Origin of the sequence: Winogradskyella sediminis (genome assembly GCF_003387355.1) — a bacterium.
Classification (GTDB): Bacteria; Bacteroidota; Bacteroidia; order Flavobacteriales; family Flavobacteriaceae; genus Winogradskyella; species Winogradskyella sediminis.
The window spans coordinates 791,333-849,003 of the sequence record NZ_QUNH01000002.1 but is presented as its reverse complement, the minus strand read 5'-3'; the positions used below and the strand labels follow the sequence as shown (position 1 = coordinate 849,003).

At 32.5% G+C, this 57,671-nt stretch carries 45 protein-coding genes, 2 tRNA genes and 1 pseudogene (2 of these 48 running past the window's edge); 26 read left to right on the top strand and 22 right to left on the bottom strand.

Annotated elements, in window-relative coordinates; translation table 11 throughout:
- From cydB to C8N41_RS11095, 12 genes are all read right to left on the bottom strand, one after another.
- On the bottom strand, positions 1 to 514 hold the beginning of the coding sequence (gene cydB, locus C8N41_RS11150; RefSeq protein ID WP_115839316.1) for a cytochrome d ubiquinol oxidase subunit II. The gene continues 560 nt to the left of window position 1, outside the view; the window shows 514 of its 1,074 coding nt (coding positions 1-514); its start codon is at positions 512 to 514; its stop codon lies off the left edge, out of view.
- 2 nt (positions 515 to 516) lie between these two features.
- Positions 517 to 1,848, bottom strand: coding sequence for a cytochrome ubiquinol oxidase subunit I (locus C8N41_RS11145; RefSeq protein WP_115839315.1), 1,332 nt, complete (start codon positions 1,846 to 1,848; stop codon positions 517 to 519).
- 495 nt (positions 1,849 to 2,343) lie between these two features.
- The gene (trxA, locus tag C8N41_RS11140; protein WP_115839314.1) at positions 2,344 to 2,640 is read right to left on the bottom strand and encodes a thioredoxin; all 297 of its coding nucleotides are present in this window, start codon (positions 2,638 to 2,640) and stop codon (positions 2,344 to 2,346) included.
- Positions 2,641 to 2,652: 12 nt separating this feature from the next.
- Positions 2,653 to 3,651 (bottom strand): c-type heme family protein, encoded by a 999-nt coding sequence (locus C8N41_RS11135; RefSeq protein ID WP_115839313.1) that lies wholly within the window; start codon positions 3,649 to 3,651, stop codon positions 2,653 to 2,655.
- 76 nt (positions 3,652 to 3,727) lie between these two features.
- Positions 3,728 to 4,513, bottom strand: coding sequence for a 4'-phosphopantetheinyl transferase family protein (locus tag C8N41_RS11130; RefSeq protein WP_115839312.1), 786 nt, complete (start codon positions 4,511 to 4,513; stop codon positions 3,728 to 3,730).
- Positions 4,503 to 5,387 (bottom strand): thioesterase domain-containing protein, encoded by an 885-nt coding sequence (locus tag C8N41_RS11125; RefSeq protein WP_115839311.1) that lies wholly within the window; start codon positions 5,385 to 5,387, stop codon positions 4,503 to 4,505. The genes C8N41_RS11130 and C8N41_RS11125 overlap by 11 nt, the downstream gene beginning before the upstream one ends.
- Position 5,388: 1 nt before the next feature.
- Positions 5,389 to 9,378, bottom strand: a complete 3,990-nt coding sequence (locus C8N41_RS11120) for a non-ribosomal peptide synthetase (RefSeq protein WP_115839310.1) — start codon at positions 9,376 to 9,378, stop codon at positions 5,389 to 5,391.
- 41 nt (positions 9,379 to 9,419) lie between these two features.
- Positions 9,420 to 16,166, bottom strand: coding sequence for a polyketide synthase (locus tag C8N41_RS11115; protein WP_115839309.1), 6,747 nt, complete (start codon positions 16,164 to 16,166; stop codon positions 9,420 to 9,422).
- 387 nt (positions 16,167 to 16,553) lie between these two features.
- On the bottom strand, positions 16,554 to 17,648 hold the full coding sequence (locus tag C8N41_RS11110) for an alanine racemase (protein ID WP_115839308.1): 1,095 nt from the start codon (positions 17,646 to 17,648) through the stop codon (positions 16,554 to 16,556).
- Positions 17,649 to 17,720: 72 nt separating this feature from the next.
- On the bottom strand, positions 17,721 to 18,158 hold the full coding sequence (locus tag C8N41_RS11105) for a GNAT family N-acetyltransferase (RefSeq protein ID WP_115839307.1): 438 nt from the start codon (positions 18,156 to 18,158) through the stop codon (positions 17,721 to 17,723).
- Between the two features lie 54 nt (positions 18,159 to 18,212).
- Positions 18,213 to 19,070, bottom strand: coding sequence for a class I SAM-dependent methyltransferase (locus tag C8N41_RS11100; protein WP_092447225.1), 858 nt, complete (start codon positions 19,068 to 19,070; stop codon positions 18,213 to 18,215).
- A 27-nt stretch (positions 19,071 to 19,097) separates the two neighbouring features.
- The gene (locus C8N41_RS11095; protein ID WP_092447224.1) at positions 19,098 to 19,898 is read right to left on the bottom strand and encodes a type II CAAX prenyl endopeptidase Rce1 family protein; all 801 of its coding nucleotides are present in this window, start codon (positions 19,896 to 19,898) and stop codon (positions 19,098 to 19,100) included.
- Positions 19,899 to 20,290: 392 nt separating this feature from the next.
- Between C8N41_RS11095 and C8N41_RS11090 the strand changes: the two genes are divergently transcribed.
- On the top strand, positions 20,291 to 21,289 hold the full coding sequence (locus C8N41_RS11090) for a metal-dependent hydrolase (RefSeq protein ID WP_115839306.1): 999 nt from the start codon (positions 20,291 to 20,293) through the stop codon (positions 21,287 to 21,289).
- Positions 21,290 to 21,291: 2 nt separating this feature from the next.
- Here C8N41_RS11090 and C8N41_RS11085 read toward each other — a convergent pair whose 3' ends face one another.
- Complete coding sequence (locus C8N41_RS11085) at positions 21,292 to 22,158, bottom strand: phospholipase A (RefSeq protein WP_115839305.1); 867 nt, start codon at positions 22,156 to 22,158, stop codon at positions 21,292 to 21,294.
- Between the two features lie 211 nt (positions 22,159 to 22,369).
- Between C8N41_RS11085 and C8N41_RS11080 the strand changes: the two genes are divergently transcribed.
- Entirely contained in the window at positions 22,370 to 24,172 is a 1,803-nt protein-coding gene (locus C8N41_RS11080; protein WP_115839304.1) for an SLC13 family permease, read from the top strand.
- Between the two features lie 75 nt (positions 24,173 to 24,247).
- Here C8N41_RS11080 and C8N41_RS11075 read toward each other — a convergent pair whose 3' ends face one another.
- Positions 24,248 to 25,186 carry a sterol desaturase family protein gene (locus C8N41_RS11075; protein ID WP_115839303.1) on the bottom strand — a complete coding sequence of 313 codons (939 nt, stop codon included), beginning with the start codon at positions 25,184 to 25,186 and terminating at the stop codon, positions 24,248 to 24,250.
- Between the two features lie 365 nt (positions 25,187 to 25,551).
- On the opposite strand from C8N41_RS11075, the gene C8N41_RS11070 reads away from it, so the two are divergent.
- Positions 25,552 to 26,058: a YqiA/YcfP family alpha/beta fold hydrolase gene (locus tag C8N41_RS11070; RefSeq protein WP_115839302.1), complete on the top strand. Its 507-nt coding sequence runs from the start codon at positions 25,552 to 25,554 to the stop codon at positions 26,056 to 26,058.
- A gap of 116 nt (positions 26,059 to 26,174) precedes the next feature.
- Here the strand turns inward: C8N41_RS11070 and C8N41_RS11065 are convergent, their stop codons facing one another.
- Both C8N41_RS11065 and C8N41_RS11060 read right to left on the bottom strand, forming a co-directional pair.
- Entirely contained in the window at positions 26,175 to 28,505 is a 2,331-nt protein-coding gene (locus tag C8N41_RS11065; RefSeq protein WP_115839301.1) for a VPS10 domain-containing protein, read from the bottom strand.
- A gap of 111 nt (positions 28,506 to 28,616) precedes the next feature.
- Positions 28,617 to 30,251 carry a tetratricopeptide repeat protein gene (locus C8N41_RS11060; RefSeq protein ID WP_115839300.1) on the bottom strand — a complete coding sequence of 545 codons (1,635 nt, stop codon included), beginning with the start codon at positions 30,249 to 30,251 and terminating at the stop codon, positions 28,617 to 28,619.
- A 325-nt stretch (positions 30,252 to 30,576) separates the two neighbouring features.
- On the opposite strand from C8N41_RS11060, the gene C8N41_RS11055 reads away from it, so the two are divergent.
- The 23 genes and pseudogenes from C8N41_RS11055 (at position 30,577) to C8N41_RS10945 (ending at position 52,268) form a co-directional block, all read left to right on the top strand.
- A tRNA-Gly gene (locus tag C8N41_RS11055) sits at positions 30,577 to 30,649 on the top strand.
- A 95-nt stretch (positions 30,650 to 30,744) separates the two neighbouring features.
- Positions 30,745 to 30,826, top strand: a tRNA-Tyr gene (locus C8N41_RS11050).
- A 389-nt stretch (positions 30,827 to 31,215) separates the two neighbouring features.
- Positions 31,216 to 31,974, top strand: a complete 759-nt coding sequence (locus C8N41_RS11045; RefSeq protein WP_115839299.1) for a hypothetical protein — start codon at positions 31,216 to 31,218, stop codon at positions 31,972 to 31,974.
- Positions 31,975 to 32,120: 146 nt separating this feature from the next.
- Positions 32,121 to 32,855, top strand: a complete 735-nt coding sequence (locus tag C8N41_RS11040) for a DKNYY domain-containing protein (RefSeq protein WP_115839298.1) — start codon at positions 32,121 to 32,123, stop codon at positions 32,853 to 32,855.
- Positions 32,856 to 33,038: 183 nt separating this feature from the next.
- Entirely contained in the window at positions 33,039 to 33,431 is a 393-nt protein-coding gene (locus C8N41_RS11035) for a hypothetical protein (protein WP_092447214.1), read from the top strand.
- Between the two features lie 17 nt (positions 33,432 to 33,448).
- Positions 33,449 to 33,916 carry a PEGA domain-containing protein gene (locus tag C8N41_RS11030; RefSeq protein WP_115839297.1) on the top strand — a complete coding sequence of 156 codons (468 nt, stop codon included), beginning with the start codon at positions 33,449 to 33,451 and terminating at the stop codon, positions 33,914 to 33,916.
- Between the two features lie 146 nt (positions 33,917 to 34,062).
- On the top strand, positions 34,063 to 34,884 hold the full coding sequence (locus C8N41_RS11025; RefSeq protein WP_115839296.1) for a sterol desaturase family protein: 822 nt from the start codon (positions 34,063 to 34,065) through the stop codon (positions 34,882 to 34,884).
- A 309-nt stretch (positions 34,885 to 35,193) separates the two neighbouring features.
- Positions 35,194 to 35,964: a DUF726 domain-containing protein gene (locus tag C8N41_RS11020; RefSeq protein ID WP_115839295.1), complete on the top strand. Its 771-nt coding sequence runs from the start codon at positions 35,194 to 35,196 to the stop codon at positions 35,962 to 35,964.
- Positions 35,965 to 36,110: 146 nt separating this feature from the next.
- Entirely contained in the window at positions 36,111 to 36,674 is a 564-nt protein-coding gene (locus C8N41_RS11015) for an SUKH-4 family immunity protein (protein WP_047544909.1), read from the top strand.
- Between the two features lie 814 nt (positions 36,675 to 37,488).
- Positions 37,489 to 37,824: a hypothetical protein gene (locus C8N41_RS11010; RefSeq protein ID WP_170137116.1), complete on the top strand. Its 336-nt coding sequence runs from the start codon at positions 37,489 to 37,491 to the stop codon at positions 37,822 to 37,824.
- Between the two features lie 78 nt (positions 37,825 to 37,902).
- Complete coding sequence (locus C8N41_RS11005) at positions 37,903 to 38,763, top strand: HAEPLYID family protein (protein ID WP_115839542.1); 861 nt, start codon at positions 37,903 to 37,905, stop codon at positions 38,761 to 38,763.
- Positions 38,764 to 38,910: 147 nt separating this feature from the next.
- Complete coding sequence (locus C8N41_RS11000) at positions 38,911 to 39,600, top strand: GNAT family N-acetyltransferase (RefSeq protein WP_115839293.1); 690 nt, start codon at positions 38,911 to 38,913, stop codon at positions 39,598 to 39,600.
- Between the two features lie 165 nt (positions 39,601 to 39,765).
- Entirely contained in the window at positions 39,766 to 40,332 is a 567-nt protein-coding gene (locus tag C8N41_RS10995) for a Crp/Fnr family transcriptional regulator (protein ID WP_115839292.1), read from the top strand.
- 50 nt (positions 40,333 to 40,382) lie between these two features.
- Positions 40,383 to 40,838, top strand: coding sequence for a DoxX family protein (locus C8N41_RS10990; RefSeq protein WP_115839291.1), 456 nt, complete (start codon positions 40,383 to 40,385; stop codon positions 40,836 to 40,838).
- A 183-nt stretch (positions 40,839 to 41,021) separates the two neighbouring features.
- Positions 41,022 to 42,233 carry a T9SS type A sorting domain-containing protein gene (locus C8N41_RS10985; RefSeq protein ID WP_115839290.1) on the top strand — a complete coding sequence of 404 codons (1,212 nt, stop codon included), beginning with the start codon at positions 41,022 to 41,024 and terminating at the stop codon, positions 42,231 to 42,233.
- Positions 42,234 to 42,381: 148 nt separating this feature from the next.
- The gene (locus C8N41_RS10980) at positions 42,382 to 42,918 is read left to right on the top strand and encodes a Crp/Fnr family transcriptional regulator (protein WP_115839289.1); all 537 of its coding nucleotides are present in this window, start codon (positions 42,382 to 42,384) and stop codon (positions 42,916 to 42,918) included.
- 53 nt (positions 42,919 to 42,971) lie between these two features.
- A complete protein-coding gene (locus tag C8N41_RS10975; RefSeq protein WP_115839288.1) occupies positions 42,972 to 43,514 on the top strand; it encodes a DinB family protein in 543 nt (180 codons plus the stop codon).
- 162 nt (positions 43,515 to 43,676) lie between these two features.
- Positions 43,677 to 44,324 (top strand): annotated as a pseudogene (locus tag C8N41_RS17160) (DUF2459 domain-containing protein).
- Positions 44,325 to 44,504: 180 nt separating this feature from the next.
- A complete protein-coding gene (locus C8N41_RS10965) occupies positions 44,505 to 47,120 on the top strand; it encodes a T9SS type A sorting domain-containing protein (protein WP_115839287.1) in 2,616 nt (871 codons plus the stop codon).
- Positions 47,121 to 47,417: 297 nt separating this feature from the next.
- Positions 47,418 to 48,335, top strand: coding sequence for a T9SS type A sorting domain-containing protein (locus tag C8N41_RS10960; RefSeq protein WP_115839286.1), 918 nt, complete (start codon positions 47,418 to 47,420; stop codon positions 48,333 to 48,335).
- 157 nt (positions 48,336 to 48,492) lie between these two features.
- On the top strand, positions 48,493 to 49,326 hold the full coding sequence (locus C8N41_RS10955) for a helix-turn-helix domain-containing protein (RefSeq protein ID WP_115839541.1): 834 nt from the start codon (positions 48,493 to 48,495) through the stop codon (positions 49,324 to 49,326).
- A gap of 210 nt (positions 49,327 to 49,536) precedes the next feature.
- Complete coding sequence (locus C8N41_RS10950) at positions 49,537 to 51,039, top strand: aldehyde dehydrogenase family protein (protein WP_115839285.1); 1,503 nt, start codon at positions 49,537 to 49,539, stop codon at positions 51,037 to 51,039.
- 365 nt (positions 51,040 to 51,404) lie between these two features.
- Positions 51,405 to 52,268 (top strand): DUF5694 domain-containing protein, encoded by an 864-nt coding sequence (locus C8N41_RS10945; RefSeq protein ID WP_249033268.1) that lies wholly within the window; start codon positions 51,405 to 51,407, stop codon positions 52,266 to 52,268.
- Between the two features lie 284 nt (positions 52,269 to 52,552).
- On the opposite strand, the gene C8N41_RS10940 is transcribed toward C8N41_RS10945, so the two are convergent.
- From C8N41_RS10940 to C8N41_RS10915, 6 genes are all read right to left on the bottom strand, one after another.
- The gene (locus C8N41_RS10940; protein WP_115839284.1) at positions 52,553 to 53,194 is read right to left on the bottom strand and encodes a DUF6266 family protein; all 642 of its coding nucleotides are present in this window, start codon (positions 53,192 to 53,194) and stop codon (positions 52,553 to 52,555) included.
- A 380-nt stretch (positions 53,195 to 53,574) separates the two neighbouring features.
- Positions 53,575 to 54,690 (bottom strand): PIN domain-containing protein, encoded by a 1,116-nt coding sequence (locus C8N41_RS10935; RefSeq protein ID WP_115839283.1) that lies wholly within the window; start codon positions 54,688 to 54,690, stop codon positions 53,575 to 53,577.
- Positions 54,691 to 55,450: 760 nt separating this feature from the next.
- Positions 55,451 to 56,197, bottom strand: coding sequence for a nucleotidyl transferase AbiEii/AbiGii toxin family protein (locus C8N41_RS10930; protein WP_115839282.1), 747 nt, complete (start codon positions 56,195 to 56,197; stop codon positions 55,451 to 55,453).
- 2 nt (positions 56,198 to 56,199) lie between these two features.
- Positions 56,200 to 56,487: a DUF6922 domain-containing protein gene (locus tag C8N41_RS10925; protein WP_115839281.1), complete on the bottom strand. Its 288-nt coding sequence runs from the start codon at positions 56,485 to 56,487 to the stop codon at positions 56,200 to 56,202.
- A 144-nt stretch (positions 56,488 to 56,631) separates the two neighbouring features.
- Complete coding sequence (locus C8N41_RS10920; protein WP_115839280.1) at positions 56,632 to 57,291, bottom strand: nucleotidyl transferase AbiEii/AbiGii toxin family protein; 660 nt, start codon at positions 57,289 to 57,291, stop codon at positions 56,632 to 56,634.
- A gap of 7 nt (positions 57,292 to 57,298) precedes the next feature.
- A protein-coding gene (locus tag C8N41_RS10915; RefSeq protein WP_115839279.1) for a HigA family addiction module antitoxin crosses the window boundary here: on the bottom strand, positions 57,299 to 57,671 show its 3' portion. It continues 152 nt past the right edge of the window; 373 of the gene's 525 nt are visible here — the last part of the coding sequence; its start codon lies off the right edge, out of view; the stop codon is at positions 57,299 to 57,301.

Below are 57,671 nucleotides of genomic sequence, written 5' to 3'. Positions count from 1 at the left end.
GATGATCCGTTAAAGGACTAAAACTACTATTCCAAAGCGGTAAGAAAAAATAATGTTCTTCGTGGACTGAAACACCATTTTCTACGCTTCCTAAATTGACACCTCTTACAATGTTTCCTAAAGCAATACCGAAAAACAAAGCCAATAACAAGCTAGAAAGTCCAAAGGATTTATCCCAAATAGCTTTCCACATATCGTACTTAAATTGTCCTCTAAACTCTAATCCGATAGCTCTAAAAATAATTAACCAAAGCACGATTATTAATGGTAAATAGAAACCACTAAAAACAGAGGCATAAAATGTTGGAAATGCCATAAAAAGCATGCCTCCAGCGGCTACCAACCAAACTTCATTAGAATCCCAGAACAAACCTGCCGATTTGGTAATTACCTCCTTATCTTTTTCGGTTTTAGCAAAAAATAAATGAATAATTCCAGCTCCAAAATCATAACCATCTAAAACAAAAAATACCGTTAAAACAATACCGATTGCGATGTACCAAAATAGTTCCATAATTAATGTGGTTTAGGGGTTGGACCTTCGTTAATAGTTTTTCCGACTAAGATTAAAAACAACAATCCTAAAAGTAGATATAATGCAACAAATCCTAATAATGTAAAGAGGGTATTACCTGAAGATACGGTAGGTGAAACTCCATCGCTTGTTCTTAATAACCCATAAACTAAATAAGGTTGTCTACCTAATTCTGCAGTATACCAACCTGTGATATTGGCGATATAAGGAAAAGGCACTAAGAACATAATTGTCCATAATAATGATTTGATGGTATACAATTTCTTTCGCCATAAAAAAAACAGTGCTAAAGCCATAACTGCAATAAATATTGTACCTAATCCAACCATAATATGATACGAATAATACAATGCTGGTATATTATCTGGCAAATCCTCTTTTTTAAACTGATCCATCCCAGGAATCTGTCTATGCCATTCCTGATACGTTAAAAAGCTTAATATATTAGGTACCGCAATTTTATTATCTAGCTTTTTTTCTACCATATTAGGCTGACCAATTAAGACAATTTCTGCTCCGGCTTCTTCGGTTTCAAAAATACCTTCCATAGCAGCAAAAGTTCCTGGCTGGTATTTGGCGACATTTTTGGCATTCCAATCGCCAGTAGGAAACGCAACTAAAACACTAGATATTAATCCGAATATCACACCTGTTTTTAAAAACAGATGACCATATTCAGAATGTTTATCTCTTAATATATAAAAAGCTCCAATACTTGCCATTACAAAAGCCGATGTTACAACCGAGGCCATTTGATTATGCAGAAAAGCAGGTAATAACCATGGATTTGTAAAAAGTGCCGAGAAATTTTCTAAAACATATTTACCATTATCTAAAATTTCATAACCTACAGGATGCTGCATCCATGCATTTGTGGCAAGAATAAACCAACCACTTGCCCAAGACCCTAGAAACACTAAAAATCCGGTAAGGAAATGTAATTTTTGTCCCATTAATTTTTCACCAAAAATAAATAAGGCTAAAAACGATGATTCTAGAAAAAATGAAAACATGCCTTCCATAGCTAAAGTCTGGCCAATAATACCTCCTGTTAATTCTGAAAATTTTGCCCAATTGGTACCAAATTGAAATTCCATAGGAATTCCTGTAACCACTCCCATAGTGAAATTAATGGCAAAGATTTTCATAAAAAACTTTGCAGCATTATTATATTTTTCAATTTTAGTTTTGAGGAATTTCCATTTAAAATAAACTATCATTAACGATAAACCCATCGTTAATTGCGGAAATATATAGTGGAAAGTAATTGTAAATGCAAATTGCAATCTGTCGTAGAATAGCATGTCTTCCATATCGCATATTTTGGATATTACAAAGTTATGGTTTTTAAAAAGTTTGCTACGTTACAATGGTTACAAATTTTAAATATTTAACGACATATGAATAAATATATTTAATATTAAACTCCATAATAGTTTTACAGTTATAAAACAGAAGAGCTTAGGTATTTCTTTTATAAAAATTGACTTATAAAAACAAAAAAAGGGTAGTTAATTATGGACTACCCTCTTCTTGAATATTTAATTTAGTTAAAAGTTACGATTCTAAATTATGATCTTCATTTATATGATCAACCGATTCTTCTTTTTTTCCTTTCGACAAAAAATTAATAAGAATGCCCACTAAGGTAATACAAACTACGGCGAAAATGGCAATCATTACAACTCCACTTGTCCAACTATACAATGTTATTAAAGAATTAATCATATATATTATCTATTTCGTTCTGGATGTAAAAATAGAAACTTTAAGAATTATGAAATATGACTTTTATCAGTTAAGACAAATTAATTAGATGATTTTATAACATTGATGATATCATCCTTTTGGAGTACACCAGACTGCCTCCAAACTTGCCTACCATTCTTAAACAGCAACATTGTAGGCACTCCTCTCACCTTATACTTTGAGGCTAAGGCTTGATTTTTATCGACATCAATTTTTATAATACTCACATCGTCACCCATAGAATCTTTAACTTGTTTAAGAATAGGGCTTAACATTTTACAAGGGCCACACCAATCTGCGAAAAAATCGACTAATACGGGTTGATCTTGATTTATTATTTCTGAAAATTTGCTCATACCTGACTTATGTTATTTATGGTAAGTGATACTCCAAATACCCCTTACTTCGTTGACATTATACCCTATTGCTTTGTCTTTAGGGTACAATTTATTAATTCTATTTAAAGTTGTTTCATTCAATGTCTCATTAGGTTTCCCATGACACTGAAGACACATGGTGTTAGTCGTAATTGGGTAATAAACCCTTACGAGATCTTTTGATTCCTTAACAATAGGTGACGGTTCTTCATTATTCGCAATCACCTGCTTAAACGTATTTATATAATTTAGTTCTTCAGAAGTAGCTTTATTACTTGGATTTCTCGGTTTATCAGACACACGTTTAATCATTGCTTTATGCACCACAGACATGCTATCGGTTAAAGGATAAGCACGCTCATTACAAAACGTTAACGCCTCTAAAACACCTTTTTTATGAATGGTACCCATTAAGTTTTTTCCTAAAACTGCTTTTGTTGCTAAAGCATATTTTAAGCCACGCTCACTATAAGATAAATCTTCAAAATTGGATGGAGATTGTGGTGCTACTTGTTTTATTTGTTGACCATTTTGCAAACTAGTTCCTCTTTCTTCATTAAAATGCTTTTTAAACCAATTGGGTTGTTCTATTTCGTAATCATACATATACGCTGCAATTTGTGCGATGGTGTTTTCTGGAAAATATTGTTTAGGCATTACTCCGTATCGTCTAACGGCGCCCGGCATTTTAGCATCTTTTTCATTTGGGTTTTTAATCCAAGCTTGCATAGAAGCAATAAAGTCTTCTTTACTAGTTTCACTATTAATATAATGCTTTTTAATAGCAACCATTGGCGGACCTATTCTATTGGTTTTACTTGCTGAAGGACTATGACAAGTATAGCAATTGGTTTCCATAAGTTTTTTGCCCACATGGTTGATAGCTTTTGACGCATGTTGAACATTTTGATAAGGATCACTTTTTTTCTTATTGGAATTACAACTTATAAAACTTATAGCTACAATTAGTAAACCTATTAAATTTTTCATAATGAATAAAATTTAAATAAAAATACCAATGAAACCTGAAAGCGTTAGTAACATATGTTACAAGCATCTAATAGTACTAAGATTCTATTAAAGCGGCTACGTCATTTAAACTAGGATTGCCTTGAAACATTATACTATCGATACTAGTATCATCTCTTGTTATAGCTAAAGAACTTATATAATCATCGTTTAATTTAAAACTTGAAACTCTTAAGTTTTTAAACTCATTAACCAAAGAACTCGATATTTTATGACAACCATCAATAACGGGAATTTTAATAAAATTTTCATCAATACCATTTCCTGTTGCTTTAACGATGGCCTCTTTTCTTGTCCATAATTTATAAAAAGCCTGCCTTTCAAGATCCGAATCCTGAATAAATTTTATTTCATCAGCACTAAACACAGTAGGAAGAATGTCGTTATATTGAAACTTAGGGTTTATATACTCAACATCAACACCTAACTCACAATCACCAATGGCTATTAGTGCAAAATCACCTGCGTGAGACACATTAAAAAATAAGGATGGATCTAAAGGAAAAAAGGGTTTATGATTATTACTTTTTTCAAAACATACATCCGAGATTTTTAAATGGTTTCTTTGAGCGATAATAGTTTTGAGAAAGCTTCTACATATGATAAAGCGATTAGAGTCTTTTATTTGATGATATTTACGAGCTCTTTCTAATTCAAGAGGTGTTAATGCTCGAGACAATCCATCAATAACATCGCTATATTGAGACAATTTTATTTTAAATAATTTGATGGCTTTAGGGTTATGTTCCAACACTTGTTGACGTGCTTCTGCAACTTCAGAATAACCACAAAACAAGGTGCTTTCAGAATTTTTAATCGTCATTATTTAAAAGAATTTTCAGTTTTGCACCTAACTCCTCTACGACAGGATATAGAAACATTTCGGAATGATTACCTGGTAGAATATACTTTTGAACGCCAGCTAATGCTATGTTTTTCCAACCCAAACAATTATAATCATGAGCAAAATACAATTTCTTAGTGGACCAAAACAAATGCACCTTAATAGGTTGTGGAACTATGTGATATTTTTGATAAGCCAAAGTATGTTCCTCATCAATTTTTGCTGAACGATTAAATTGCAATTGGTATTGTGTTTCACTGCCATGTTTAAATTTTAAATATACACCTCGACATTTAATTTTTAATAAATGAACCCGTCGTTTAAAATTAGGAACACTGCTAAACATGTTAAATCCCATAAATCCTAATTGTGCTATGAGATATAACCACGAAACCATTTTTTTACGGCGTGGATGCGAATAATAGTATGTTGGATAAACATAACTATCAAATAACAACAACTTCTTTGCACTTTTTCCTTGGGCTTTTAGCTGTTTTACCATTTCATAAGCAATAATACCTCCAAAAGAGAAACCTCCTAAAACAAAAGGTTGACCTTGAGTTATATATTCAATTTCCAAAATATAACGCGATGCCATCTCCTCTACCCTATTATGTGGTTGCACTTCGCCTTTTTGACCTTTAGCCTGTAAAGCATATATGGGCTGATCGTTTCCTAAAACATCTGCTAGAGCACTAAATTTTAATACATTATAATCTGCACCATGCACTATAAACAAAGGTGCTTTATGACCATTGGGTTGTAAAGGAATTAAAGAATAAAACGTAAACTCACCATCCCAGAACGACAGATCTGAAGCTTGTAATATGTTATATTCATTTACAGGCTCCATGTCAATTATCTAATATTTTTTGTACAATTCGGCCTAGCTTTTTATCATTTGGTGGTGAAAGCATATTAATATGATTCCCAGGAATTTCATGTTTATTTACACCACCTTTAGCAATAGGCTCCCAGCCAAGCAAATCTCTATCGTGTGCATAAAAAATATCATCTTCAGCGACTCTCAATAAGTCTACCTTAATATCTAAAGGCAAAATGTGATAATTCCTTATGGCATTATTATGCATCTGATCTAATTTATAAGGCCAACCTTTTACTAATTTATGTTGTGCCTCTTTCCCTAATTTCATTCTTAGATAAGTGTTTTTTAATCCCTCTCTAAACAACTGAATTCTTCGGTTAAAATTAGCTTTATTTCGAAACATTGTTTTGGTCATAAAAACAAGCATAGCCATCTTATATTTCATTCGGGCTATTTTTTTCGCTGTAGGATTAGAGCAACAATAATAAGGATATACATAACTATCTAATAAAATCACTCTTTTCACCGTTTTGTTTTGCGCTAATAACTGTCTAGCCATTTCAAAAGCAATGACACCACCAAAAGAATAACCAGCTAAAGTATATGGCCCATCGGGATTTGCTTTAATAATTTCAGAATTATAGTGTGCAGCCATTTCTTTAACGGTAGCTAAAGGTTCATCTACACCATTCAACCCTTTAGCTTGCAAGCCATACACAGGTTGGTCGTTATCCAAATTATTAGACAGAAGTTTAAATATCATAACATTATGTTCTGCACCATGCACAATGTATAAGGGTGATTTCTTCCCTTTGGGCTGTATTGGTACAAGCGAATTCCAAGTCACAGCATTAGAATCCATATCCATATAATGAGCAAGTTTTTCAATGGTAGAATGCGTCATTAATGCTGCCAATGGAAATCTCCGTCCTGTTTCTTTCTCTAATAACGCCATAACACGGACTGCTATTAACGAATGGCCTCCAAGTTTAAAAAAGTCACTAAAAACACTAATATTTTTAATTTTAAGACATTCTTCCCAAATATCAGCCACAAGCTGTTCTGTTATAGTTCTAGGCTCGGTATGCAGGCTAACATCACCAGACGTTTCTGAAGTGTTTTGTAATAACGCTTTTCTATCAATTTTACCGTTTAATGTCGTTGGAAACTCGTCTATTAAAACAATATCATTGGGTACCATATATACTGGTAATACTTCCCTTAAATGGTTTTTCCATATATCATCAGAATTTGGAGAAGCCGTGTACGTATTATTAGGAATCACAAATGCTTTAAGACGTTCTTGGTCTATCATTACAACAGAAGATTCAATCTCTTCAATACCATTTATAACTTCTTCTATTTCCCCTAACTCTATACGATGCCCTCTTATTTTTACTTGATCATCTATGCGTCCTAAGCATTGAACCTCACCTGTGTGCAATAATTTTCCTAAATCTCCAGTACGGTATAGCATTTTGCTTGTGCTGGTATCAAACGGATTGGGTATAAACTTTTCCGCTGTTAATTCTGGACGCTTCCAATAGCCCATTGAAACTCCATCACCAGCAATACACAATTCGCCTACAACACCTGTACCAACCAACATGTTTTGATCATTTAACAAATATAGCTGTGTATTATTTATAGGTTTACCAATGGTAATTAGATCATCTTTTTCTTTAATTTGCTTTACAGCGGACCAAATTGTAGTTTCAGTTGGCCCATAAACATTCCAAAGTTCATCTACCTTGCTCAGTAACTTTTTTGCTAAGGCTAATGGTAAAGATTCGCCTCCGCACAATGCTTTAATAGGAAATGCAGTATCCCAACCCGAATCTAACAACATTTGCCATGTCGTTGGAGTCGCTTGCATCATTGTGATATTTTCCCCTTGAAGCAAGTCTAGCATTAATCGGCCATCTCTTGCGGTATCGTCATCAGAAATAACCAATTGTGCACCCACTAATAATGGCAAAAACAATTCTAAACCTGCAATATCAAAAGAAATAGTTGTGATGGATAATAGCCGATCTGTTTCCTTCATCCCTGGCTCTTTGGCCATACTACTCAAGAAATTAACGACGTTCTTATGAGATACTTGTACTCCTTTAGGCTTTCCTGTTGATCCAGATGTATAGAGCAAATAAGCAATATCATCTTGATGTACTTTAACATCCAAAAGGTCTATGGAGTATTTAGATAAATCAGAAAATAAATCTTCAACAAATAACTTGGTAGCTTTTGTTTCTAATGTTTTAGCGAATGTTTTAACGGTAATTAAAACTTTGGCTTCAGAATCATTAATCATAAAATCTAATCTATCACTTGGATAGTTAGGATCTAAAGGCAAATAAGCTGCACCACATTTCATAATGGCTAATAAGGTCACTAAGAGCTCAATTGAACGCGGTAATGAAACCCCAACAAAATCTCCTTTTTGTATTCCTTTTTCCTTAAGACTATTAGCAAGTTGATTCACTTGTTGTTCTAAGTTCTGATAGGAAATTTCACTGTCCTTAAATTTAACCGCCTTTTTATCTGGTAAATTATGCGCTTGTTGCATTAATAAATCATGCAATGGCAAATTAGAATAGGACGTTTCAGTTGCATTCAGCGCTTTATAATCTGAATCATCAACTTTAATAATATCGGAGATAGGACGTTCTGGGTTGTCCACAATCTTCTCTATGATATCTACCAATGACTGCATCATTTTTTCAATCGTAGATGCTGAAAACAAAGAGGCGTTATATTGCCATTCTAAAACAAAATCATCCTCCGATCCACTGGCATTTAAAAATAATTCGAAAGCCTCATAAGTTCTTGGATTCGCTTTAATCTTAAAATCTAAATTTTCAAAAAACACCTGATCACTCATTCCCATATCTATATTAAAAACAACGGGAACTAGAGGAATACGCGATGGATCTCTAGCAATTGCCAATTTTTGAAGTAATTGACCAAAACTTAATTGTTGATGGTCGTAAGCATCAAACATTAAAGATTTACGATGTTTTAAATAAGCATTGAACGGTTGCTCTAAAACGACCTTACTTCGCAATGGTAAAAGGTTAACACAATGTCCTATTAATTGCGTTTTTCCGGAAACAGCTTGGCCTGCAGCAGGTAAACCTAAAACGATATCATTTTGCCCCGTTTGTTTGCAAAGAAACAATTCGAAAGCAGTCATTAAAGTGGTTACAAAACTACTACCAGCACGTACACCTGTTTTCTTTAATTTAGACAATAAATCGCTATGCAATGGAAAATCGAGACGATCACTTTTATAATTACGTACCTCTGGCCTTGGAAAATCCGTCGGCATATTTAACTGAGGTACATGTGGTTGATATTGCTTTAACCAAAATTTTTCCGTTTCACGAAATTCCTTACTTTTTAAAAAGATCTGGTGTTCATCGGCATAATCACTATAAGGAATGGCCTCTGGAATCTTAATGTTTTTATGAGACACTTTGGACGAATATAACATTCCAAGTTCTTCAATCATTATACCTGTAGACCAACCATCGCATATAATATGGTGTGCTGTGAGTACTAATTGATGTTTGTGGTCCTCTATTTTTATTAAGCCTGCTCTTAATAATGGACCATTCATTAAATCGAAAACTGTATTAGCGTCTTCTAAAATGTAATCGGCAATTTTAGCGTTTTGGTCGGCAGTATTTAAATGTGAAAGATCGGTGTAATCTATAGGGATTGACACCTCTTTTAAGATACTCATAAAACGTCCGTCTGAACTAAATATAGCGCGTAACGATTCATGACGATTTACTAATTGGGCTATGGCATATTCTAATGCAGTGGTATCTAAATCTCCTTCTAAGAAAACAGAAACGGACTCGTTGTAAGATCTATTAGCATCTTCTCCTCCCAATCGGCATCCAATCCATATTTCGGCTTGCGATTGTGTGGCGTAAATTACCTTTTCAATTTGCGGTCCTTTAAAGGGGTTAAATACTTGTTGACGTTTGATGTCATTTGGTTGTAATATCATTTTTATAAAACGGGTTGGACGTATTATTTAAAATTTATATTCTATAGATCTATCCGAAGAAATTCTCCTTCATTTTTTTCATCTTTAACAAACCATGCTGGATCACCATTAGCATCAATCCCTAAACGTGCATTAGGCACAGGTGGAGTATTCAATTCTTTGGTTGAATAACTTTCTTGATTCACCTGATTATGTTCATGACCATTTAATTCTGAAGTAAAAATATCTACAGCAATAAGCTCTTCTACACTAATAACAATGTTTCTAATTAACTTATCTATATCATCTTCAGAAAACGCCTCTGTCATATAACAAGGGAAGCCATCCCAAATATGGAATCCTTTTTCTCTCATTAATACAAAAAACAGTTCGGAGTATGGAATGTCTTCTAAAAACTTAAGCCTCCATAATGAACGATAATAGGTGATTTCCATTGGAAGACTATTATTTTTAAAATAACTATTGAGTTCCGTAGCTAATCGTTCTGTTAAAGCTGCCAAACCATTCTGTAGAGCTATTCCTTTATTTTTAAAGTGATTCAGAGATGCTTTGGATGCGGCTAACGCTAACGGATGGCGTACAAATGTTCCTGCAAAATAAGTGACTCCTATTTCTGGAAAAGAATCGTCTCCAAATTTCCAAAAACCACCATCGAGTGCGTCCATATATTTTCTTTTACCACAAATAGCACCTATCGACATACCTCCACCGATAACTTTACCATAAGTAGCAACATCTGCTTCAATACCAAATATGGCCTGAGCTCCACCTGGATGCATTCTAAAACCAGTAATAATTTCATCGAAAATAAGAACTGTGTCTGATGCTTTAGTGACTTCTCGTACTTCTTTTAAAAATTCTATTGGTTGAAACTCTGGTCTGCGACTTTGAACAGGCTCTACTAATACTGCTGCAATTTCGTGAGCACGCTCTTTGATAATGGTCAAACTTTCTTCTGTACCATAATCTAAAATAAGCATGTTTTGAACCGCACCAGGAAGGATACCTGGAGCAGCAGGAAATGTTCTTAATTTTTTTGAACCTCTCACAATGACCTCATCATTAATACCATGATACGAACGTGAAAAAGCAACAATTAACGAACGACCTGTTACCGTTCTAGCAATACGCATAGCTCCTAATACAGCTTCTGAACCTGTATTACATAATGCTGCACGATCATGACCTGTAAATTCGCAAAGTAACTCACAAACTTCACCTGCTAATGGGTGTTGTGGACCAACTTCAAAACCTTGTTCTATTTGGTGGTGCAAAGCTTCTTTTATAAAATCGGATTGATGTCCAAATAAACAAGCACCAAATCCATTTAATATATCCATGTATTCATTACCATCTAAATCCCAAAGCTTATTGCCCGAAGATTTCTCGATAACCAACGGATATACCAACTCTTTAGTTAAAGGTTTAAACCCAGAAACCACTCTAGGATCTGCCATCTTAGAACGATGGTGCTGCGCATATGCTTTACTTTTAGCCGTTTTAGTATTATAGCGCTTTGTTAAATTCTTTAAAAACAAACTTTGATCATGGCTTAATCCTATCGCTTGCTTATCAATTTTTGGAGAAGCTCCAAAAGGTTTTTGATGTTCTTTCTTTTCTTCCTCAGTTCTAATATCGTCGTTAGTATTTATTAACGGAGATACAGTCTTAGAAGCACTCTTCACCTCATTTGTAGTGGCACTACTTTGCGTGTTTGAAACAGGTGGTGGAGGTGTCGCTACATTATTCACTCCTCCTTGTAACAATTGTAATTGTTGTCCTAATAGTTGTAATTGCTGAGCTATTAGATTTAATGCCGGATTCTGTCCGGTTTGAGACACAGCATAAGTATTTTGCACATTTTGAGCAACAGGTGCCGACTGTTGTATCGGTATTTGTTGCTGCATTGGTACTTGTTGTTGTTGTTGTTGTTGTTGTTGTTGTTGTTGTACAGGTGCCGCATCATTAGTTGCTGGCACAAAAGCCTCTGCTGGCAATACACTATCTAAGTGTTCAGCCAGTAAATTAGGCGAGCCAAACTCATCGTTAAGTTGTCTAAAAGTGATAGGAACATTAAATTCATTTTTACACGTAATAGCCATTTGTGTTAATACTAGTGAGTCTAAACCTAGTTCTAGAAAGCTTTGATCAGCTTCATTCGCTTCTATTTCAACTCCAGAGTTATCTTCTATAATATCCGCTATTTTTTTAAGAAGTATTGGTTTTCTCATAATCTTAGTATTGATATTGGTTTTGGGCTCGTTAATTATATTTTGTTCCGTATTAATTGTGTTGGTCACAGTGCTATTATTGATATCATTATTCATAGTACCTTCAACTATTGGTGGATCTACCCAGCAAGGCTTACGATCAAAAACATAGGATGGTAACCAAACTTTAGATCGTTCTTGGCCTTCATAAAAAGATTTCCAATTAGGCTCTATTCCATTCAACCACAATTCACCTAAAGCTGTTAACACCGTATGATATGCTGTTTCTCCATCTTTAGGAATAGATAAACTTGAAATAGATGCTAATGATTTTAATCCCTTCTTTTGCATGGATAAAGTGCTCAATGCGCGTCCAGGACCAATTTCTAATAATATAGGATCGTCTAAACTTAATACAGTTTCCATCGCTCCTGAAAAATTCACTGTATCACGTAAATGATTTGTCCAATATTGAGAACTCGTTGCTTCAGCGTCTGTAAGCCAATCACCAGTAACTGTCGATACGATAGGTAACCTTGGTACACTAAGTGTCATCTTTTTCACTTCCTCTTCAAATGTATCTAAAACAGGATCCATCATGGAAGAGTGGAATGCATGACTTGTTAATAAAAGTTTGTTTGCAATACCTCTATCATTTAAGACTTTAGAGAACTGTTCAATCTCCACATCAGGTCCAGATATCACTATTAATTTATCAGAATTTATAGCCGCGATAGATAATGTCTCTGGCAATAAATTCTCTAAACTTTCCATATTGGTTCGTGCTGAAAGCATACTACCACCTGGCAACTCACTGACTAGTTTTCCACGAACTGTGATAAGATGTAGTGCATCTTCTAAGGTAAAGACGCCTGCTAAATGCGCAGCAACAAATTCTCCAATACTGTGACCGCATAGTAATGTTGGTTTAATTCCCCAACTCATCCAAAGTTGTGATAATGCATATTCTATCACAAATAATGCGGGTTGCGTAAACTTTGTATCTTTTAATTGAAATTCCGCTTCAGTACTTTGTACTTCTGGATATATTATTTGTCGGATATCTAATTTTAATTCGTCTTGCAATAATTCGGCACAATGGTCTACGGCAGCTTTAAAAACAGTTTCGCTTTCATATAGAGCTTTTCCCATGTCTAGGTATTGAGAACCTTGCCCTGGAAATAAAAACGCTAACTCATTAGGAATAATTTTTAAAGTGTTGCTTTTAACCAATTTGGACGCGTCTAAACTTAAAGTAGCACTAGCTTTAATATGGCTTTCTGCTAAAACAAAACTTCGGTTTTGAAAGACATCTCGTGTCGCATTTAAAGAATAAGCGATATCAGCAAGTTCTACATCTGAGTTTGTTTTTATAAAATCGGATAAGGCATTTTTATAACCCTCTTGGCTATTTTGAGATTTTGCAGACCATGCCAACAATTGTAATGGCCTACCTGAGTCTGAGGCTTTACCTTTGGATTTATAATCTTCTAAAACAATGTGCACATTAGTGCCACCGACTCCAAATGAACTAACTCCAGCAATCCTGGATGTATCAGATTCCCAAGGTCTTAATTTATTGTTTACAAAAAACGGACTATTTTCAAAATCTATAGACGGGTTAGGTTTTTCAAATCCTAATGATGCAGGAATTTGACGATACTTCAATGCTAAGGTTGTCTTTATTACTCCCGCAACACCTGCCGCTGCTGTAAGATGCCCTATATTACTTTTAATAGAACCTACAGCACAATACCCTATGGCATCTTGCTCTCCGAAAGCTAACTTTAGTCCTTCAATCTCAATCGGATCACCTAGAGGAGTTGCAGTTCCATGTGCTTCTATATAACTTATCTGTGATGGTTTTACATCTGCATCTAATAGCGCACTATTTATGGCTCCTGCTTGACCTTCAACACTCGGAGCTGTGAAACTCCCTTTATCACTACCATCATTATTAACACCAATACCTTTAATTACACCATGAATTATATCTCCATCGCGTTCAGCATCTTCTAAACTTTTAAGCAGTACTACACCTGCACCATCACAAAACATGGTTCCTGAGCCATTAGCATCAAATGACCTGCATTGTCCGTTAGCACTTAACATTGAACCCTCTTGATATAAGTGACCGCTGTACATCGGTGAAGTAACACTAGAACCACCAGCTAAAGCCACATCACATTGACCGTTCCTTATAGATTCTACTGCCTGTGCAATTGCTAATGAGGATGTAGAACAAGCCGAATGTACACTTACAGCAGGTCCTTTTAGATTTAAATGATAGGCTGTACGCGTTGCAATATAGTCTTTATCGTTAGTTGTATTGGCTTGTACTTCGCCAATTTGATTCATCAATTCTTTGTTCGGAAATACGTTATGAAGGAAGTAGGTATTCGTATAGACCCCTGCAAACACTCCTATTTTACCATCATAGAGATTTGGTAGATATCCCGACTGCTCTAACGCTTCCCACGATATTTCTAAAAATAACCGTTGTTGAGGATCCATGGCTGACGCCAATTTAGGATTGAGTCCAAAGAATTTTGCATCAAAGGTTTTTGCGGATGGCACAATACCTCTTGCTCCTACATAAAGTGGATTATTACGTATCGATTCTGGAATACTTTTATCTAATTCTTCAGGTGTAAAAAATGATATGGTCTCTTTACCTTCTCTAAGGACATCCCAAAGTTCATCTATGGTAGATGCACCAGGAAATCGTCCTGCCATTCCGATAATGGCGATATCACTATTAGCCTGCCGTTTGGTCTTTCGTTGTTCCCCTAAAAACCTTGATTTATTTTGATCTTTCTCTAAAAATTTAGCTAACCCAGAAATCGTAGGGAACTGATACATCTTAGTCACAGGTACTTTTAGATTAAGGCGCTCTGCTATTAAAGCGGCTACTTTTTGTGTTAAGAGTGAATTGCCTCCCATTTCAAAAAAGTTATCATCAATACCTACTTGTGGAATGTGTAAGGTAGCACTCCATATCTTAGCGATAGCTTTTTCCGTATCAGTTTTAGGCTTCTTTAAAGGTGGAGCGCCAGCTGGTCTTTGGAACTCAGGATTTGGCAGATTTTTTTTATCAATTTTACCATTAGTTGTTGTCGGAAAATCGTCCACCCACATTATGAGGGCAGGTATCATGTATGCAGGTAGAATATCTGATAATTGCTGACGTATACTATTAGAGTCTTTTTCCAAATCTTCAGACTCAATGTACGCAACTAATTTTGCCTCTTCAAAATAGTTACTGGCAATAACACAAGCTCTCTTAATATTTGGAAGTGTTAGAATCGCAGCTTCAATTTCACCTAACTCTAATCGGTAGCCTCCAATTTTAACTTGGTCGTCCTTTCTACCAATAAATTCAATATTGCCATCAGGCAACCATTTTGCCAAATCTCCTGTTCTATACATGACGCTCTGAGGCTCAAATGGATTTTCTATAAAACTTTTTGAAGAAAGTTCTGGTAAATTTAAGTAGCCTTTGGCCAATGCATTTCCGGACAAATACAAATCTCCCGTAGCGCCAACTGGCAATAATTTTAAATCTTCAGATAAGATATAAGCTTTTGTATTAGGTATCGTTTTTCCTATTGGCAGTAAATTACCGTAATCATCGTCTGATGAATACTTATAAAGCATAGAGGTTACGGTAGTTTCGGTCAGTCCATATGCATTATAAAAATCACAAATTTGACTCAACTTTTGTGCTAATTTTAAGGAACAGGTCTCACCTCCTGCTACTATTCTTTTAAGTGATCTAATTTGAGATAAATCCGCAATCGTTTCCAAATAACTAGGTGTACTATTTAAATGGGTTATCTCATGTTTTTCAATAAAATCTAAAATTGTATAATCCTTAATAGTCTGTTTATCTACGATAATAGTTCTTGCGCCATTTAATAATGCTAAAAAGATTTGCTCTATAGAGGCATCAAAAAAGTAGTTTGAAAATTGTAAAATCTTATCTGTACTATCTAAACCATAATTTCTGGTTTGAAAAGTTATGAGGTTCACTACAGATATGTGCCTTATCATTACCCCTTTTGGGTTGCCTGTAGTACCAGAGGTATACATAATGTAAGCTAGATCATTTGGTGATGACCCAATATTTAAAAGTGCTTCGGTATCGTATTGCGATTGTGAAGCTATAAAATCTTGAATTATAGAATCGTTTACAGTGAATTTACAATTGCTATCATTTTTGATAAAATCTTTTCTAACTTGAGGAGAATCTATATCAATAGGCACATACGTAGCACCTGCTTTAAGTATACCTAGAATGCTAATTACAATCCACTCACTGCGTTCAATCATTAAGCCCACAAAATCGTTTAGACCGATATGGTGATTGGCTATTAAGTATTTTGCAAATTGATTAGAAATTGCATCTAAGGCTTTATAACTAATCTCTTTAGTATCAAAAACAACTGCAACATGGTTTGGCGTTTGCTTTGCTTGTTTTACAAATACTTCTACAATTGTATTATCATGTGGAAACTCTGAACTGGTAGTATTAAATTCCTCTAATAATTCAATTATCTCTGGTTTGGTTAAATCCATAGTATAATATTACAACATTTTAAGAATCAAGCTTTTGACTCAATCTTATATTTTAATTAATCTATAAATAGAGGGATTTATTAGGGATAGAATAAAATTAAGATTAATATTTCATTTAGACGAAACATTTTAGCCATATAACATTTTTCTCAGTTAAATAACCATCTTCTCGATTCGTGTCAACGGATTTTTTTTAATAAACATCATATGATCATTAAAACATCTTTTAACCTACTGACTAATAAAGCACTAATATAAACTTTTTTTATAAACACCATGTTTTTTTCACAGCATTCTAAAGAAATAATGTATTTGTATTATATCACTGTTTAGTTGATTGTGAGGCTAGTTGTTAGAAGATAGAGAGAGGACTTGAAAACCTAACCTTTAGACATAGATTTTATGAATAAATTTAGAACTCAATAAACGCGCTACACCGATATAGTTCAGCCTAAACTTAATTTTATCTCCTACACTATATTTCACACCTCCTGATGCCGTTTGATTGTTACCAACATCAATAACTACCATATCTGATGTGGCCCCAACAAATAGAAAATCATCTTCAGCTTCCAAATCATCCTTATCGACATCTAATAAACCAAAATCTAAGATAGCTTTATACGATGTTTGTGATCTTTCTACATTTTTACGACCTGAGTTCTGCGATTTAGAAGTCGTGGTCAAATTGCCTCCTGGTGAGATATTTTTTTCAATTAACTCTATAATATTCGCATGGAGTTCAAATGTATCTTTGTGTAAGTCTTTAAACTGTTTTCCTTCTAAAGGACAAATACCCAAAAAAGCGGCTTCACCTACTCTAAAATGATTGATGTCTTTTGGTACTAAGCCATCTTCTAATAAAGGCAACGTTATGGATGTTCCACCAGAAATAAACTTTAATTCCTTATGAAACGTTTCAGAAATAAATCTTTTACTTAACGCAAGTTGAGCAAGATTCTCTTCTGTAGGCTCTACACCAAACATACACCCTAAATTGGATCCAACACCAACCACTTCAATATGAGATAAATCAGAGACAGCCTCATAAAACGAGGCTAAATCTTCTAAATGTATGCCTTCGCGCAATTCACCAAGCTCAATCATAATAATGATTTTATGAACGACATCTTTTTTCTCTGCAGCCGCATTAAGTGCTTTAATGGTTGTAATAGACGTATTACATGAGATATTGGCACAATCTATAACTTCATCTACACGTACTGGCGCCGGCGGATTAATATAAATGGTTTTTAATTTAGGAAATACTTTTTTAAGATATTTTAAACTACTTAATTTTGAGTCGCATACTGAGGTCACACATTCCATAACGTCTTCGGGTAAGATATTTGCGATAAACGTTTTATCTCCAGAAAATATTTTAGTAACAAGGCTCCATTCAATATGATGTGTTTTAAAAAAACGACTTAAGTATTGTATGTTTTCCTTTATTTTTTCTGAATGAATAATTAACTCTGCCATTGCAACTTGTGACTTTTAATAAATAGTGAAAACATATCTCAACATTCTGTAGCGCATTTGGGACTTAAACTTTTACTTTTCTAATCGCATTTCTAAATACTTATTGGTAAAGCCAAGCTTTTCATATAGCATTTTCGCCGGATTATCTTTTTCACAATGTAATGCAATACTGCCTTCACAATTGTTTATAGCAAACTCCATTAATTTTTTTCCGAATCCTTTTCTTCTATAATCTTTGTGAGTCGCGATGTAGACTAAGATATTTTCTGGAATATATTCATCCATTCCTGTTTTATTAATCACTACCGCACCAATAATTTCATCAGTCTCTTCCATAATAAATACATGACCACCTAAGCTAGGGCGATCACCAACAGCGTAATCAATAGCTTTTTTTACAGCACTTTTAGGATCGCCGTATTCTTCTAAATGTGTGAATATAAAATTTACAATACGCTCCTTTTCGGAATTATCTAATTTATGAGAAGCATCGTATATGATTGTGTTCATTTTTTTAATGTTATTTTAGTATTTAATCAACGTTAATTAAAACATAGCAAATGCTTATTCAAAGTTTTTTGCTCCCACAACTTTTATAAGGTAAGGATGTCCGACTTCATTTTTTTGCTCTGAATACCAAATATTGAATTCGGAGTCTTTAAAAAGCTGAACGTAATTATGAGAAAAAGAACCTTCAACACCATAGATTTTAGAGTTTGGATTTTCCTTGTAGTCATGGTCAGCGTCAGTGGGTTCTATGGCAAAGAATATAATATTTCCTAAAGTATTTAACTTATTAAAAAATTGCACGAGCTGTTGTTGTGTAAAATATTCTAACACACCTCTAAAGGTTAAAAACACAAAATTACCTTGATCCTGTTCCTCTAACCAATCTAGCACATCTCCTCCTACAAATTTTAATTTTTCGTTGGTTTTATAATTGATTTGATTAATTTTAGTTTGTTCAGTACTGAGATCTATACCAATATATTCTTTGATGTTTGGATACTCTAAGGACAAATAATTTAACACACTTCCATTTCCGGTTCCAATTTCTACAAGTTTGTTAAATGGGATAGCTGCATTAGTGGTTTCATCCATAAGTATTCTAAGCACATCCTTGTAAGCTGGCAAATGAATATTCTTTAAATTATCTTCCGTATTATTTACAAAATCATCTCCTTGTTTAGCCCAATACGTCTTATGTAATTCTGCTAGTTTTTCATGATCCTCGTTTTTTTCAATTTTCTTAAGAATAGCTCTACGCATTAAACGCTCAGATAGGCTTAAGTTATCACCTAATACAAGTGTTAGTCCTTTATCGGATAACTGCTTTACTTTTTTTGGGTACAATGCAACCAACGACATACCGACGGTACTTGTCAGAAATTCAACTAAAACAGATCTGATTTTTCCTTTCATAGTAAATTTATTAATAAGAGAGATTATTTATATACTTTTTAACTGAAGTTCTTTTTGCTTTTTCTTTTTCATTAAATAATCTATTCCCCAAATCACCAACATTGTTAAAAAATATATGGAACCAAAAGCTGTATAAGTAGGTGCACCTCCATTGGTTGGCGCTATAGGAAAAGATACTAAGGTGAGATTCACCATAGATTGTAAAAGAAGGACACAAATACCGCTTTTGGTATGACTATAAATAAAAGCACACATACCTGCTACACCGAACATAAAAATAAACGCAGATACTATTGGAATTTCCGGTAATATTCCCTCTCCTAGAAGAATTACAGGAATAAACCACAATGCCCAAAAAACAGCTACAATCTGACCTGCATAAAACGGTTTTATTCGTTTAGATAGTTCACGTATACAGTAACTCACCCAAACCACTTCTCCTAAAAATGCCCAAACAAAGAAAGCCATATACGCTCTAACTGTAGTAATTTTTATAGTGATAAAAGTATCAAACTCAACATCGTAATAAACAGCCTTCAGCAAAAGTGTAATTAGTGCAATAGAAGACGGAAAAATGAAACTTAAAAGATACCATTTAGGATGCACCTTCCACGTTAACATGGGCTTAAATAGATTAAGTACTCCTTTTATACCTCTGGTATACAACAGTAAACAGATTAAAATAAAGAGTAAAATACAAAACCGTCCTGTGTTATAAATAGATTCTGAAATAAAACCTTCAATCCTAGCCTGTACAAATGGTACATTGACCACTGGACAAAGAATTAGAAATATCCAAACTTCATGTTTTTTTATAAATTCTCCCATAATTTTAATTAAAAATAATACGTATTAATGTGAAAATTTCACTTCCCAAAGCTCTACATTCCGATTAAATACAATGCTGAATTTATGCCAAAATGTCGATGCGAAAACACACTTCCTCAATAAAACCGAAGTATTTCCGTAAATAAATTTTACATCTTCAATTTTCATAACAAAGTGTATTGCAATGCTATAAAAAAAAATAGCATTATCGGCTTTTTATTCTACAAAACGTGAAAATCTAAGTTTAGTGGTTTATTAAGTGATTTTCTTTAACCTTAATTATAAAATACTGATAATGTGCTATTAATACCATCTAAAAAAATGTAAACATTACTTCTCGCACCTCTCTGTATCGATAATTTGCAAATGAAACCTTACTTTTGCTTTACACTATGGATTCACTCACACAAATCGTTTTAGGAGCCGCTGTTGGCGAAGCTGTTTTAGGCAAAAAAGTTGGAAATAAAGCCATGTTATATGGTGCTATTGCAGGCACAATTCCTGATTTAGATATTTTTGCATCACACTTTACCGATACAGTTTCTGCATTAGCTATTCATCGTGGTTTTACGCACTCAGTAGTTTTTTCAGTGCTCTTTGCTCCGATTTTAGGATGGCTCGTATCGCGATATGAAAAATATAAAGATCGTAAAGGTTGGTCCTGGTTATTTTTCTGGGCACTTATAACACATCCCATCCTTGATGCGCACACCACTTGGGGCACACAGTTATTTTGGCCTTTAGATTTAAGATTAGCGTTTAAGACTATTTTTGTGATAGATCCGCTTTATACATTGCCATTTTTAGTGTTTCTAATTTTGACCATGTTTCAAAAACGCGATTCAAAAAAACGCCGTGTGTATAATGGTATCGGGTTAACTTTAAGTACCACCTACTTAGCCTTAACATTTGCTTTAAAAAGTATTGCGTTTACTCAATTTGAAGAAGCACTAAAACATCAAAACATAACCTATCTGCAAATCGATACAAGACCTTCTCCTCTTAATACTATTCTATGGAATGCTAACATAGAAACAGAGTCTAATTACCTCTTAGGAACATATTCTTTTTTTGATTCTAAAGAGATAACGTTTGAGAGTTATCCAAAAAATCATGAATTATTGGGAGACTTAATTAATGATGAAAAAGTAAAACGCATGATTGCCATTTCTGAAGGTTGGTATACCATCCATAAATTAAATGATCAATTGTACTTTAATGATCTTCGTTTTGGTTTACTCAGTATGGAGCCACAATCTCAAAATTTTGCATTTAGATATTTAATAGACATTGACGCTTCTGGTAATGTCAGCTTTATTGAACAAGAAAAAACACAACAAGATGGCAAACAATTGATGTTAGATTTATGGGAGCGTATTAAAGGGAATTAATCTTACCTTTTATCACGATTAAACCACCTAAACTCGTTAGTCCTTATGACATAACCAACCCTAATCATGCTTTGAGATTGCTGATAGTTTAATAAACCTTCTGCTTGGCCAACAAACCATTCTAACATAAGGTATTGATTAGATATATTATTATCAAAAGGATTAAAATAAATCCGAGCTCTTACCGAGCCTTTACCTTCTAAATTTAAACCTTTACGTAGCCTCAAACCAAAGATTAACTTATCTGGTTTGTAGGTATGAGACAGATTAATTTGCCCTAACCCAACGTATTCTAAAAGATCTGGATTACCTTCCTTATAAGAAAATGGCAACCATGCTTTAAAGCTTGCGACCGTGTTTTTAAATATGCCTGTGGTATATTCTACATTAATTCGGTTCCAACTGCGAGAGGCTATACTATCTCTTCCATTAGATTCGTGTTCAAAAGATAACACACCAACTCCTCTTAAACGATTGTCTTTTCCGTAGAAAAATTTCCCCAATGCTAACGAAGGGTTAAAGTTAATATCCTTAAATGGAAATGATTCTTCATAGATATTCCAAAATGACTTTTGCGTGTATGTTAAAAACAGATATGTATCTAAAGGCAAACGACTTCGTGTTAAAATTTGCTTGAAGCTTATTTGATATTTCGCATTAGCTGTAACCTTATTTATCGTTTTATTCGTAGGAACACCTGTAATAAAATAATTGTCTTTGTGTATTGAGAAATACGGTAGATTAGCGATGGAATCTCTTAAATTCTCCTTGGTATACGCCTGAGAATATACCGAATGTACTCCAAATAACACCATTACTAGCAGCAGTAAGATTTGAAGTCTTTTTACATTTTGAAACTGTTGAATCATAAGACAATTAGGATATAAAAATAGAATCTTTTACAATACCACAAAGTTGACCATTTACAGACAGTTGCATTAACTTATTTGGTATTTACACTAATCGAAATCAATAAAATAGAACGATATCTTTTAGGTAGTATTCAAAGCAATGAAAAACCGAAATGAGCACCATTTGTATTCATTTTGTAATTACATTTAACTGTTATCTTATAAACATATGGAGCTTTCAATTATTTTAGTATTTGCTATTCTTGGCATAAGTATTCTATTATTTATTACAGAGCTCTTTCCTGTAGATAAAATAGCTTTTTTTATTATAGTCGCTCTCGTTTTATTACAACTTACCACACCCGAAGAAGCCATCAGTGGTTTTGCGAATCCGGCTACTATTACCGTTTTAGCATTAATGATATTGGCTGTTGGACTAGAAGAAAATGGTGTAATTCAACTCCTCTCTGATGGGATAAAAAAATTAAAAATTCTTCCTCTTATCTTACTAACTCCGGCTTTTATGATACTGTCTGCGAGTATCTCTGCCTTTATAAGCACAACAGCTGTAGTAATTATATTCATTAAAATAACAACTAGATTATCTGAAAAATACGGATTCTCATCTTCGCGACTCCTCATGCCAATTTCCTTTGCAGGTATTCTTGGAGGTAGCTGTACATTAATGGGTACCTCTACCAACCTTATCGTAAATGCTATGGCTCAAAAATATAATATTGAAGCTTTTAGTTTCTTTGAATTTTCTGGTTATGGTATCCTCTTTTTTATTATTGGCTTAATCGTAATGACTGTGGCCTCTCGTTATTTACCTCAAAAAACACAAAGCAGTTTGTCTAGCGATTATAAAATTGATTCTTACGTGTTTACTGTAAAAGTTACAGAAGATTCTCTTTTAATAGGCAAACGGTTTGGTGACATTGATTTTATAAATCGGGAAGATTCTAAAGTACTCAAATTAATTAGAAATCACCAGGTAATTAATGCTCCCGGAAAATATATTAAACTTACTGCGAATGACAAATTAGTTGTGATGAGCGACTTAGACAATTTTCAATCCTTTATGAAGAAAAACGGTTTCATTTTAAATGAGAAAAGGCAAAGGGCACTTCTTAAAAATGATAAAAATGATGAAGAAAAAGGTGAAACGTATATTGAAACGCTCATTTTACCAGGTTCTAACCTCATCGGAAAAACTTTAAAAAGCCTACGTCGAATGTCTTTTGAAGGCGCTTTTCCTATTGCAATTAAAAAACGACGAAATTTAAGAAATACTAAAGAGCGTTTATTACGAAAAAATATTGATGACATTAATCTAAAGCCTGGTGATCGCGTGTTACTAGAAATGCAAGAGCATAAAATTTCAGACTTATATAATATTGAAAATATTGCCATTTTAAACGAGCACGATTTTAAACCCAACATTTCAAAAGCAAAGAGAATTACGGCGTTATTCATTCTATTAGCTGTAATTTCATTAGCAGCCTCGAGTGTTGTTAGTATCTTAACCGCGTCGCTTATTGGTGTCTCCGCGATGTTGTTAACCAATATTATTCAACTTGAAAGTGTTTACCAAAAAGTAAATTGGCAAATTATATTTTTACTGGCAGGTATGATTCCTTTAGGCATAGCAATGACCAACAGTGGAGCCGATATTTGGTTGTCTAAGCATTTGCTAAGTCTTATGAGCAATCAAACTCCAACTATTGTTTTAGGCTTATTATTTGGAATTACCATACTGTTATCTGGTGTAATCTCTAATAATGCCACTGCTATTATAATGACACCTATTGCCATTGCCGTTGCAGGTGGCTTAAGTTTAGATATAAAACCTTTTCTATTAGCTGTAATGTTTGGTTCTAACTTTAGCTTTTTTACACCAGTCGGATATCAAACCAATACTTTAATCTACGGTACAGGCATTTATAAGTTTAAACACTTTTTTATAATCGGAGGTATACTATCTCTTATTTTATGGATTATGGGCACGCTCTTATTAGCAAATGCTTTGTAAGTATTAAATAGCACTTAAAAATGGTTTCAAATATAAAGCCCTATTTATTGCCAACCTACAAACCGCGCTTACACATTATTTAAAATCTTCGTAAGATTTCCCTTTGGCCATTTCTCGTCTAATTTGCTTAATGGTTAAAGTGCTTCCATCGTGGCTCCAACCAGGAGGCCCAAATACGTACATAAATTTGTGATACCAATTCTTAGATTTTTTCATATCCTCCCAAATATTTTTGTATTCGTGAGTTAGAATTACATATAAATTAAAAGAATTTGGAGGAGTAGATACTCCGTATTCAATAGGAATATTCTCATCGAGTTCTTTCCATGTTCCAAAAATTCTATCAAAAACATTTAAAAAACCACCATGATTTTTATCCATATACTCAATATTTCTGGCATGGTGTACTTGGTGCATGGTATGGGTATTTAGAAACTTTTCTATAAAACCCATCTTCTTAATATACTGCGTATGCAACTGAAATTGCCACAAGGCTTCAATCCCCAAACAGACGACAAGCATCTCTGGTGGAAAACCTATAATAACAATCCATACATAGAAAAAAGGTTTATAAAAAATAGTGAACCAACCGTTTCTAACGGCAGTCCCTAAATTAAAATTATCTGAAGAATGATGTACTATATGTGCTGCCCAAAAAAAGCGAACCATATGGTTTTGTCTATGAAACCAATAATACGTAAAATCATCTAAAAGCATACATAGTACCCAAACATACCAAGCATAACCAAAAGACTCCCAGCCCATAATATTGGTACGTACTCCATCTACAACAGGATTAAACAGGTCGTAAGCATAGTTAAAAACCACTACTATAGACACTGTTTTTATTAAAGCACCAAGTATTGCAGAACCAACACCCAGTGACACACTCGATAGTAAATCTTTCCATTCGTAAAGTTTCTTATTGTCTAAAACCTTACTATAAGTAAGCTCTAAGGCAATAAGACCTAAAAAACACGGAACACCGTATACTAAAGGGTTTGTAAAATCCATGTATTAACTAATTTAAAAAAGGGGTTGATTTGTATTTAACTAATTTCTGTAGAAAACAATTTGATACTTCTTTCATGATTGCCTGATAAAAAATTTCAAATCCGCATTACTAACTATAATTCGTGAAGATACATTAACATCAATAGAAATCCGAATTTTTTAAAATATAATAGCGAATTAACCCTATTATAGTCTTCAAAATGACTCTAAGTGAAATTATTGCATCCTTTTTTTCTGACTAAAAATTAACGTATAGGTTTTATATTGATTTATATAATAATTTATAATTATAAAAACGACGAATAATTATTACCTTAGACTGATGTCACTATCTTCCTTTCACCTATAAAAAACGCTACACCTTTATGAATATTTTATATATACACGGTCTCAATGGGAGTTTAAGTCCTGAAAAAAGAGCATTACTAGAACCTTATGGAGAGATTTTTTCACCTGCTATTGATTACGAATCTAATCCCAATGTTATTGCTACACTTATCACAACTTATAAAACGCGTGCCATAGATATTGTGATAGGAAGTAGCATGGGAGGGTTTACAGGCTACTATGTTTCAAACATGTTTCAATGTCCTGCTTTATTATTTAATCCGGCTTTAGCGGAACGCTCTGTACCACAAAACCTTGTAGACATACCTCACCCAACAAGTGTTTACAAACAAATAGTGCTTGGCACTAAAGACGCTATTGTAAATCCTAAGCACACTTTAAATTTTCTATCTGAAACCCTAGTTTTTCATCCTCACTATAACCTACGCATTCATAATCATTTGGCACATCGTATACCGTTAACGGTTTTTAAAGATGAAATCACAGTATTTTTTAAACACTTGACTGATGCTAATTACACATAAAAACCAAATGATACGATTTTTGAAATAACAAAAAAAGGACTCTATTTGGTAACAGAGTCCTAATCAATTTAAACAATATGTGTGGTTACACACTAAATAAGCGATAAAAAAACAGATTAATTAGATTTTACAAATCGTCTCGTTACTGTACCTGCAGTGGTTTTAACTTTCACTAAATAAACACCTGCAGATAAATCACTAACGTTAATGTCAGTTGAAGGTTGGCTCACTTGCTTTACTATTTGTCCTGATACCGCATAGATTGTAACAGCTTCTAACGTATGATTCGTTTTTACGGAAAAACTGTTCTTTGCTGGATTAGGGTAAAACGACACAGGTGAATTAGGCGTTACTATTGCAGTATCTACAGCTAACGTAGCTAAATCAATAGTGTAACTCATTAAACCTAAATCTTGAACTCCAAAATAAACCTTTACAGCATCATCTGTGAATACAAAATCTGAAGTCAAAGTAAAGGCATGATGTAAAGCTTCAGCAGTAATCTCGCTCCAAGTCTCACCTAAATCTGTACTAATAACAAGTTTAGATTTTGAAGCTGGTAACGGTATATTATAACCTTCAGAATAATAAGTAGCAGCTACAATAGTATTTTCATGTAGTGTTGAAAATGCAATTTTATTTGTAAATTCTGAAGAAATATATTCCCAAGACGCTCCTTTATCTTCAGACAAGTATATACCTTGAGTTGTAGATAAAAGTAACTGATTGGCATTTAAAGGGTTTTGTGCTATATCTAAAATTACATGGCTACCTACAGTTAAACCTTCTAATCCAGTATTGCTTAAAGTCCAAGTTACTCCATCATCAGTTGTTTTATAAAAATTAATACCTTGAGACATAAATACAGTGGTTTCACTGTCACTATCCACTTGCACAGCTGTTATCACCTCACCTGGTGATGGTACTGAAATAACTTCATCAACAATATTATCTAAATCCGCTAAATTTAATTTATGTAATTCTATACCTGTAGACATCCAACTGATATTTGTATTGGTAACAGCAGTAGAAATATCTTCAAGAATTAAGAAAAACATAGAACTTGCAATACTTCTTTGATTGGCACCATGCTCAGAACTCACATTAATATACGAGGTATTTAAAGCCCTGTTACCTGTAAAAAGACGTCCAGGAACTACAGGATCTGCAATGGTTTTTACTGCAGAACCAAAACCTTGAGTTAATGACTGTAAACTATACGCGTCTTCGCTAGCGTTTTGTAGGTCTTTATGAATAAATCCGGCACGTAAACCGTAATACACATGATTTTCTTCAGCAGATGTAAAAGCCGTTACAGTTCCTGTTGAATTCACAAAAGAGTTCTCTATTCTACTCATAGTGACACCTCCATCGGTACTTAAAAACGGATAAAAATTGGTGGTAATTAAAATTTCATCAGTTGCAAATGGATTGTATGATGCATTTAATCCGTAATAATAACTTTCTGGATCTATAGTGGTATACACATGGTTTTCCCAAGTTGTTCCGTTATCGGTAGATAATACTATTTCATTTTCTTCTAATACAATAATCTCATCAGCATTATTAGGATTAAATACAATTTGATTGATGTGATCGGTAGACATCGTTGTCCATGTAATTGGCACAATTGCCCAAGTATCGCCTCCATCTAGAGAGCGGTACAAATTTTCTACATGGGTGTCATAACCGTAACTGGTACCTAATAAAATGTCGTCTGCATTATCTGGATTAAACGCAATAGCATCATAGGTATTCCCTGGAATCTTATTTTCCCAGTTTTGTCCTGCATCATAAGAGATATACAAACCGCCAATTTCGCGTGTTGTAGAACCTCCTCGCATTAAGAATAAAGTATTATCATCTACAGGAGATATGCTAACGTTGTTGATAGCCACACTATCATGAAGTGGACTGTAGTATACAGGAATCCAGTTTGCACCTCCATCACTCGTATAAAAGACCTCGTGCGTATAAGCCCCAAGTAAAGAATAGGTAGTATGCATTAAAACAACATCATTATTAGCACTTGAAATATCGTAAGACTCAATTAAGATATCGGATTCAAAAGAATTTGGTGGAGAAAACGTTTGTGTAACCGATGCTGTTGCCAAGTCAAATAATACTATTTTATTGTAATATGTACCTTCTGCTCTAACATTAAAACTCAATGCTGCTCCATCATTAATAAGCCTTAAATCTTTTAAAGTCGCATAATTATCTATAGGATCAGAATATAAAATACTCCAGCTTTCACCTGCATCTGTAGAAGTTACAATATGATTGGTTAACGTAGTCCCATACATAACATCCGCTTCTGTTTCGCTATAGATCACATCAAAAATTTGCCCATAAGCCTCAGCACTTTCAAATTCAATTTGAGCCGTAGCTTTTATTGACATCAGGACGCTAAAGAAAACGCATAATAAAGTAATTGTTTTTTTCATAATAACTCGATTTTAAATTAGGATGATAAATATAGAGACCACACCTCATTAGAGGCTTATTTTAAGCGTGACATTCCGTGACATATAGGGTCTTTTAGCGTGACATCGCTATTATATCGTAGATAAATAGGTATGAAGCGTCATACCTTCTGGGACATTTAACTTATTAGAAATTCGCTCTTTACGCTTTCTACAAGATTGTGGAGTGATGTTTAAAAGAGACGCAATTTCTTTATTAGTTAAATTCATGTATAAATACGTGATAAATCTAATATCACTCGGAGTTAATTTTTCATGCTTATGCTTCAGGCGATCTAAAAATCCTTGATTGACCTCTTCAAAATGGGTAAAAAAACTATCCCATTGGGTATCTGTTTTAAGATGTTTTTTTAATGCTCTAATCTGTTTCTTTAACTCAGGGTTTTCAGAAACTTCGTTGTGTTTAGACAAAGAAGCAATCACTTCTTCAATAAGACTGTTTTTACTAGACAGATATAAGGCTTTAGCTGTAAGTTTTCTGTTTCTAACTTCCAATTCATTTTTTAAACGTTCTTGTTCTAATAAAGCTAAAGTTTCTTGTTCTCGCAATTGCTTTTCTATGAGCAAATAATCACTTTTCTCTTTGGCTAATTCTAGTTCTACAATAGTTTTACGTTGTTTGTGTTTTATGGCGTTACTTCGCAATACCCAAAGTATAAAGGTCATAAGCAATAAGGTAATACCAATAACACTATACAAAAACCGCCGTTCTTGTCTTAAAGTTTGTTTGCTTTCGGCGAGCTCGTGCTGATAATTTTGAATCTGAAATTTCACTTTTTCATTTTCAAACAGTTTTCTATTACGCATTACTGTTAGCGAATCTGACGCTATAATAACAGAATCTTTATACACTAATGCCTGTTCTAAACTTCCTATTTTACCATGCAAGTTAGAGAGTTGCTCATACACCTCTACTCGATTCTCCATACTGGTATTACTCTCCCTTGCTTTTAAAGCATAAGATAATGCTTTGTCTAAATGGTTTTGATGCTCATTGAGTTGCGCTAAAATCAAATAGGTAAATACTCTATTCTGTACTTGTGATATATCTTGAAGTTTTGGTAATAAGCTTAAAGCGATTTGTTCAGAATTAGCATACTGTTTTTTTAAAAGAAACATTTCAGATTGTGCCATTTTAGCCTGAATTAAAACATTGGGTTCCGTTTCTAATAGAGGTAAAGCTTCCTCAATGTATGTTTGAGCCGAATCGGGTTGTTTCAATTTATTAGAAACTAAGGCTAAATTAACGGCGTAATAGCCAACTTTTACGCTATTTTCGGTATCCTTAGCTTTTTGGTAAGCCTTAAAGAAATAGGTTTTTGCTTGCGAATTGTCGTGCTCTTTAAAATAAAGCACACCAATATTGTTGAGCACAGTCATTTCTTCACTAGGACCTAAATGCTCTATGGCAATTTCATAAGCTCTTAAATAAAAAATAACTGCCTCACCATAATCGGAAAGTAAATAATAATTAGAACCAATATTGAGTGTAGATCTAAAAACTTGCTCGTACCATTGATTTTTCTTGGCTATGGACTGAAGTGACAATAACAACTCAATGGACTGCGAATGTTTACCTTGAAACATGAGCTCCACTCCTTTTTCTATCTGGTCATCTAAAATCTCAGGGGTTTCTGCCTGTGCGTAGATAGAAAGGGATAGCAATAAAACAATACCATTTAAATAAACACGTAGCCTTCTGAGCATATAATTTCTGCTTTTTGGCTAAATGTAAATAAATTTTAACGAACCATTTAAACAGATTTCCTTTTCTGGCATATGGTTACGCCGAGGATGATTCCTCCTACATTTCGGCTTCCTTCTTAACTCTAAAAAGTGACACCCTAATTTATAGCACTTTAGAAAACACCAACGATACCAAACCCAACCTTAAAACCATGTGAAATGAAATTTATTTATCCTTTGAAATAAGATGAAAAAATTCTGAATTCATTTTTTTTTACAATTACCTAAAAAAAATTTAGTGTAGTTTTCAGAAATAATATTACATTTGCATCCGCTTACCAAAATTGCGAGAGTAGCTCAGTTGGTAGAGCGTCAGCCTTCCAAGCTGAATGTCGCCGGTTCGAACCCGGTCTCTCGCTCAAAAAGACCTCATTGCTTAGTGACGTCTTACTTGTTCTAAAAGCCACAAAGAAACCATTTCTGATGTGTCTAAAAATATTGAATTAAAGTTTTTGGGGAGATACTCAAGCGGCCAACGAGGGCAGACTGTAAATCTGCTGACTACGTCTTCGCAGGTTCGAATCCTGCTCTCCCCACAAAATTCCAAATGGTAAATCTCGTGCCCTTTTAAATCCCAATTTTGGTTGGCACGCTACCACTCATACAATCTTTAAACGCATGTTCTATTCTGTAAACATCCTTCTTTAAATAGGTGTTTTAAGCATTGTAACCTATAATTGTTACGCAAAATTGCAAATTCCATTTTAAAGTTCTTAGGATCACAAAATTAGTATAGGCTTCTACCCTCTTTCGTATATTAAGACTTACGTTGTTTTAATGAATACATTTAACGTTTTAGTTGTATTCATAAAATTAATTATAGTTTTATCATTGTACTAGGCTACCTTTTAATCCTTTATTAATAAGACACTAAAGAAGGATAAGGCTTATTTTTGACGTGATATAATACGTTAGCTGTAATTTGATGAAACAAACATTATTGCTCATATCAATCTTTTTGACTCTGAATTTATTCGGACAAAAGTCAGATATAGAGAATTTGATTAATCAAGTTACTAAAGCCGAAGTCCCTGAAAATTTTGAATACTATTTTTTAGTACCTAAAAGTCTTGAACAAGAAAAAATAGTTGATTCATTACAAAATTATCAAATTCGAGAATTAAAAATAGTTGACAAGGACTTTCCAGAAAATTTTATTTATACACAACCAAGGAATGAAACTGTTAACTGGAAAAATTATAATCTAAATAAAGCAAAATTAGTTTCTGACGAATATAATTACAATCACATTTTGTCGCCACCACAAACGAAAAAAATAAAATTTGTTAAATACAACATAGAACAAAAAAAATATGATAGTCTAATCGAAAATAAAGAGCCATATACATTAATTCTAAAAAAGAAATGGTTGTGGAATAAAAAAAGAATTTGGAATAATAAAATGTTTTATGCTGACTTCGTTGAAAGTTGGAAAATGGACGACAAAAACAATCTTGAAGAAACAGTTTATTATCATTTTTCCAAACCTCTATTTTCAGAAAATAAAAAATATGCTATACTTTCTGTTTTTAAACAAAGACGTTGCAACGGAAATAGATTTACAGGACTTTATAGAAATGACAACGGAATTTGGAATAAGGTAATGGAATTTAATCCAATCTGTTCTGAAACTATTTCAACACACATAAGGTGTGAAGAAATTAAAATGATTGACTATGAATAAAAAACTACTGGCAACAACGTGTAAAATTAATTGCTAGCTCTAGCCTACTTACGAATATTCCTGCGGAATATTCTATTCGGTTTTTATTTGCTAAATTAGTTACTTAAACACGCAACAAACCATATACAACAACGTTGTGTGCAATTATGAAAAAACCGTTCGCCATATTAATAATATTGATTTTTTTTTCTTGTAGATCAGAATATGAAAAACGAGAAGACAAAGTTTATTATAAATTTTGGAGTTTTGGTCAAGGAGGTTGGAATGAGAAAGTCTTAGAAAATGCCGACTTAGAATCTTTCTCTGAAATTAAGTCTGATGATAACACTTATGGAAAAGATGAATTTAATGTTTATTATGAAAATGAAATTATCCCAGGAGCTGACCCAACCACATTTAAAATATTAAAAAAAGGATTCGCAATTGATGCGAAACAAGCTTATTACTATAATGATTCAATAGAAAACTCAAACCCAAAAGAATTTGAAGTCATAGATTATGATTTTTCAAAAAATCATCAAAACGTATTCTACAAAAATAAGTCGTTAAACGTTTGTTCTGTCTACAACTTTAGTTTCGTATTTCCAAATAAGGATAATGTTTTAGGAAGATGGAGTAAAGATGGATGTCATTATTTTTATAACAATTATAAAGTTCCATCGAATGATTACAAAAACATAAGTGTTTACGAGGGAAGTCACGGGATTTCAAGCGACAAGAAATACGTTTATCAATTTGATAAAAATTATTTTGAAACAAATAATAGAAAAGTCTTTATTAAGGAAAAAGGAATAATAGTTGAGGACACAATTGACATAAAAACATTCGTTATCGAAAATAACATTTTGAAAGACAAATTTGGAAATATTAATGGATTTTAAAAAAATAACTACACACAATACGATGCATAATTAATTGCTTTTTTCTGCTTACTTGCCAAAATTCCTTCGGATTTTTTTCTAGTCCGTAAAAGTTTGATAACTTAGTTGCTAAACCACGCAACTAACTATACACAAATCCCTTATATGCAAACTAGAAACAAAATTGAGAATTAAATTTAACCTATGAAACAATTGACTAAAATGCTGTTTTTAATAACAGTAATCGGATTTACAAGTTGTAGTCCAAAAATCTCTTCAAATTTTATTAATCCGCAACCAAAATTGTCTATTGAACAAAAAGTAGCACTTTTGGATATCGGACACAAATTACCAAAAAACTTGACTAAAATTGGCGATTTACGATTTCAAGACTCCGGATTTTCAACGGATTGCAGTTTTAACAGCTTAATGAATCAAGCAAGAATGGAGGCAAGAAAAAATGGAGCGAATATTGTAAAAGTTGTAGACAAAAAAAAGCCTGATTTATGGAGCAGTTGCTACCGATTGAAAATTGAACTTTACAGATATGATGGAGATGTTTCATTGTTACCTCAATATAAATTAAAACTTGACTAAATATTAAAAACAAATCAATGAGAACAATTTTTAAAACTATCCTACTTTCATCAGTGCTATTTCTAACAAGTTGTGCAACTATTATTTCAGGTTCACGACAAAATGTAGAAATAACTTCAGAGCCAAATTCTGCAAAAGTTTACATTAACGAAATCGAAGTTGGAAACACACCTGTTCAAAAAAACCTGAAAAGAAATCAAGAATACAATCTGGTACTCAAATTGGACGGATATGAAACCTATGAAACAAAGCTGGAGAAAAAATTCAATGCTTGGTATATCGGAAATATCGCATTCGGTGGATTAATTGGAATAATAATCGACCCAATAACTGGAGCAATGCATAAGCTAAAACTAGAAGAAATAAACGGAAGTCCGAAAAGCGGAACTACCTACGATATGGAAAATGGAAAATTATTCATTAAGATAAGTATGGATATTGACTCAAATTCTGAAAAAATTGGACAATTAAAAAAACCGGAATAAAAGCCTGCATACAACACCTTATATGCTTCAAAACTAATTAGTTACTTAAAAAAAATTAAGATATATTTGCGAAGTTGCCAAATACTAAACCATCAGGCGCAAGTTGAAAAGACATAACAAGACAATTAATCTAATATTTTTAAACTATGGATTTAATAAACAAATTATTGGGAATAGACCCAAATTATATTGTGATTGGGTTAATTGTATTCTTCTTTTCATTAGAGCAAATAATGCAATCGCCATTTAGTTTCAAGAAAAGAATTAATCATCTATTTCAAAATGTACTTTTCCAGATTATACTTGTAATTTTAAATATCTTTTTTGTAACATTTCAGGTGTTTTCAATTGAATGGCTAAATGAAAACAATATTGGACTTCTATATCTAATTGAGTTACCTGTTTGGGTTAAACTTTGTTTATCAGTTGCCTTATATGACATAACAGCGTATTGGATTCATAGAGGAACTCACAAAATTCCTTTGCTATGGAGATTCCATAGAGTACATCACAGCGATACAACAATGGATTCTTCAACAGTTTTTCGTTTTCATCCTATTGAGTTAATTCTTGTATTTGGTATTGGAAATATAATTACTGCTGCACTATTTGGTACAGATGTCTTTTCTATGGCACTCTACTATTTTATCCTTTATGTATTTTTCTTTTTCGAACACGCAAATCTAAATTACCCAAAATGGTTGAATTCGACTTTAGGATTATTATTTGTAATGCCTGACCATCATAGAGTGCACCATCAACAAGAACAGATATACACAGATTCAAACTATGCCGATATATTTATAATTTGGGACAGGTTATTTGGAACTTTTAAAATGATGCCAAAAGAAGATATGAAATATGGATTAGCGGAATTTGATACGGACCAAAAACAATCATTCCTTTATTTAATTAAAAGCCCTTTTATAAATATTAAAAGAATTAAATCTGACAAGAAAACTGAATAAAAACGAAGGCATAGCAAATTACTCTAGTCATAAAAATATTAATTTTAAAATTAAACTAAACCCACATTTCGGTTTTAGATAAGCCTACAATTCCACTCACAATACTTCCGCTTTTCAAAATGTCTTAGATATACATTACAAGGCCTCTTTTATTAAAAAATATAATTAACTTCGTAACACGCTTCACTTTAGCTTATTCAAACTATATTATCCAACATAATTTAAGGGATATGAGTGGTAAAAGCTATGATAAAATGAGTTGGCAATAATTTACGAAAACGAACAAAATCAGTTAATTCCATCAAATTTATGAGATTAAAAGAGCCTTCTGAATATAATATATTTGATAGTGAAGAAAACTTAAAGGTATTTGAAATAGTAAAGAAAAAAAGCGGAATTTATCCAGCAATTATAACTGTGGATGGCTTCTTAAATCAAGATAAGGACGATATTAAAGAATGGGAAGTCGCTATTGTTAAAAAATATCCGAATAATGCTTGGTATCATTTAAATTGGCAATCTGAAAATACTAAAAGATTATTAAGAAGAAGTTTAGAAAGATTAGGAATAGCCTCAATTCCAATTCCTATTCCATTTTTTCTATTTATTTCTGTTCCTAAAATAGCAATTGGTTTGAGTGGAGTTACAAAAACTTGGACGAATGCATTACGTAAAAGCAAACTAACAGGAAGTTTATTATCTAAAGTATTATCGAATTGCGAAATTGAGGAGTTTATTTTAATTGGTCATTCGCTTGGAAGTAGAGTTATATTTAATTGTTTAGATAATTTAAAAATGAATGAAAGTAAAATTATCAACGATGTTCATCTTTTAGGAGGAGCAGTTAGTAATAATTTAGAAAAATGGTCTTTAGCCGAAAATGCAGTTAAGAATAAAATTTATAATTACTATTCTAAAAAAGATACTGTTTTACAAATTGCCTATAAATTAGGAACTTTAGACAATAACCCAATAGGAAGAACAATAATTAACTCGAAAAAATCTGAAAACATAAACGTTACTGAATTAGTAAATAGTCATATGACTTTCAAAAGAAAATTTGAGCTTTACATAAAATAAAAACTATTGCCAACACCGTATATAATTTATTGCTAGTTCTAGCCTACTTGCGAAAATCCTCGCAGATTTTCTATTCGGTTTTTATTTGCTAAATTACGTGCTAAACCACGCAACAAACCATATACAAACACGTTAGCTTTAATACGATGAACGACGAAAACTTTTTGAATAAATGGAATAAGTTGGAGTTATTTAAAGCTCTAAATAGTTCCAAGAATAAATTTAATCTAGACCAAAAATCAACTGAATTCTTATTTGATATTGGACTTCCAAATGACGTTCTTGAATTAAGTTTCGATTATCTAACAGAGGACTTGCAGACAGTAAACGAGGCTTATAAAATTAATGATTCGAATTTCGACAAATATGTCTGTATTGGATTTAATGGTTCTGGAGACCCAATCGGACTTAATATTGAAAACAGAGAAATTGTTTATCTGAATCACGACGACGGATTTAAAGAAGTATATATTAATGGCGAAATAGAAAAATTCGCTCGTTGCGGAATTGAAATTATTGAGTTCCAAAACAATCTGAAAAAATTTAAACCAGAATCTTATTTCTCAACGGAATTTTCTGATGAGGAATTGACACAATTACAAAATAAACTGACTCAAATTGACAACAAAATTTTTGACAATGACACGCATTGGAATCATACTGTTGAATATTGGATTTGGGAAAGACAAGATGAACGAAATAAGTACTAAAGCTAACAACGTGTATAATTAATTGCTTGGTTCTTCCCTACTTGCGAAAATTCCTGCGGAATTTTCACGGGTTCGTAAAAGTTTACTAATTTAGTTGCTTAACCACGCAACTAACCATACACAAAACCGTTAGCAAAGATTTTGGTGCTAACTTACAATTTCAACGCAATCACTAATTTCTGTGCTTATTTTCAAACCAAAACTATGCTGGAATTTAAAGCGGAAGATTAAAGAATATTACGCAGGAATTTCTTACTCTTGTGGAACATTACGCACGAAATACGGTTTGCCCAACTTCGGCTCTTTTATTCAATATTATAGCAATCCTCAACTTTTGGCTGATAAGCGGAATGGCAAAACGTACGGCTGAACTGTTCGCAGTTTAAAACCTCGAAGTCAGTTATTTAAATCAACCGATTTTGATGTCACGAAAATTTAGGTTGAAAAACAAAACTGATTCTCTTTGCGCAAAAGATCGAAATATTAATTCGGAGATTTTGTTGATATTTAAGTAAAAAATGAAACAACGTTTGAAAAACAAATCGTCCGGAAATACACAAAGGAGTAGTTCGCAAAAAGAAAAAACCTTAGCTAACAATGTATATAATTTATAGCTGCTTCTAGCCTACTCATGAAAAACCTCGCGGTTTTTCTATTTCGATTATTATTTGCTAACTTACTTGCTGAAACAACGCTACAAATCATATACTAAACCGTTGGTAGCGATATATGAAAACCGACTAAAAAACATTACTTTTGAACCGTGTTAAGTCGAATAAGAAATAGCGTATTTACGAAAATCCTTTGGGGACTAATGGGTTTATATCTTCTCAACATAAGTGTTGATTCTGCAGACCCAAACCCTGAACATATTCCTGAAGATTTATCATTCAATGACCAAGAAAGTATTATTGAAATAATTCTTGAAAAAGTACTGGGTTATGAAGATGCTATTAAAGAATATGATGACCACGACACCGAAGACCACAACAAGCAGAAAAATATAAAAATAGACTTGTTAGTGCACGTCATTCAGGCAGATAAATTCGAACAAAGCCTAATTGACGAAAGAAAAAAACTTTATCCTGATTTTGAAGCTCGATTATCAAAAGGCTTCAATAAAATAGACAGTCCACCACCCAAGATTTGATTTGTTTTACAAATTTACTAATTCTCACCTATTTAATAGTAGTGGGAATATTTCTTAATGCTTAAAAAACAAATCAAAATGAATTTAAACAAATTATTAGTGCTAATAATATTATTGGCATCTTCAACATATTCAATTGCACAAATTACAAAGACTGAAAAAGACAGTATTTATATCCAACAAGTAGAAGACCGTAAAGAACCTGACAAAGTTTTACACGCTGAACCACTCTATATTGACTTAATCCGAGATTTAGGGGCAAGAAAAGGAGAAAAAGAGTGGAACGTTGGATTAGGCTTAACAGATAACTTAAAATTTGATGCTTATGAAGCTCTAATTGAATATGAATGGGCACCTATCAACAGATTAGGATTTGAAGTTGAGCTACCATTCACTTTTTATTCCCCACAAAGTGGTGTAAGTCGAGATTCAATACCTTCAAATAGATTAAATAGCATTAAAATAGCTACTCAATGGTCTTTTTTTGTTAGTGAGGCAATGGCAACATCAATGGCAATTGGATATATCAACGAGTTTGAATTGTCGGATTTCAGAAACTTTGGAAGTCCTTTCATTAAAGGAAATATCTATAATCCGTTTTTTGTTGTTGCAAAACGTTGGGGTAACAATTTTCATTCATTGATATATACAGGTCCAATGATTGAACAGAATTTCATTACCAATAAATTTCATACGACTTATGATATCAACACAAGTTTTCATTATATGATTTCAGGCACAAGAAATTTCGTAGGTATTGAATTTAACAAAACTATTGACAAAAGCGACTTTGATATGACAATACGACCACAAATGCGTTTAGGAATAGCCGACAACTTATTGGTTGGAATTGTAGCGGGAATTCCTGTAAGTAGAGAAAATGAAAGGTTTAGTTCTTTCGTAAGACTCATCTGGGAGCCGAAACATAAGCATAAATAAAAATACGGCTACCAACAATGTATATAAAAAATAGCGGTTTAGGTGCAAACCTGAACCGCTATTACCTTTAATTTAAGTATATTGTTTTCCGAAAAGCTAGTGTTTAAAATCCGCTACTTTTCATATACCTAAACGTTGGCATTCATTATGAATAAAACCGAAATAATAGAAAAATTAGATAATCCAGTTTGGAGTTCATTAAACGAAACACATAACACATTTTCAATAGAATATGACGGAATTAAGTTTTACGCACCGGAATATTGTCCTTTTGGAGGTTTTATAAAGCTTGAAAATTCCTCTGATGGTATTGATAATTACTCTGCAAAGAATAACAACTTTTATGTAGTTGGAGAAAAACCACTATTTAGTAATGCATTAACTTTAAATAAAAATTTAGTTTGCAATCAAATGATTCTCGATAAGCCTATCAATATTAGTATAAATGAACAGGTTGTTGAATTAAAAACCCAACATCAAAAAACTGAATTGTTTCATTTAGTTAATATGATTCAACCTGGTTATTTTAACAGTAAGACATCTGATTTAGGAAATTATTTCGGAATATATAAAGACGAAAAACTAATTGCTGTAACCGGAGAAAGAATGAAAATGAATGAATTCACAGAAATAAGTGCTGTTATTACTCATCCAGAACATACTGGAAAAGGTTATGCAAAACAATTAATAAAACAAACTACAAATCAAATATTTAAAGAAAATAAAATTCCTTACTTACACGTTGCTGAATCAAATATTGGAGTAATCAAACTTTATGAAAAACTTGGATTTACAACAAGACGTAAAATAAGCTTTTGGAATTTCAAAACAACATAAATAACGAAATGCCAACAACGCGTATAATTCATTGCTAGTTATAGCTTACTTACGAAAGTCCTCGCGGACTTTCTATTTCGATTATTATTTGCTAACTTACTTACTGAAACAACGCTACAAATCATATACTATACCGTTAGCAACAAGCAGAAAAAGCATTCGCCTATGAATCAAATTAAGGAGTATTTTGAACAAATCGTTAGAATCAATGATAGCGATTGGAAAATGTTCTCTTCCAAACTTAAAAAATCAGAATACTCAAAAAACACAACTATTTTAGCTGTTGGAAAAACAGAAAAATATTTATCCTTTATTGAAAAAGGGTCTGTTAGACTTTTTATACCAAAAGTAAAAAATGATTTAACATTTGGTTTTTGCTTTAAAAATGAATTTGTTAGTGCTTATGATTCATTTTTACGTCAAAAGCCTTGCGAATATCAAGTTGAGACTATAACCGAATCAATTCTTTGGAGGATTTCATTTAATGATTTGCAAAATGTTTATGCAAAAACCGCTATTGGTAGTACCATTGGAAGATTAACTGCAGAAAATCTTTTTCTTATGAAATCTGAAAGAGAACAATCTCTTTTGAAAGAAACAGCAGAAGAAAGATATTTATCACTATTTAAAAATCGACCGAATTTGATAAAGGAGATACCTCAAAAATTTATTGCTTCTTATATTGGAATCACACCACAAGCGTTGAGTCGAATCAGAAAACGAATTTCTTAACCTGGGTTCATCAAGAAAATTATAAATCTTCCCAAATTTGCAGAAAAAAGATGAAACCATTAATCGTTCTTATTGCTTTTTCAATAATGGCAATATTCACACTAAAACTCATAAATGGAGTTTATAACATTACCCTTTCCGCAAGAATTGGAATGTCCATAATGCTACTTTTTACCGCAATGGGTCATTTTATGTTCACGGAAGGAATGACAATGATGATTCCCGATTTTATACCCCTAAAGAAAGAAATCGTTTATTTTACTGCAATGGTTGAAATCCTTGGTGCAATTGGTTTGCATATCCCGCAATTCAGAACTATTACTGCTTGGTTGCTAGTCATATTCTTCATAATGATGTCACCTGCGAACATAAAAGCATCGATAGAACAAATAGATTACCAAAAAGCTTCTTTTAATGGTAATGGATTAATGTATTTATGGTTTCGTATTCCTTTACAATTTTTATTTATATTATGGGTGTATTTTTCTGCGATAAAGATTATTTAAAGTTTGGAAATCTAACGAAACACCAAATAATGCCAGTTGCTAATACCGTATATAATTAATTGCTAGTTTCTAGCTTACTTACAAAAGTGCAGACTTTCTATCTGTATTTTATTTGCTAAATTAGGTGCTAAACCAGGCAACGTATCATATAAAAAACAGTTAGCAGTAATTAAACATACAAAAATGAAAAGAATAATTCTCACAGCGTTAGTCATATGTATTAACAATATTGTATTTTCACAATGGATAGTACAAAACTCAACTACAAATAATTCTTTGACCGATATTCAATTTATTGATAATAACATTGGCTTTTCTTCTGGTGCTTCGGGAACGGTTTTAAAAACAGCTAATGGTGGACAAACTTGGCAATTATTACAATCTAACACAAGTGTTTCATTAAACTCCGTTTATGGATTAGATTTAAATAATATTTATATAGGTAAACTATCTTTACGAACAACAACAAATGGCAACTCTTTTTTTGAAATAGGAGGATTAGATTTATTAGGAGGCGTCAAAGAAATATGCTTTTTTGACAGTAGTAATGGAATTATTCTCAATAGTAATGGAATCTTAAAAACAAATAATGAAGCAACTTCTTGGCAATATGCAAATATTTATCCAAGTCAAAATGCCCCATTAGGTCAACTATGGGTTAACGACTTTCAATTTACAGATCTGAATATAGGCTATGCTTATGGAGGATTATCTTCTCAAAATTATGGTGAAATTTTCAAAACAACAGATGGTGGAAACAATTGGGTAGATATAAATTTATCTACTTCTTATATTTCTGCAATGAATTTTATTGACTCTACTATTGGGTATTATTTCACTTACAACTCTGGACTTTCATCAATATATAAAACTATTGATGGTGGTAATAATTGGAACTTAATTAATGACAACATTAATCAGTACATAGCCGATATGGTTTTTATTGATCAACTAATTGGTTATACAGTCTCATTAGATGGTAATATTGACAAAACAATTGATGGAGGAATAACTTGGACTAATTCATATTCAACCAATGGAATTTCATTGTCTTCTATCGAAAAAACACCTAATAATTCATTATATGCAATTGGCAACAATGGATTAATTCTAAAAAATGAAGAATTAGTACTTTCTACTAATGATGAAACTTTATCTGAACATGCTAATTTCTACCCTAATCCTGCAACAGATATTTTACACATAGATTTTAATTATAATTTAAATTCAATTGCAACTATTCAATTGTATAATATATATGGACAACTTATTATTAATAAAACCACACAAAACAAAATTACTGGTCTTAATACTAAACAACTACAAAAAGGAATTTTCTTTTTACAAGTTACTTTAGATAACAAGGTATACAACGAAAAAATTATACTCAAATAAAAACGGCTAACAACGTCTATGATTAATTGTTAGTTCTGTGTGTACTCGGAAAATCCTGCGGATTTTCCTCTGGATCGTTTTCTTTTACTAATTTAGTTCCTCCCAACACAACTAACCATATACAAACACGTTGCGCAAAAGCTAAAAAATGAACCCGATAACAAACTTCATAGAGAAAATTGACCAGAAAAATTTATGGGATAATCGACTTGAATTAAGCCGAAAGGAATATCTGAAAGTGAAAGGCAGTATTGATACAAATCTTTATTTTGTAGTCAGCGGAAGTTTGAGAATCTACGTATTGGAGGAATTTGAAGAAAACATAATTAGGTTCGCTTACAAAAATAATTTTATTGCTTCTTTAGACTCTTTCATAAGCGAAAAACCATCGGATTTATATATTCAAGCAATCAAAAAAACCGAATTAAAAGTTATCAAAAAAAGTACGTTTATGAACTTCGTAGAAAGTTCAAAAGAGCATACCAAAATTTGGCAATTAATACTTGGAGATTTAATCTTTCAACAAATGGAAAGAGAACGAGATATTTTGACTTCTTCTCCTTTAGAAAGGTATAAAAGAGTTTTAGCAAGAAGTCCGCAATTATTTCAAGAAATCCCAAGCAAATATATTGCTTCGTACTTGAGAATGACACCAGAAACATTATCAAGAATTAAAAAGTCTTAATCCAAATCAATGTTTTTGAAAAGAATAATGGTGATTTTTGAGTAAAAAAAATTATGACAATAATATCTGAGAAATTAATACAAGACCTAATAGAAAGAACTCGAATAAATATCAACCAAGCTGAAAAATTCAGCTTGCTTCCTACCGAAAAACTAAATTTCAGAGCCCAAAAGGAAAGTTGGAGTATTTTAGAATGTTTTGAGCACCTGAATTTATATGGCGATTTTTATATTCCAGAAATTAGAAAAAGAATTGAAAGCTCAAAAACACAACCGAAAGAGAATTTCAAATCAGGTCTTTTAGGTAATTATTTTGCAGAAAGTATGTTGCCAAAAGAAAAATTAAACAAAATGAGAACGTTTAAGGGCAAAAACCCTATTGGTAGTAAATTAGATATATCAACGATTAAACGTTTTATTTCACAACAAGAAAAAATATTAAATCTTTTGGATAAGTCAAGAGAAATAGATTTGAACAAAACCAAAACAGCTATTAGTATTTCAAAATTGATTAAATTAAAAATCGGAGATACATTTAGAGTTGTAGTTTATCATAATGAACGACATTTAGTACAAGCAAATAAAGTGTTGAACTAAAAAAAAGACTACACACAACAACGTATAAAACGAATTGCTAGTTATAGCCTACTTACGAAAGTCCTCGCGGATTTTCTATTCTGTTTGTATTTACTAAATTAGTTGCTTAAACCACGTAACTAATCTTATACAAACACGTTAGCAAACATTTGAACAAACTGTATGAAAATAAGAAAGAAAATATTTAAATGGATTCTATATTTTCTTATAATTCCAGTAACATATCTAATTATTTCATTAATCCTGACTTCCATAACCGTTGACAGAATTGTGAATAATGAAAGTTCTGAAAAACTAATATATTTAAATACACATGGAGTTCATTTAGATATTGTAATTCCAATAGAAAATATTGACAGCTTATTATTATCAGGTATAGAACATAACCAAAGTGAAAGTTATTTATCTTTTGGTTGGGGTGATGAAAACTTTTATATAAACACACCTACTTGGGGGGATTTGACTTTCAGTAATGCTTTTAAAGCTATGTTTTTAGAAAGTTCGACATTAATGCACATAACTCGTTATAAATCTGAATGCTCTGACTAGATTGAAATAGAAATATCGGAAGCTGAATTAGAAAGACTGAATACCTATTTGCAAAACACATTTAAAACCAATGACAATGGAATGAAAATCATTTTGGAAAACCAAGGTTACTCATCAATAGATGATTTTTATAAAGCAAAAGGAAGTTACTCTTGTTTTAAAACTTGTAATAGTTGGGTAAATTCTGCTTTCAAAGAAAGTGGTTTAAAATCTTGTTTATGGACACCGTTCGATTTTGGATTGATGAATAAATACGAATAAAAATACGTTTGCTAAAAAAGTATATTATCCATTGCTAGTACTAGCCCACTTACAAAAACATTCGCGACTTTTCTATTACGTTTTTATTCGTTAAATTACGTGCTAAACCAAACAACCATCGATATAAAAACCCGCTGGGTATAAGTTTACCTCACCACCACATTAACTAAAATTAAGCCGATGAATAAAATTACTTATGTTTTACTATTGTGTTCAGTATTTGGGTTCAGTCAAAACATTACATTTAGTGATCCCGATTTGCTCACCTATCTCACCACCAGACCGTGTGTAGACACTGATGGAGATGGCACTTTTGATGCTAATGCAGATTTTAATAATGATAATCTAATTCAATTAAGTGAAGCTAATCAAGTTACCCATTTTAAATTTAGTTCACTTGCTCATAATATTCAAAGTTTAGATGGTTTTGAAAATTTTAGTAATCTCATAGCTTTAGAAGTCACAACTATAGACGTCAATGATTTAGATTTTAGTATTTGGCCATCGCTTCAAACATTAAAACTATCTTCAGATATAGATAGTTTTACATTTAATAATTCAGCATTAACGCATTTTGAACTACAAAACGTTGGGTTTAACAATCCCTTATTTGATTTAACCAATTTACCAAATTTAGAATATGTAAGGGTACAAAGTTCTCATTTAACAGATAATTTAATCTTTGGGACTCATAATAACCTCGAAGAACTTCGTATTTTATCTGGCACCTTTTCTTCATTGAATTTATCCGGAATGCCAGCTCTAAAATACCTTACTATAGATGAATTTGTTGGCGCTAGCATCGATATTTCAAACAATACAATTCTAGAAGAGTTTATCTTTAGATATACAGAAGATCTAACCTTAGTGCAAGGAAGTGATGCCTCTTCATATTTAGAAAAAGTAGATTTTATTCAAGATGACTATTATAACGACAGCCCTTCTAATCTAAATTTAGCATTCAACGAACAAGGATTAACTGATATTGAAATTCGTGGTGTCAATTCATTTTCATTAAGTAATAATACTGTGCCTGTAGGTAATGTAGAATTGTGGTATGTTAATGAAGCTTTAAATATTTATAATTGTAATTTTTCGTATTTAGATAGTTCATTAAATGCTTCACTCTTTGTAGGAAATTCAAACTCTAACGACATCAGTTTATCTAATATAGAAGGCTTAAGGTATTTAACTTTTCAAAGTTTATCTACAAACATGCCCTTAGATTTATCCACAGTTATAACGGAACGCATATCGTTTTCATCGAGTAACTTAACGGAACTTAATTTAAAAAACGGCAATATATTACAGCAGTTTAACAGCAGTTACGATACTGATATGCAATTTATTTGCATTGATAGCAAGGAATTAAGTGTGGTTGAAAACGGTTACCAAAACGAAAATGCATCTGTAGTTATTCATCCTTATTGCTCATTTGTATTAGGAGGTGAATATTATGAAATAACAGGTAATGTTTTAGTGGATCTAGGTACAGGATGTGTGCCGTATAACGCTAATTCAATTTTCGATGTACAATTTACAGTAACAGATAATACAAATTCAGATGTCTTCTATGTTAACAATTTAAACGCGTACAATTACTCACTACCAGAAGGAAATCACACATTGAGTAGTCAGCTCGTTGAATCTAATTATTGGACCATTACCCCTTCAAGTATAGATTTAAGTTTCCCAACAAATCCGAGTCCTAATAGTCAAGATTTCTGTGTAACACCAAACGGAGTGCATAACGACTTAGAAATTGTTATAATTCCTGTTGAAGCTGCAAGACCTGGCTTTGATACGGCTTATAAAATAATCTATAAAAATAAAGGCAACACCACACGTTCTGGCAGTATCGATTTTACATTTAATGATGATGACAAAGGGTTTCTATCTTCAAATCCAGTAGTTAACAGCCAATCTACTGGTAACTTGGTATGGAATTACACCAACCTACAACCATTTGAAACAAGAGAAATTAGCTTTATCATGACTTTAAACTCACCTACTGATGCTGATTTTCCTTTAAATAGTGGTGATATTCTAAATTATGTTGCAACCATTAATCTAGATGGTACAGATGAAACACCCGACGATAACACTTTTAACCTTAATCAAGAGGTTGTAAATGCGTTTGATCCAAATGATAAAACCTGTTTAGAAGGCGAAACCGTAACACCAGACCAGGTTGGTAAATATGTCCATTATGTAATTCGGTTTGAAAACACAGGAAATGCCGACGCGCTAAACGTCGTGGTAAAAGATATTATAGATACCGCAACATACGATATAGCGACCTTAATGCCATTACATGCTAGTCACGATTTTTATACCAGAATAAAAAACAATAATGAGGTTGAGTTTATTTTTGAAAATATTCAATTACCTTTCAATGATACTGATAATGATGGTTATATTTTATTTAAGATAAAAACATTACCGACGCTAAATATTGGCGATAGCTTTAGTAACGAAGCCCAAATTTTCTTTGATTTTAATTCACCGATTATAACCAATAATGAAACAACAAGTATTCAAGAAAGCTTAAGTCTTAGTGAGTACCGTTTAGATCCGATTAAGATCTATCCAAACCCTACTGCAAATAACTTCAAAATTGAAAATTTAGATACTTCCCATATCAAAACCATAGAATTATATACAATTTCGGGTAAAAAACTAAAACAGTTTTCCATCTCCGAAAAATACGATTTACAGGATGTATCTACTGGTGTGTATTTCCTTAAAATTAAAACAGAGTACTCTGAAACAAACAGAAAATTAATTAAATTGTAAAAACCCAAACTCTAACAATGGCTACAAGTCCCTGAACTAGATTACGGAATTTTCATTAATAACTTTTATAAATAAGTCTGTACCTCTGTAAAACTTCTATATGAGTTGAAATAAAACAAACTTACTGTTCAGCTACATTTTATGCAATTGCTCGTTTATATTGACTCCAAAAACTCAGAAGCTTTCGCAGCAATTCGATTCTTTTCACTAAATTGGTTATCTAAACAAGCTAATACCTCGTTTACACAGACGTTAGCAAACATTAAAATAACGTATTAGCAACAAAAACTATATACTATGAAACAAATTTACATTTTATTTACAATTTTAATTCTCTTTCCTTATGGTAAGGAATTAGATGCTCAAACCATTTGGACAGGTCCAGATTTAACATTCTCGAAAGCTGGTTCTGTAGATTGGACATTGGAAGACAATCAAGATCGCTTAACAGATAATGTATGGATCACAAGACAAAACAGAAAATCGATATATAATTATAAATGGTGGCAAGACAACTTCAGTGTAGATGCTTCACCCGAAGATTTATCTTATGATTTTTGGAATGACGATTGGGACGGAATACCTTCTGAAACTTTTACTGCAACAGGAGGTACTAAAGGAATTAAATGGGCCTTATTAGATGATACAGGCTCTACTACTGATTGGACAGGTTATAATTATGGTGTGCTAGGTGATCCTGCTAATTTTTATAGTTTTAACAATATCATTCAGATAATTGAGATTTTAGAGGAAACAACCGGAGATTTTAGTACTATTAGCGTAACAGATGATTTTACAGTAACCTTTAATGAAGATGATTATGCCTCACCAGATATCGGAGACTATATTGTTGGGAAAAAATTTGGTGTTTGGTTAGTGGACGATGATGTCTATTTAACTCTAACAATTAACACTTGGGGCTCTGGTGGCGGAGGTGGTGCTTTTTCTTATACGCGCTCTACTGACCAAACATTAAGTACAAACGATCTAGAATTAGAAAAAGACCTCACCTTATCTCCAAACCCTTCAAGTGAATTTATTAAAATTTCTAACTTAAAATCAAAAGCCTCTTATAGCGTATATAATATTTTAGGTGCTAACATTAAAAGTGGCAGTGTTTCAGAAAATGAGACAATTGATATTCGAGACCTCACAGAAGGAGTGTATTTCTTAAAAATTAACAATAGAAATACAATTAAGTTTATAAAAGAATAGAACATCAACTAAGGGTTGCTAACGTGTAAAAATTCAATAGCTACAAAACACTAAAACTTGTGGTTATTGAATTTTTGTAATTTTAACGCTAATTCATAAATAAAAAAAATAATTAGCTGTATGCTATTCCATTCTCTACATGCTTAAAAAAATAAATATGTCAATAGAAAACATACCTGAAATCTATATTGAGAATAAAAAAGAAAATCCCGACGTATTTGTTTACGATTTTAAAATGACTAACGATGTTGTTAAAAGCAAAGTGAATTTAAGCATGAATATGTTTAGCTTTCTTCAAGTAGGAAAAAAGCAAGTACATTTTGCAAACACCTCTAAAGCAGTTAATAGCGAACAGTCTTTACTATTAAAAAAAGGAAACTGGCTTTGGACAGAGTTGCTAGATACCGAAGCGATTTACTATTGTAAACTCTTCTTTTTTTCAGAAAAAAAACTCACCGATTTTTTAAGCAAGTACACCAAAGATGTAAAGCCTTACCAAGAAAAAGTACCTTATTTTGTTATTGAAAATGATGATTATATTGCTTCCTTTATAAGTTCACTATCGGCTAAAATGTTTGAAAATAGTGACTATTGCGATGCCATGTTATCACTAAAATTTGAAGAAATATTACTGTATCTATTAGACAAACATGGTAAGGAATTTGAGCATTACCTGCACGCTTTAATATCTAAAGAGGTGTCACCATTCAAAAACATTGTAGAAGATCATATCCATTCTAACTTAAAGCTCGAAGAAATTGCATTTTTATGCAATATGAGTTTGTCTACGTTTAAAAGACATTTTACTGCCGAGTATAAAGAAGCCCCTGGAAAATGGCTAAAAGATAAACGACTACAAAAGGCTAAAGAACTTTTACAAGGAGGTGATTTAAAAGCCTCAGACATCTATTTAGAAGTGGGTTACAATAATCTGTCTAACTTTAGTGTAGCCTTTAAAAACAAGTTCGGAATTAGTCCAACAGAAATATAAAAAACATAGACATTTCACAAAATACTGATTATTAGTTAGTTATATATATTTTAATATTTGTTTAACATTAAAAAAAGTAAGTTGAACCGTTTTCATAAGTTATTGAACCATATCAATAAATAAGAAGCTTCTTCTCCATTCTACATTTGTACCATAATTACAAACGCTTGTTTTTTCAAGCAGAATTTAAAAAATTAAAAAAATAGTAATATGGCAAATGTAACAAAACCCGAATTTAAAGAAAGATACGGAAACTTTATTGGAGGTAAATTTATGGACCCTATTAAAGGGCAATATTTTGAAAACAGATCTCCTGTAGATGGTAAAGTATTTACACAAGCAGCAAGATCAACACAAGAAGATATAGATCTTGCTTTAGATGCAGCTCACGAAGCGTTTCCGGAGTGGAGTAACTCCTCTGCTACAGAACGTAGTAATGCGTTATTAAAAATTGCTCAAGTTATGGAAGATAACTTAGAGTATTTAGCAACCTTAGAAACCATTGATAATGGTAAGCCAATTCGTGAAGCTCGTGCTGCAGATATTCCTTACTGTATAGATCATTTCCGTTATTTTGCAGGAGTTATTCGTGCAGATGAAGGGAGTATTTCAGAACACGATAAAGATACCGTTAGTATAGTTCTACATGAACCAGTTGGTGTTGTGGGCGAAATTATTCCTTGGAACTTCCCAATGTTAATGTTAGCCTGGAAAATTGCTCCAGCTTTAGCCGCAGGTTGTACTGCAGTTGTAAAACCAGCAGAACAAACACCTACCAGTGTTATGGCTTTAATGGAATTAATTGGTGATATTTTACCAGCTGGTGTATTAAACATTGTTACTGGTTTTGGTAAAGAAGCTGGTGCAGCTTTAGCTACATCTAAGAGAATTGCAAAATTGTCATTTACAGGTTCTACAGAAACAGGACGTACTGTATTACATAATGCAGCAGAAAATATTATTCCTGTAACTATGGAATTAGGTGGTAAATCTCCTAACATTTTCTTCCCATCTGTAGCTGATCAAGATGATGAATTCTTTAGTAAAGCTATAGAAGGAGCATTAATGTTTGCCTTAAATCAAGGTGAAATTTGTACCTCTCCATCGCGTATTTTAGTACACGAAGATATTGCTGATCGTTTTGTAGAAAAAATGCAAGAACGTCTAAAATTAGTAAAACCAGGTAACCCGTTAGATCCAGAAACCATGATTGGCTCTCAGGTATCTAAAGAGCAATACGAAAAAATATTAAACTATATTAAAATTGGTATTGAAGAAGGTGCAGCGGTATTAGCTGGTGGTGAAGCTGGGAATTATGAAGGCGAATTAGCTGATGGTTACTATGTACAACCAACCGTTTTAAAAGGAGATAACAAAATGCGTGTATTCCAAGAAGAAATTTTTGGACCTGTAGTAGCATTAACAACCTTTAAAACTACTGAAGAAGCAATCGCTATTGCAAACGATACACCTTACGGTTTAGGTGCTGGTGTTTGGTCTCGTGATGCTCACGAATTATATCAAGTACCACGTTCAATAAAAGCTGGTAGAGTTTGGGTTAACCAATACAATACCTATCCTGCGCACGCTCCTTTTGGTGGTGTTAAAGAATCTGGTTTTGGTCGTGAAAACCACAAAATGGCCTTAGATCATTACCGTGTTGTAAAAAACATGTTAATCTCTTACGACAAAAAACCAATGGGCTTCTTTTAATTGAAACCTCAAAATTAGTTCTCATAAAACCTCGGAAATTCCGGGGTTTTATTGTTTAATAAAGTATTAGAATAGTTGTTTTTTAATTTCAAATGAACAACCGGAGTAGACAAGTTTAAAATGACTTTACTAAATGTGAAAAATTAAGTCCATTTCCCAATATTCAATTAATAATCAAATACTGAAAAGAGTGTATTTTTAGTAAAATAAGATTGAAAAATAATAGCTATAACATAAAGGTGTGCTAGCATTTTTAACCTATTAGTAATTAGAGTACACTTACTATATTTATTCGCAGACTTTCTAACTGTAAATTATTTGCTAAATTACGTAACAAAATCATCATCAAAATCAATTCTCACACTATGAAGCAAATAGTACTTATGCTATGTCTTTTATGCTGTAGTTGTCATACAAAAGATAATACAAATGAATTACATGAGGAAACCCAAACTGAACAAAATCAGGATAAAATTAAAGTTTTAAACTTCGGAACATTCCATTTTGGTTATACTCCAGATGCTAACAAAACTGAATTTAACGAACATAGTGAGGAAGCACAGAAAGAAGTAAGAGAAATTTCTAAAATGTTAGCGCAGTTTAAACCTACCATCATATGCATTGAAAACTTACCAAAATTTAATAACGAGATAAATAAAGCCTATCAAGAATTTTTAGAAAACCCAACCACATTAAATACCAATTACGGAGAAAGTAGTATGATTGGTTTTGACGTAGGTAGATTAAGCAATGTAAAAAAGATCTACGGAATAGATAATCATATGGGCTATAATTATAGTGTTGGAGACTTCATAGAAAACAGTCCTGATCTCGAAAATTCCATTGATGCAGAAACGTATTTGCAACTTACAAACGAGCCGTTTAAAGGCTATCCCGAAATAGCAAAACGCGAAGCGAAATATAACGAGCTATCTCTAATAGAAAAATTAAAATTATGTAACGAACCAATACATCTCGACTACTCAATTAATACCAATGCAGACAAATTGCTCTACGTAGGTATAGATAATGGATTTGAAGGTGCCGATGCTGCTGCCGTGTTCTATCACAGAAATATGAAAATATACTCTAACCTCAACAGAATCCCAATGACAAAAAACGATAGAGTATTTATAATTATGGGAACGGCTCATACCGCTTTTTTAAGAGAATTTATGAGAAGAAGCCCTAAATTTGAAATGGTTAACACACTAGATTATTTAAAATAGAACCCTCTACTTAATCATTTATAAAACGAAGACTAAATGATTTAAATAAGCCTAAAAAAAACATTGTGTTTAATCTCATTTTTCAATACAAAAAGTAAAAACTCTTTGTTTATAGTATTTACAAAAGATTGGGCAACAAATAGGCAACATTTCAGTATAAATAAGGGTATTTATATAACAAATATTAACAATTAGATGATCTATTTATCTTGTGCTAAAATAACTATTTTAAACAAAAAAACCGCTTCCAAAGGAAACGGTTTTAAATATCTATTCAGAAGCGTTTAAGCTGCCGTACCAGAGTCTAAATAGATACTGTTTGATACTTGGCTACCATCTGCTGAAACAAATGCCATAAAAAGCTCTACTGTGTCTCCTGCATAAGTTGAAGGAATTGTAATTGTTTGAGAACCTGTTGTTCTATCTGCACCATCAAGAATATACATTGACTCTTTTTTACCCGGATTATAAACCAACACCATAGCTTTATCAGTAGCATTTGCATTACCTTCTGCCGAGTTATCATCCCAAGTAAATGTTACTTGCCCTGCTGTGGTTAAATCTGTTGTAGGGTTTAATGGACTTGATAAGTTTCCTCTACTTAAAAGAGCTAAAGAATAGTCTATAGTAAAGTTTGGTGCAGTACCCCCTACTGCATTGTTTAGCACATAAGACATCGCAGCATTAAACTCTGTTTTTTGTACTGCATAGCCTTTGTAACCCACTTTAATAAAGCCTAAATTAGGCTGTAAATAACTTAACGTAAGCGCAAATTTTGTTCTTTGACTTACTTGCCCTTCCGTACGTGGATTAGCCACGTTAGAAGGCTTAATTCTCAAATAGTCAATACCTTTCCAAGAAGCACCAACTACGTTTCCTACTTTCCCTGATACACCGCCAAGGATTCCTTGTGAAATAACACCCATAACATTTATAAATTTAAATTAACGTTCATTCGGATTTGGTACGGACTTGATTCGAGTAAATTACCCTTTCATCAAGTATACGCAAAATTGATGCCTTATAGAACTTTTCAGCATCGTTTAGCCCCTATTGTCGCAAAATGAAACGAACCCCAAACCTTTATAATTTTTAAAAAAGAAAACGAAAAAAAGAAAACAAATAACTTGCAGGCGATGGCTATGGCGACAAGGTTTTTAGTGAAAAATATTGCTGCAAGAAAAGGTTTTTGAAAAATGCACCGAGATAGGTGCAATATTTTTTTCAAAACCCGAAGGGCTTGACCTTTTCGGCATATAGCGTTGGCTTATGAAAGCCAGCTAAATTTGTGGTCTTTTTTTTGTTTTTACCAATCGGAAAACTCTGAGCGTTCTTGAATATTTTCTTCAATTTTTTCGTAACCTACAAGCTTATAATCATAGAGAGTACCTAAACTGAAATTTATTACTTCTCTTTCATCTATTTCAAACTCAAACTCGGCAGGAAGCAATAAATCTAATCTATAAATACTATTTTCAGAAACGTGGGTTACGTTCCAATATCTATCGTCTTCACTATCATAATGAGCCATTGATAAATCATTATAAGTTAATGGTAATTGTAAATCTACTTTAGCTCTAATATCCATTTGAACCAAGTTTTCCTCTAAAGATGTTATAATTAATGAAGAAACCTCAAAATTTAAAATTTCACCCAAGCCATATTCCAATTCTACATAGTATGGGTCAGATAACAATCTTTCATAAAGTAGTATCGAAAAATTATCTGTGTAATCATCAATAGATTCTTTTAATTCATCTATAGCTAGGTTTAAATTTGAAGATAAAATACCATAAACGGCTTTGTAGTAATTGCTTGCGTTAACAAATACATTTAACATCTGTCCAATCCCATTGATGACCTCAAAACTCTTTGAAACATAACTCAACATATCATTATCCGAAGAAATCACAAATGCACCAGACATATTTATATCGCACCAATGTTCTATAGTATTTAAAATAAAAGCATCTGGAAATTCATCCTTTTTTTGACCTGTACCAAAAGGGGATTTTTTATCAAAATACAGTTTAAAGACTTCATTATGATTTGCTATTTCAGATGATATAATTTCTATATTTTTTTCTTTTAAAAAAGAATCAAAATGGTTCTTCAATTCAATGAAATCTGATTCAATTTCAACTTTAGGAATAGAATAAAATTGTTTATATTTTTCAGTTTGCCTTAATAAATTACCTTCTTTGTTTAATAATGCAGAAGCTTTTTTAAAAGCTGTTTTAGCTTTAATTAAATTTTCCTGAATACGTTTCAAACATTCTTGATATGTAATATCTACTATTTTAACTTGTATTCCTTCTTCAATTGACTGATCCAATAATTGATTAAGTTTTTTACCCTCAGTAAAATTCTCACTTTGAAAAACATTGGTGTCTAAAAAAATAATATTGTATTCTAAAATCATATATGTATATAAAGTCTACAATTTATGAAATTTTCTTGAGCAGGTAAACAAGCGCAGCTATAGTACAGCAAGGAATGAAGCGCAGCGAGAATGGATTGCTGTAACTATAAAGCGAGCCGCCAGCGAGTTGAGCAAGGGTGTTATGGTGGATAGCTTGAAGCTTTAGCGTAAAGCTGCCATAACTACGTGTTACACGCAGGGTTGGCGGTGTTTTTGATTCGGATGTTGTTTATTAACTTGACTTATTATTTCAATTGTTAATTTAATTATGAAGTGTGCTACTCAAAAACAGTGACAACCCGATTAGCCCGAAGCGAACAGCAGGCGAGCCAAATTATTAAGTAGCGGTTGTACCCCAATTTATGTTTTGTGAGCTACAAGCGAACACCTTATTGGGGTTTGGGGTGCAAGAGTAGCTACGGGTGAGGCAGTTGTGTAGTGTGTGAAATAAAGCAAATATATAGTGCTAACGAGGATGTGTCACCGCAGTAGTGCTATATATGGTAAGCACCAATACGACCAACGAGAGTATTTGTGATTATGCTTTATGGAACAAAATGGAACAGCTGACGAACACCGCTTTACCTGCTCTTACGGAATTGAGCGCAAAGGCTAAAGTACAGGTTGGAATTTTGTAGCGTCTTGCGGTAGCAAGGTGCGGAAAATATTGCAACTTGTACTGTGGGGAACGGAAGCTCTTGTGATTGCGTGCGTGAAGAGCAACGAAACAAACGGAAACGCAAGTGCTTGTAGTGGGGACTTATAACTTGGGATATTCAATTCCTATTGATGCATATAAACGCCTTACCTTCATACGCCAATGAATACTTGCCATTTGCCAAGATTTACTACCTTCTACGTGTAATATATTATCGTGAGAGTGACGCATTTTTTGTTTTGATGCCATTCTTCTATCAAATAGCAACAATAAGTGAGGATTATCTATTGGGTCTGGTTCTTCATCTAAATCAAAGATGTTTCTATCGGTATCTTTGTTAAATTTTGCTTTCTTCTCTTGTAATAGTTTATATAAATCGATAAGGTTATTTGACTCTGTAATATGGTCTAAATCGTAAATATCTTTTTTGGCTGGTCTGTTAGAACAACTTATTAATTTGAACAATCCAATATCCACTACATTATAACATCTTATTTCTTTAAAGACTTCAACAGGATATAAAGCCTTCATATTTTGAATAATGTCAATTTTTATAGTAACATCACCTTTTGATATATAAAAACGAAGGTCTACAAACTGGTCATTTATATTAACTGGATAAATAACATTTGTTAGGTTTTTACCATAAAAAGCTTTTGCTTCTTTTTCGATAGATTTAAAGCCTTTTATACCGATAATTTCTGTAGAAAATAGGTCAATATCTTCAGATATGCGATGATTAAAGCGTAAAGCTAAATTAGTACCACCAGCCAAGGCAAATTTAGACAAACTTGGTAAAGCCTGTAATTCTTTAATGGTTTTTAAAAGTACAGAGGAAACCGCTTGCATCGTTATACTGCGTAGCGGTAAAATGGTTTTGTATTGTAGCGTTTACTTACCAATTCGCATACTTGATTACTAATATTTTCTTTAGTATGCTTTAAAATATCTACAATTTCATTTTTAGAATAATATGCTTCTAATACAGTAATATCTTTAGGGAAGGTTTCTTTGGTAGTAGCATATAAAGCTCTTGGAATAATAATATCTTTATCTCTTTTAAGAGATAATTTACTACTATCCATATCCCAAAATGCATATTTAGGGAATACTTTAGATATGTCTATTCTTCTACTCAAAACTTCTTTTATTCTTCCTTTTAATAGTTTGTATATGCGCCTATACTTAATACAAAGATATAAAATAGAATTTAATTCACTATCTATTAAAACATTAGTTTAACTATTTACAGCAATATCTATACCACTATTTATAGTATTAGACTAATCTTTATCCTCTGTTAAATTCTGTACTTGTTCCTCTATATCTAATTTGATAAGTTCCCAAACTTTGTCTTTATAACAATTTGGTATTAAATCATCTTCAGCTAATGAAAAGTCTATACATTGGGTTAAAAGCTCTTCTGTTGTTGCACCATAAGGATTTCGTTGTTCATAGAAATCTAACATTTGTTCTAATGTAAATACATCTAAAAGCTCGTGGATGTCCCAAAAATCTTTTTTACGACCACCATTAGCAATCACTTCAAACTTCATTGCTGCTATTTCTTCATTAGAGGCTAAACGTATATTGCCTTCTTCTAATAATGGAAAAACAAAAGGATCTGTATAATAAATATCTAATTTAAGTGCATTATTTTCATCTTCACCGACGAAATAAGACCTGCCAAAAACAACTTCACCTACAGAGGACGTTACTACATAAGGAAATACATCATTTAAAATTTCTTCTAAACGATTAAAATCAATACTACCATATTCTGCATCTGTAAATAAATCAATATCAATAGATTCTCTATGCCCCTGTTGTAGACTTAATGATGTACCACCAACTAATCTAAAACTATTAAATTCTTCAATAGTCATTAGGGTATTTAAAGATTCCCAAAGTAAATCGGAAACGGTATTAAGGTATAAAGGCATTTAAAACTTAAATAAGTTGAAAGTCTTCTGCATTTTTTTGAAATGTAGATAAACGGGATTGCTTAATAGACTTTGCTATTCTTGAAACTGTTCTTTTACCGTAGAATTTTATGATTTCGTTGATTTCTTTATCATTACCACGTTCTAAAACTCTTTTGATAATGGCACGTTTATTTTTGTCCCAATCTATTTTATCAAATGATGTATCCCAAAATAGTACTTTTCTGATATTGTTTAGATTTGGTGTTCTTTTACTATTTTCAGTTAATTTACTTTTTACTTCATAACCCGCTTGCAGCATCATAAAATAATCTTTTTCTGTATGAAAGTAATCTGCCAACTTAATTGATAGCTCTGGATTGATACCTCTCTTTTGATTT

Coding starts and splice junctions, on each gene's coding strand:
- C8N41_RS11010 (WP_170137116.1), top strand. CDS start 37,489: ATGGGTTTATATCTTCTCAACATAAGTGTTGATTCTGCAGACCCAAAC.
- C8N41_RS11020 (WP_115839295.1), top strand. CDS start 35,194: ATGAGATTAAAAGAGCCTTCTGAATATAATATATTTGATAGTGAAGAA.
- C8N41_RS11040 (WP_115839298.1), top strand. CDS start 32,121: ATGAAAAAACCGTTCGCCATATTAATAATATTGATTTTTTTTTCTTGT.
- C8N41_RS11060 (WP_115839300.1), bottom strand. CDS start 30,251: ATGCTCAGAAGGCTACGTGTTTATTTAAATGGTATTGTTTTATTGCTA.
- C8N41_RS10965 (WP_115839287.1), top strand. CDS start 44,505: ATGAATAAAATTACTTATGTTTTACTATTGTGTTCAGTATTTGGGTTC.
- C8N41_RS11090 (WP_115839306.1), top strand. CDS start 20,291: ATGGATTCACTCACACAAATCGTTTTAGGAGCCGCTGTTGGCGAAGCT.
- C8N41_RS11015 (WP_047544909.1), top strand. CDS start 36,111: ATGAACGACGAAAACTTTTTGAATAAATGGAATAAGTTGGAGTTATTT.
- C8N41_RS11105 (WP_115839307.1), bottom strand. CDS start 18,158: ATGAACACAATCATATACGATGCTTCTCATAAATTAGATAATTCCGAA.
- C8N41_RS11070 (WP_115839302.1), top strand. CDS start 25,552: ATGAATATTTTATATATACACGGTCTCAATGGGAGTTTAAGTCCTGAA.
- C8N41_RS11005 (WP_115839542.1), top strand. CDS start 37,903: ATGAATTTAAACAAATTATTAGTGCTAATAATATTATTGGCATCTTCA.
- C8N41_RS11045 (WP_115839299.1), top strand. CDS start 31,216: ATGAAACAAACATTATTGCTCATATCAATCTTTTTGACTCTGAATTTA.
- C8N41_RS10985 (WP_115839290.1), top strand. CDS start 41,022: ATGAAAAGAATAATTCTCACAGCGTTAGTCATATGTATTAACAATATT.
- C8N41_RS11145 (WP_115839315.1), bottom strand. CDS start 1,848: ATGGAAGACATGCTATTCTACGACAGATTGCAATTTGCATTTACAATT.
- C8N41_RS11110 (WP_115839308.1), bottom strand. CDS start 17,648: ATGGCAGAGTTAATTATTCATTCAGAAAAAATAAAGGAAAACATACAA.
- C8N41_RS11095 (WP_092447224.1), bottom strand. CDS start 19,898: ATGGGAGAATTTATAAAAAAACATGAAGTTTGGATATTTCTAATTCTT.
- C8N41_RS11130 (WP_115839312.1), bottom strand. CDS start 4,513: ATGACGATTAAAAATTCTGAAAGCACCTTGTTTTGTGGTTATTCTGAA.
- C8N41_RS10930 (WP_115839282.1), bottom strand. CDS start 56,197: ATGCAAGCGGTTTCCTCTGTACTTTTAAAAACCATTAAAGAATTACAG.
- C8N41_RS10990 (WP_115839291.1), top strand. CDS start 40,383: ATGAAACCATTAATCGTTCTTATTGCTTTTTCAATAATGGCAATATTC.
- trxA (WP_115839314.1), bottom strand. CDS start 2,640: ATGAGCAAATTTTCAGAAATAATAAATCAAGATCAACCCGTATTAGTC.
- C8N41_RS11000 (WP_115839293.1), top strand. CDS start 38,911: ATGAATAAAACCGAAATAATAGAAAAATTAGATAATCCAGTTTGGAGT.
- C8N41_RS11080 (WP_115839304.1), top strand. CDS start 22,370: ATGGAGCTTTCAATTATTTTAGTATTTGCTATTCTTGGCATAAGTATT.
- C8N41_RS10920 (WP_115839280.1), bottom strand. CDS start 57,291: ATGCCTTTATACCTTAATACCGTTTCCGATTTACTTTGGGAATCTTTA.
- C8N41_RS11135 (WP_115839313.1), bottom strand. CDS start 3,651: ATGAAAAATTTAATAGGTTTACTAATTGTAGCTATAAGTTTTATAAGT.
- C8N41_RS11100 (WP_092447225.1), bottom strand. CDS start 19,070: ATGAAAGGAAAAATCAGATCTGTTTTAGTTGAATTTCTGACAAGTACC.
- C8N41_RS10950 (WP_115839285.1), top strand. CDS start 49,537: ATGGCAAATGTAACAAAACCCGAATTTAAAGAAAGATACGGAAACTTT.
- C8N41_RS11025 (WP_115839296.1), top strand. CDS start 34,063: ATGGATTTAATAAACAAATTATTGGGAATAGACCCAAATTATATTGTG.
- C8N41_RS10975 (WP_115839288.1), top strand. CDS start 42,972: ATGACAATAATATCTGAGAAATTAATACAAGACCTAATAGAAAGAACT.
- C8N41_RS10940 (WP_115839284.1), bottom strand. CDS start 53,194: ATGGGTGTTATTTCACAAGGAATCCTTGGCGGTGTATCAGGGAAAGTA.
- C8N41_RS11065 (WP_115839301.1), bottom strand. CDS start 28,505: ATGAAAAAAACAATTACTTTATTATGCGTTTTCTTTAGCGTCCTGATG.
- C8N41_RS11125 (WP_115839311.1), bottom strand. CDS start 5,387: ATGGAGCCTGTAAATGAATATAACATATTACAAGCTTCAGATCTGTCG.
- C8N41_RS10995 (WP_115839292.1), top strand. CDS start 39,766: ATGAATCAAATTAAGGAGTATTTTGAACAAATCGTTAGAATCAATGAT.
- C8N41_RS11120 (WP_115839310.1), bottom strand. CDS start 9,378: ATGATATTACAACCAAATGACATCAAACGTCAACAAGTATTTAACCCC.
- C8N41_RS11085 (WP_115839305.1), bottom strand. CDS start 22,158: ATGATTCAACAGTTTCAAAATGTAAAAAGACTTCAAATCTTACTGCTG.
- C8N41_RS11030 (WP_115839297.1), top strand. CDS start 33,449: ATGAGAACAATTTTTAAAACTATCCTACTTTCATCAGTGCTATTTCTA.
- C8N41_RS11115 (WP_115839309.1), bottom strand. CDS start 16,166: ATGGATTTAACCAAACCAGAGATAATTGAATTATTAGAGGAATTTAAT.
- C8N41_RS10935 (WP_115839283.1), bottom strand. CDS start 54,690: ATGATTTTAGAATACAATATTATTTTTTTAGACACCAATGTTTTTCAA.
- C8N41_RS11035 (WP_092447214.1), top strand. CDS start 33,039: ATGAAACAATTGACTAAAATGCTGTTTTTAATAACAGTAATCGGATTT.
- C8N41_RS10980 (WP_115839289.1), top strand. CDS start 42,382: ATGAACCCGATAACAAACTTCATAGAGAAAATTGACCAGAAAAATTTA.
- C8N41_RS10955 (WP_115839541.1), top strand. CDS start 48,493: ATGTCAATAGAAAACATACCTGAAATCTATATTGAGAATAAAAAAGAA.
- C8N41_RS11075 (WP_115839303.1), bottom strand. CDS start 25,186: ATGGATTTTACAAACCCTTTAGTATACGGTGTTCCGTGTTTTTTAGGT.
- C8N41_RS10960 (WP_115839286.1), top strand. CDS start 47,418: ATGAAACAAATTTACATTTTATTTACAATTTTAATTCTCTTTCCTTAT.
- C8N41_RS10945 (WP_249033268.1), top strand. CDS start 51,405: ATGAAGCAAATAGTACTTATGCTATGTCTTTTATGCTGTAGTTGTCAT.